Source organism: Algoriphagus sp. (genome assembly GCF_046296635.1).
GTDB lineage: Bacteria > Bacteroidota > Bacteroidia > Cytophagales > Cyclobacteriaceae > Algoriphagus.
In genome coordinates, this window is sequence record NZ_JBKBKZ010000019.1 from 1 (window position 1) to 57,671 (window position 57,671).

47 protein-coding genes (1 of these 47 running past the window's edge) are annotated in these 57,671 nt (G+C 40.9%); 21 read left to right on the plus strand and 26 right to left on the minus strand.

Annotation, left to right across the window (positions count from 1 at the left end; translation table 11 throughout):
* Positions 1–218: 218 nt before the first annotated feature.
* Both ACK4HU_RS14095 and ACK4HU_RS14100 read left to right on the plus strand, forming a co-directional pair.
* Positions 219–1,013 carry a DUF1080 domain-containing protein gene (locus ACK4HU_RS14095; protein ID WP_409807776.1) on the plus strand — a complete coding sequence of 265 codons (795 nt, stop codon included), beginning with the start codon at positions 219–221 and terminating at the stop codon, positions 1,011–1,013.
* Between the two features lie 267 nt (positions 1,014–1,280).
* On the plus strand, positions 1,281–1,811 hold the full coding sequence (locus tag ACK4HU_RS14100; protein WP_409807778.1) for a PRC-barrel domain-containing protein: 531 nt from the start codon (positions 1,281–1,283) through the stop codon (positions 1,809–1,811).
* Positions 1,812–1,923: 112 nt separating this feature from the next.
* Here the strand turns inward: ACK4HU_RS14100 and ACK4HU_RS14105 are convergent, their stop codons facing one another.
* From ACK4HU_RS14105 to ACK4HU_RS14130, 6 genes are all read right to left on the minus strand, one after another.
* Positions 1,924–2,256, minus strand: a complete 333-nt coding sequence (locus ACK4HU_RS14105) for a nucleotidyltransferase domain-containing protein (RefSeq protein WP_409807780.1) — start codon at positions 2,254–2,256, stop codon at positions 1,924–1,926.
* Positions 2,249–2,665, minus strand: coding sequence for a nucleotidyltransferase substrate binding protein (locus tag ACK4HU_RS14110; protein WP_409807905.1), 417 nt, complete (start codon positions 2,663–2,665; stop codon positions 2,249–2,251). The genes ACK4HU_RS14105 and ACK4HU_RS14110 overlap by 8 nt, the downstream gene beginning before the upstream one ends.
* Positions 2,666–3,037: 372 nt before the next feature.
* Positions 3,038–5,671 (minus strand): valine--tRNA ligase, encoded by a 2,634-nt coding sequence (locus tag ACK4HU_RS14115; protein WP_409807781.1) that lies wholly within the window; start codon positions 5,669–5,671, stop codon positions 3,038–3,040.
* A 724-nt stretch (positions 5,672–6,395) separates the two neighbouring features.
* The gene (locus tag ACK4HU_RS14120) at positions 6,396–7,541 is read right to left on the minus strand and encodes an ATP-binding protein (protein WP_409807783.1); all 1,146 of its coding nucleotides are present in this window, start codon (positions 7,539–7,541) and stop codon (positions 6,396–6,398) included.
* Between the two features lie 131 nt (positions 7,542–7,672).
* Positions 7,673–9,052, minus strand: a complete 1,380-nt coding sequence (locus ACK4HU_RS14125) for a RagB/SusD family nutrient uptake outer membrane protein (protein ID WP_409807785.1) — start codon at positions 9,050–9,052, stop codon at positions 7,673–7,675.
* Between the two features lie 12 nt (positions 9,053–9,064).
* Positions 9,065–12,043: a SusC/RagA family TonB-linked outer membrane protein gene (locus ACK4HU_RS14130; RefSeq protein ID WP_409807787.1), complete on the minus strand. Its 2,979-nt coding sequence runs from the start codon at positions 12,041–12,043 to the stop codon at positions 9,065–9,067.
* Positions 12,044–12,720: 677 nt separating this feature from the next.
* On the opposite strand from ACK4HU_RS14130, the gene ACK4HU_RS14135 reads away from it, so the two are divergent.
* Complete coding sequence (locus ACK4HU_RS14135) at positions 12,721–14,565, plus strand: hypothetical protein (protein ID WP_409807788.1); 1,845 nt, start codon at positions 12,721–12,723, stop codon at positions 14,563–14,565.
* Positions 14,566–14,598: 33 nt separating this feature from the next.
* On the opposite strand, the gene ACK4HU_RS14140 is transcribed toward ACK4HU_RS14135, so the two are convergent.
* Positions 14,599–15,372 (minus strand): ion transporter, encoded by a 774-nt coding sequence (locus ACK4HU_RS14140; RefSeq protein ID WP_409807790.1) that lies wholly within the window; start codon positions 15,370–15,372, stop codon positions 14,599–14,601.
* Between the two features lie 214 nt (positions 15,373–15,586).
* Positions 15,587–17,473: a CocE/NonD family hydrolase gene (locus ACK4HU_RS14145; protein ID WP_409807791.1), complete on the minus strand. Its 1,887-nt coding sequence runs from the start codon at positions 17,471–17,473 to the stop codon at positions 15,587–15,589.
* Between the two features lie 401 nt (positions 17,474–17,874).
* Here ACK4HU_RS14145 and fahA point away from each other — a divergent pair, with 401 nt between their 5' ends.
* From fahA to ACK4HU_RS14160, 3 genes are all read left to right on the plus strand, one after another.
* Positions 17,875–19,143: a fumarylacetoacetase gene (gene fahA, locus ACK4HU_RS14150; RefSeq protein WP_409807793.1), complete on the plus strand. Its 1,269-nt coding sequence runs from the start codon at positions 17,875–17,877 to the stop codon at positions 19,141–19,143.
* Positions 19,144–19,410: 267 nt separating this feature from the next.
* On the plus strand, positions 19,411–20,916 hold the full coding sequence (locus ACK4HU_RS14155) for a hypothetical protein (RefSeq protein ID WP_409807795.1): 1,506 nt from the start codon (positions 19,411–19,413) through the stop codon (positions 20,914–20,916).
* Between the two features lie 156 nt (positions 20,917–21,072).
* On the plus strand, positions 21,073–21,798 hold the full coding sequence (locus ACK4HU_RS14160; protein WP_409807797.1) for a diphthine--ammonia ligase: 726 nt from the start codon (positions 21,073–21,075) through the stop codon (positions 21,796–21,798).
* A gap of 264 nt (positions 21,799–22,062) precedes the next feature.
* Here the strand turns inward: ACK4HU_RS14160 and ACK4HU_RS14165 are convergent, their stop codons facing one another.
* The 7 genes from ACK4HU_RS14165 to ACK4HU_RS14195 all read right to left on the minus strand — a co-directional run bounded on the left by ACK4HU_RS14165 (position 22,063) and on the right by ACK4HU_RS14195 (position 30,486).
* The gene (locus tag ACK4HU_RS14165; protein WP_409807799.1) at positions 22,063–22,842 is read right to left on the minus strand and encodes a glycerophosphodiester phosphodiesterase; all 780 of its coding nucleotides are present in this window, start codon (positions 22,840–22,842) and stop codon (positions 22,063–22,065) included.
* A gap of 262 nt (positions 22,843–23,104) precedes the next feature.
* Positions 23,105–25,366 (minus strand): beta-glucosidase BglX, encoded by a 2,262-nt coding sequence (bglX, locus tag ACK4HU_RS14170; RefSeq protein WP_409807800.1) that lies wholly within the window; start codon positions 25,364–25,366, stop codon positions 23,105–23,107.
* A 480-nt stretch (positions 25,367–25,846) separates the two neighbouring features.
* Complete coding sequence (locus tag ACK4HU_RS14175; RefSeq protein WP_409807801.1) at positions 25,847–26,740, minus strand: sugar phosphate isomerase/epimerase family protein; 894 nt, start codon at positions 26,738–26,740, stop codon at positions 25,847–25,849.
* A gap of 113 nt (positions 26,741–26,853) precedes the next feature.
* Positions 26,854–28,098 carry a hypothetical protein gene (locus ACK4HU_RS14180; RefSeq protein WP_409807803.1) on the minus strand — a complete coding sequence of 415 codons (1,245 nt, stop codon included), beginning with the start codon at positions 28,096–28,098 and terminating at the stop codon, positions 26,854–26,856.
* 53 nt (positions 28,099–28,151) lie between these two features.
* Complete coding sequence (gene creD, locus ACK4HU_RS14185; protein ID WP_409807805.1) at positions 28,152–29,510, minus strand: cell envelope integrity protein CreD; 1,359 nt, start codon at positions 29,508–29,510, stop codon at positions 28,152–28,154.
* Between the two features lie 66 nt (positions 29,511–29,576).
* Positions 29,577–29,870 carry a winged helix-turn-helix domain-containing protein gene (locus tag ACK4HU_RS14190; protein ID WP_409807806.1) on the minus strand — a complete coding sequence of 98 codons (294 nt, stop codon included), beginning with the start codon at positions 29,868–29,870 and terminating at the stop codon, positions 29,577–29,579.
* 1 nt (position 29,871) lies between these two features.
* Entirely contained in the window at positions 29,872–30,486 is a 615-nt protein-coding gene (locus ACK4HU_RS14195; protein ID WP_409807808.1) for a hypothetical protein, read from the minus strand.
* Positions 30,487–31,084: 598 nt separating this feature from the next.
* Between ACK4HU_RS14195 and ACK4HU_RS14200 the strand changes: the two genes are divergently transcribed.
* The gene (locus ACK4HU_RS14200) at positions 31,085–31,675 is read left to right on the plus strand and encodes a DUF4142 domain-containing protein (protein WP_409807810.1); all 591 of its coding nucleotides are present in this window, start codon (positions 31,085–31,087) and stop codon (positions 31,673–31,675) included.
* A gap of 68 nt (positions 31,676–31,743) precedes the next feature.
* Here the strand turns inward: ACK4HU_RS14200 and ACK4HU_RS14205 are convergent, their stop codons facing one another.
* The gene (locus ACK4HU_RS14205; protein ID WP_409807812.1) at positions 31,744–32,937 is read right to left on the minus strand and encodes an esterase; all 1,194 of its coding nucleotides are present in this window, start codon (positions 32,935–32,937) and stop codon (positions 31,744–31,746) included.
* Between the two features lie 470 nt (positions 32,938–33,407).
* Between ACK4HU_RS14205 and ACK4HU_RS14210 the strand changes: the two genes are divergently transcribed.
* Together ACK4HU_RS14210 and ACK4HU_RS14215 are read left to right on the plus strand one after the other, a co-directional pair.
* Entirely contained in the window at positions 33,408–34,283 is an 876-nt protein-coding gene (locus ACK4HU_RS14210) for a hypothetical protein (protein ID WP_409807814.1), read from the plus strand.
* Positions 34,284–34,388: 105 nt separating this feature from the next.
* A complete protein-coding gene (locus ACK4HU_RS14215) occupies positions 34,389–35,387 on the plus strand; it encodes a fasciclin domain-containing protein (protein WP_409807816.1) in 999 nt (332 codons plus the stop codon).
* 100 nt (positions 35,388–35,487) lie between these two features.
* On the opposite strand, the gene ACK4HU_RS14220 is transcribed toward ACK4HU_RS14215, so the two are convergent.
* The 5 genes from ACK4HU_RS14220 to ACK4HU_RS14240 form a co-directional block, all read right to left on the minus strand.
* Positions 35,488–36,915, minus strand: coding sequence for a M20 family peptidase (locus ACK4HU_RS14220; RefSeq protein ID WP_409807817.1), 1,428 nt, complete (start codon positions 36,913–36,915; stop codon positions 35,488–35,490).
* A gap of 349 nt (positions 36,916–37,264) precedes the next feature.
* A complete protein-coding gene (locus ACK4HU_RS14225; RefSeq protein WP_409807818.1) occupies positions 37,265–38,284 on the minus strand; it encodes an alpha/beta hydrolase in 1,020 nt (339 codons plus the stop codon).
* 43 nt (positions 38,285–38,327) lie between these two features.
* Positions 38,328–38,549 (minus strand): hypothetical protein, encoded by a 222-nt coding sequence (locus tag ACK4HU_RS14230; RefSeq protein WP_409807820.1) that lies wholly within the window; start codon positions 38,547–38,549, stop codon positions 38,328–38,330.
* Between the two features lie 358 nt (positions 38,550–38,907).
* Positions 38,908–39,135, minus strand: coding sequence for a DUF5808 domain-containing protein (locus tag ACK4HU_RS14235; RefSeq protein ID WP_409807822.1), 228 nt, complete (start codon positions 39,133–39,135; stop codon positions 38,908–38,910).
* Between the two features lie 34 nt (positions 39,136–39,169).
* Positions 39,170–40,084 carry a glutaminase gene (locus ACK4HU_RS14240; protein WP_409807824.1) on the minus strand — a complete coding sequence of 305 codons (915 nt, stop codon included), beginning with the start codon at positions 40,082–40,084 and terminating at the stop codon, positions 39,170–39,172.
* 137 nt (positions 40,085–40,221) lie between these two features.
* Here ACK4HU_RS14240 and ACK4HU_RS14245 point away from each other — a divergent pair, with 137 nt between their 5' ends.
* From ACK4HU_RS14245 to ACK4HU_RS14275, 7 genes are all read left to right on the plus strand, one after another.
* Positions 40,222–41,676, plus strand: coding sequence for a hypothetical protein (locus ACK4HU_RS14245; RefSeq protein ID WP_409807826.1), 1,455 nt, complete (start codon positions 40,222–40,224; stop codon positions 41,674–41,676).
* A 173-nt stretch (positions 41,677–41,849) separates the two neighbouring features.
* Positions 41,850–42,038 (plus strand): hypothetical protein, encoded by a 189-nt coding sequence (locus tag ACK4HU_RS14250; protein ID WP_409807828.1) that lies wholly within the window; start codon positions 41,850–41,852, stop codon positions 42,036–42,038.
* A 63-nt stretch (positions 42,039–42,101) separates the two neighbouring features.
* Positions 42,102–42,392, plus strand: coding sequence for a type II toxin-antitoxin system RelE/ParE family toxin (locus ACK4HU_RS14255; RefSeq protein ID WP_409807829.1), 291 nt, complete (start codon positions 42,102–42,104; stop codon positions 42,390–42,392).
* Between the two features lie 12 nt (positions 42,393–42,404).
* Positions 42,405–42,713: a HigA family addiction module antitoxin gene (locus ACK4HU_RS14260; protein ID WP_409807831.1), complete on the plus strand. Its 309-nt coding sequence runs from the start codon at positions 42,405–42,407 to the stop codon at positions 42,711–42,713.
* 241 nt (positions 42,714–42,954) lie between these two features.
* The gene (locus tag ACK4HU_RS14265; RefSeq protein ID WP_409807833.1) at positions 42,955–45,309 is read left to right on the plus strand and encodes an ABC transporter permease; all 2,355 of its coding nucleotides are present in this window, start codon (positions 42,955–42,957) and stop codon (positions 45,307–45,309) included.
* A gap of 106 nt (positions 45,310–45,415) precedes the next feature.
* On the plus strand, positions 45,416–45,547 hold the full coding sequence (locus tag ACK4HU_RS14270; protein WP_409807835.1) for a type II toxin-antitoxin system HicA family toxin: 132 nt from the start codon (positions 45,416–45,418) through the stop codon (positions 45,545–45,547).
* Positions 45,548–45,629: 82 nt separating this feature from the next.
* The gene (locus tag ACK4HU_RS14275; RefSeq protein WP_409807837.1) at positions 45,630–46,067 is read left to right on the plus strand and encodes a type II toxin-antitoxin system HicB family antitoxin; all 438 of its coding nucleotides are present in this window, start codon (positions 45,630–45,632) and stop codon (positions 46,065–46,067) included.
* 302 nt (positions 46,068–46,369) lie between these two features.
* On the opposite strand, the gene ACK4HU_RS14280 is transcribed toward ACK4HU_RS14275, so the two are convergent.
* On the minus strand, positions 46,370–47,494 hold the full coding sequence (locus tag ACK4HU_RS14280; RefSeq protein WP_409807838.1) for a tetratricopeptide repeat protein: 1,125 nt from the start codon (positions 47,492–47,494) through the stop codon (positions 46,370–46,372).
* Between the two features lie 191 nt (positions 47,495–47,685).
* Between ACK4HU_RS14280 and ACK4HU_RS14285 the strand changes: the two genes are divergently transcribed.
* The 4 genes from ACK4HU_RS14285 to ACK4HU_RS14300 all read left to right on the plus strand — a co-directional run bounded on the left by ACK4HU_RS14285 (position 47,686) and on the right by ACK4HU_RS14300 (position 52,912).
* Complete coding sequence (locus ACK4HU_RS14285; RefSeq protein ID WP_409807907.1) at positions 47,686–48,534, plus strand: carbon-nitrogen hydrolase; 849 nt, start codon at positions 47,686–47,688, stop codon at positions 48,532–48,534.
* 92 nt (positions 48,535–48,626) lie between these two features.
* Complete coding sequence (locus ACK4HU_RS14290; RefSeq protein ID WP_409807840.1) at positions 48,627–49,700, plus strand: agmatine/peptidylarginine deiminase; 1,074 nt, start codon at positions 48,627–48,629, stop codon at positions 49,698–49,700.
* 583 nt (positions 49,701–50,283) lie between these two features.
* Positions 50,284–50,856 carry a Pycsar system effector family protein gene (locus ACK4HU_RS14295; RefSeq protein WP_409807841.1) on the plus strand — a complete coding sequence of 191 codons (573 nt, stop codon included), beginning with the start codon at positions 50,284–50,286 and terminating at the stop codon, positions 50,854–50,856.
* A 121-nt stretch (positions 50,857–50,977) separates the two neighbouring features.
* Positions 50,978–52,912 (plus strand): ATP-binding protein, encoded by a 1,935-nt coding sequence (locus ACK4HU_RS14300; protein ID WP_409807843.1) that lies wholly within the window; start codon positions 50,978–50,980, stop codon positions 52,910–52,912.
* On the opposite strand, the gene ACK4HU_RS14305 is transcribed toward ACK4HU_RS14300, so the two are convergent.
* From ACK4HU_RS14305 to ACK4HU_RS14315, 3 genes are all read right to left on the minus strand, one after another.
* Positions 52,909–54,228, minus strand: coding sequence for a polysaccharide deacetylase family protein (locus ACK4HU_RS14305; protein ID WP_409807845.1), 1,320 nt, complete (start codon positions 54,226–54,228; stop codon positions 52,909–52,911). The genes ACK4HU_RS14300 and ACK4HU_RS14305 overlap by 4 nt on opposite strands.
* 144 nt (positions 54,229–54,372) lie before the next feature.
* The gene (locus ACK4HU_RS14310; protein WP_409807846.1) at positions 54,373–55,065 is read right to left on the minus strand and encodes an SIMPL domain-containing protein; all 693 of its coding nucleotides are present in this window, start codon (positions 55,063–55,065) and stop codon (positions 54,373–54,375) included.
* A 327-nt stretch (positions 55,066–55,392) separates the two neighbouring features.
* Entirely contained in the window at positions 55,393–56,364 is a 972-nt protein-coding gene (locus tag ACK4HU_RS14315) for a Kelch repeat-containing protein (RefSeq protein ID WP_409807848.1), read from the minus strand.
* A 153-nt stretch (positions 56,365–56,517) separates the two neighbouring features.
* Here ACK4HU_RS14315 and ACK4HU_RS14320 point away from each other — a divergent pair, with 153 nt between their 5' ends.
* Positions 56,518–56,883 carry a four helix bundle protein gene (locus ACK4HU_RS14320; RefSeq protein WP_409807850.1) on the plus strand — a complete coding sequence of 122 codons (366 nt, stop codon included), beginning with the start codon at positions 56,518–56,520 and terminating at the stop codon, positions 56,881–56,883.
* A 91-nt stretch (positions 56,884–56,974) separates the two neighbouring features.
* On the opposite strand, the gene ACK4HU_RS14325 is transcribed toward ACK4HU_RS14320, so the two are convergent.
* Positions 56,975–57,671, minus strand: the 3' portion of a protein-coding gene (locus tag ACK4HU_RS14325) for a prephenate dehydrogenase (protein ID WP_409807852.1). It continues 152 nt past the right edge of the window; 697 of the gene's 849 nt are visible here — the last part of the coding sequence; its start codon lies beyond the right edge, outside the window; it ends in the stop codon at positions 56,975–56,977.

Here is a 57,671-nt window from a genome sequence, read left to right on the forward strand (position 1 = left end):
AAACTAACGGACACCGAGCGAAGTCGAGGTGAAACTAAATAGAATTTGGCTACTGGCAGAATTGCGTATATCCATATAATTTATTGATTAAAAAGAATTTAGGAACCCTGATTGGCATGGTCAGGATTTAAATTCAGAATAAATCAGCAGACCTACCAGGTTTTTAAACACCTGGTAGGTCTATTTAACAGAGACCATTATTAAAAATATCCCTCATTATGAAATTTTCTCTTTTTCTCTTTCCTTTAATTCTCATCTTATCGTGCCAAAAAGCCGAGAAGGAGGCGATCCTTATCGGACCTATAGAGTCCGAATGGCAAGTACTTTTTAACGGAGAAGATCTAACTGGTTGGATTCCAAAAATTCATCACCATGAGGTAGGAGAAAATTATGCAAATACTTTCAAGGTAAGTGATGGGGCTATTTTGGTGAACTATGATGAGTATGGACCTTTCGAAGAGCGATATGGTCATCTGTTTTATGAAAAGCCATTTTCATCTTTTCACTTGAGTTGGGAATACCGATTCACAGACCAATGGCTGAAAGATGCTGCGAGCTACACCTATCGCAATTCCGGTTTGATGTTTCATTCGCAGTCTCCCGAGTCGATTTTGAAGGAACAGGATTGGCCGATTTCTGTTGAATATCAGATGCTTGCTGAGGAGAAAGAAGGAGTCTCCCGACCTACCGGAAATATGTGTTCTCCGGGAACTGACGTGGTTTACAATGGAAAAATAGATGATAGGCACTGTATTAATTCCTCCTCTCCAACTTTCAAATGGGATGAGTGGGTGAAGGCGGAACTGATAGTCTATGGAGATTCCATTGTTCATCATTTAGTCAATGGTGACACTGTTTTGACTTACAGCTTCCCTCAAATCGGCGGTGGAGTAGCCAATCGTTTTGATCCTGAGATCAAAATTGATGGAACACCATTGAAGTCTGGCTACATCGGATTGCAAAGTGAAGGGCAGGGTGTGATTTTTAAGGAGATTAAGATCAGGGAGTTGTAAAAATAACCTTTGAGGTTTTAAAGAACCTCGAAGGTTTAAGTCAAAGATGGAATTTCTTAAAAGTCTAATATCGTCCTGGTGATGACCCTCTAACTTCAAACAACCTTTTCTAATTCGAAAGGGCATTTCCCACCACGAACTGTGGAAGTGTTCTACCATGGGGAAAAATTCAAACCAAGTTATTTTGCTTCAAACCATGATTTTTTGGGTGGCACGCATCTGGGTCTAAGTGAATCAAATAAATTATTCACTAAATCCACATCCATTATGACTATCTCACAAGATGCTCAAATCAGTAGCTCCACAGCATCTTCTTGCAAGGTGAAAACTCCAAGTGATGAATCAGTCGGTTCGATCAAGGAATTGATGTTCAATACTTCGTCCGGCAAAATTGATTATGTAGTACTTAAAATTGACGAGGGATTTTTAAATCTTGGATCTAAACTTTTGGCCTTACCTTTTGAATCCTTTGAATTCAACACAGCGCAGGAAGACATTGTAATTGTAAAGGAAACCAAAGAGACCTTAGAAAATGCTCCCGGATTCGATAATGACAACTGGCCTTCAGGCCCGCAGTCTGAATTCCTACATTCTATGCGTTCCTATTACAGCGAAAAGACCCGAAGCCTGAATGGACGGTATGATCATATGAACAGGTCTTTTTTTAATGGGGGAGACACATTTGGTTCGGAACGAAACACAATCCAAGACAGACAATCTGGCGACGGTTTCCTGGAGCAGGATCATCGAGGCGATAGACAGTCTGATATCAGAAGAGGCGGCAAACCACTCTTGTAGTATCTAATACAGGTAAAATGAAAAAAGGCTAATCCAAAATGGGTTAGCCTTTTTTTATATATATTAATCAAACGAATTTTCTAATAATCATAGAAATTCCTGAGAACATTTTTTATTCAAAGAATAATTGAGGAGTCTTTTTTCTTTCAAAAAAGACTTTTCCCACTCTGTTGATATGGTCTATGAGGTCTTTGTTGTCGATCTTTTTTAGAATTGAAAGGTCTATTTGGTAGGGAAGAAGCAAATCATCAAGTTCATTTTCGATTTTCAAAAGCTCAGAAAAAGTAATGTTTTCTCCAACAAGGGTAAGATCAATGTCTGAATTGTATCGGTAATTTCCTATGGCACGGGATCCATAAATTATACACTTTTTAATTGATGGAAACAGATCAAGCACATTTCTGATTTTTTCGACAACTTCATTTTTCAAACCAAAATTATTCATTCTGTATATTTTTGAATTCCAACATTTTATTTTCTAAATCCTTGAAAAACATAAAATAGCTTGATGTAATTTTTAAGGAAATATCCTCAGCAATTTCTTGATTGTAAGTGTGAGAGGATTGATTTCGGCTTTTAATCATTTCCATCCAAGCGTCTCCGTCCTTAATAATCCCTTGACGAAAAGCTTCCCTTTTCGCATCTCTGGAACCAGTAATTTCGGGATTTCCTTGATTTGCAAAATAATCTTTGAGCACATTCCAAGCTAGCTCGTGTGTGAATTCGAAAGCTTGAATCAATCCCTGTTCTTCTAAGTCAGAAAGGTTTCTTTCTTCCGAAAGCTTAACTGCATGCTCGAGTTGTAGGAGAGCTTTTGAAAAATTTTTGAGCCTTTGGTGCCAGCGAATCCGTATTCATAGAGTTAAGTTAAAGTTTTATCCAGCAAGTTCCCAAAAGAATCAACCTCATTAACATTGGAGCCAAGAAACAAGAGAAAAAAATGTAAGTAGTTAGTAGTAAGACGTAAGTAGTAAGAGTGTTCTGTCCACCGTTGACCAATTAACCATTCATCATTCGTTTTTCAGTGTTCAGTGTTCAGTGTTCAGTCCCAGTTCAACAGTTATCCAGTTCAACGATTCAACAAAAAGTACAAAATAAAAAATACAACCACCAGGCTCAGTCGCTTGCCCGCCGAGGCGGGAACCCTAAACCCTTAACAATTAACCCTTAACCAATTAGCCCTTAACCAATTAACCCTTAACCAATTAACCCTTAACAATTAACCCTTAACCCAACTTCGCCAAACTCTCCTCCAAAGTCTTAATCTTAGCTTCAGCATCGGCCTGCTTTTTACGCTCCATTTCTAGAACTTGGACGGGGGCACCCGCCACAAACCGCTCATTGCTGAGCTTTTTCATGACAGAAGCTAAGAATCCTTGAGTGTATTCGATTTCCTTTTTGAGATTGGCTTTTTCCTCTTCCACATTGATGGAATCACCCATTGGCACAAAGCATTCATCGGCTTTCACCACGAAACTCATCGCATTTTCAACCTTTTCGGCGAAGCTTAAGGAAGACAAGTTTGCCAGCTTGGTCAATACAGATTCAAAACCTGCATAAACCTCCGGATTCTTGGTGTTAATGCTCAATTCCAGCGTTTCTTTGGGCGACATTCCCTTTGATGCTCTGAGGTTTCTTACTTGCGAAACCACCTCAAAAACCTGAGCGGCTTCCTCAATGATTTTCGTGTCAAAAGCTTTTGTATAAGGCCAAGAGGCCAAAATTAAGGATTCTTGAACCGATCGTTCCTTGATTTGGTGCCAAAGCTCCTCCGTGATAAATGGCATGAATGGATGGAGGATCTTGAGAATCTTCTCAAAAATCCGAATCGTTTGGTCATAAGTCACCTGATCGATCGGATGCTGATAAGCAGGCTTGATCATCTCCAGATACCAAGAGCAGAAGTCATCCCACACCAACTTGTAAGTCGCCATTAAGGCATCGGAAATTCTGAATTTCTCGAAATGCTCATTTATTTCTGTCAGCGCTTGGTTGAATCTGCTTTCGAACCATTCGATGCTGGAAGCATTGGCAGATCCGTACAGGCTTGGATCGATTTCCCAGCCTTTGACCAGACGGAAAGCATTCCAGATTTTGTTGGAGAAGTTTCTTCCTTGCTCTACTAGCTTGTCATCGTAAGGCAAATCATTTCCCGCAGGGGAGGAGAAAAGCATCCCCGTTCTCACGCCATCCGCACCGTACTGAGCAATCAGTTCCAGGGGATCGGGGGAATTGCCCAAGGATTTGGACATTTTTCGACCGAGCTTATCACGTACAATTCCTGTAAGGTAGACGTTTCTGAAGGGCTTTTCACCCGTGTATTCATAACCAGCTATGATCATTCGAGCCACCCAGAAGAATAAAATTTCCGGTGCTGTCACCAAATCATTGGTAGGGTAGTAGTATTTCAGTTCTTCATTCGGCTTATCGGTGGTAAATACATCCGTATCAAAAACCGAAATCGGCCACAGCCAAGAGCTAAACCAAGTATCCAAGACATCTTCGTCCTGCTTGAGGTCGGCAAGTGTGTAATTTGTGCCGAATTGTGAATTGGCCTGGGCCAATGCTTCTTCTGCCGTTTTTGCAACTGCATATTCACCATTTGGAAGATAGAAAGCAGGAATTCGATGTCCCCACCAAAGTTGGCGAGAGATGCACCAATCACGCACGTTCTCCATCCAAGAGCGGTACATGTTCTTGAATTTTGGCGGATAGAGTTGAATCACATCATCCATCACCGAACTCAAAGCTGGCTTGGTGATGTCCTCCATTTTGAGGAACCACTGCAGCGAAAGCTTCGGCTCGATCACTGCATCAGTTCGCTCGGAGTGACCGACGTTGGATTTGTAATCCTCGATTTTCTCCAGTTGATCAGCTTCTTTCAGGCGTTTCGCAATCATCTTTCGGGCCACAAATCGATCTTCACCGACCAGGATTTGCGCTTTTTCATTCAGCGTTCCGTTGTCATTCAGGATGTCGATGACTTCCAGTTTATGTTTTACTCCGAGTTCGTAGTCATTGATATCGTGTGCTGGAGTCACTTTCAGGCAACCCGTACCAAATTCCATGTCCACGTATTCATCCTCGATGATCGGAATAGCTCGATTGATCAGTGGAATGATGGCGCGTTTTCCTTTGAGGTGTGTGAATCGGGGATCGTTTGGATTGATGCAGATTGCTACATCGGCCATGATCGTTTCAGGGCGAGTCGTGGCGATGGTCAGGAATTGATCTTCGGATCCTTCGATTTTGTATTTGATGTAATAGAGTTTCGAAGCGATTTCTTTCATAATCACTTCGTCGTCCGAAAGGGCAGTTTGACCTTTTGGATCCCAGTTGACCATGCGGATGCCACGGTAGATTTTTCCTTTTTTATGCAAATCCACAAATACAGAAAGTACGGCATCGCTGAGTCCGGGATCCATGGTGAATGCAGTCCGGTCCCAGTCGCAGGAAGCACCCAGTTTTTTGAGCTGTTCGAGGATAATTCCCCCGTATTTTTCTTTCCATTCCCAGGCATACTTCAGGAATTCCTCACGGGAAATAGACTTTTTGTCTATTCCCATGTCCTTGAGCATGTTGACTACTTTGGTTTCCGTGGCGATGGAAGCGTGGTCAGTTCCAGGAACCCAAAGCGCATTTTTTCCTTGCATTCTGGCGCGACGGATGAGGACATCTTGGATGGTATTGTTCAGCATATGGCCCATGTGGAGCACGCCGGTGACGTTAGGCGGAGGAATGACGATGGTGTACGGTTCCTTGCTATGGTCAATCTTGGAGGAGAAAAGCTTGTGCTCCATCCAGTAAGCGTACCATTTGGCTTCGGCGGCTGCCGGTTCGTATTTGCTGGCAATAGACATACTCGGGGGTTTTTTCGAAGCTGCAAAAATAGGGGAAAAAGGCCAAAAGGCCTTTATGGAATCGGAATGGGTGGAAAGAAAATGGCATTTAACCATTAAGTTCATTGAGAGAATTTAGAAAGCTGAGTCAAGCTATGCTTTGGAAATTGAGCGCTGAGGATTTCTTAAACTAAATGCCCTTAATTTTCTTAATGGTTAAAATTAAAGATTAGTCTATTTGACTCAAAAGATTCCTCCGTTGTCCTGCTTCTCCAGAAGCTGGACTTGAATACCAATTCCCAGTCCTGGTTATGCTGCTTTTCCGAAAGCGCATTTAGTATTAATGGTAAATAGTAGGATATCCGGCGTCAGGAGACGCAGGACAACGAGAATTTTCAAACCATTAAGGCATTGAGAGAATTAAGTAGGAAAAATTCTGGTGTCCCCTTTTTGATTCACGCCAAGCCGCATAAGGTGCAAAGAGTATTTGATTCTTTGCTTCGTTGTCCTGCTTCTCCAGAAGCTGGACTTGAATACCAATTCCCAATCATGGTTATGCTGCTTTTCTGAAAGCGCATTTAGCATTAATAGTAAATAGTAGGATAACCGGCGTCAGGAAACGCAAGACAAAAATGGTTTATAAACCATTAAGATCATTGAGAGAATTAAGCACAGTGAATCAAAGCATTTGGAGAGAATTACAAAACCTTAATGTCCTCAATTTCTTAATGGTTATCAAGCCTTTTTATAGATTCCAAAGATTGCTTATCTGGATATTGTCTCGCTGTTGCAGCATTTGACCTGCGTAGATCAATTTAGATTCGGCGTGGGGAGCGACTTTTTGGAAATTTTTCAGGCCTTTGAGAAAATCATAATGAAATGTTTCCGAAGCTTTGATTTCAATAGCCATCAATTTTCCTTCTTTTTCCTGAAGGAGATCAACTTCGTTTTGATTTGTGTCCCTCCAAAAATAGCAGGATGGCTGCCTTCCATGATTTAGCTCGTTTTTTATAATTTCTGTGATTATTAAATTTTCAAATACCTGTCCACGAGCGAAGTGTAGGTTTAAGTCACTAGATTTTCTAATACCCAATAAGTTACAGAGAACCCCAGAGTCGTAGAAGTAAACCTTCGGAGTTTTCAGGATTCGTTTATTGAAATTTTGATAAAATGCGGGAAGTCTGAAAGCAACAAAGGATGCTTCCAGTACGCCCAGCCAAGAATTGATTGTCTTATTATCCAAACCTAATTCATTCGAAAAACCACTTTGGTTAAAGAGTTGGCCTGTTCTTCCTGCGAGAAGTTGAATGAATTTCTGAAAGGCTGCTAAATCTTTGATATTTAAAATCTGCCGAACATCCCGCTCCAAATAGGTCTGAATGTAATTTGGATAGAAGTCAGCCGGATCTATGTCAAATTGATATTTACGTGGATATCCTCCTCCAACGGCTAAGTCTTCCCATTTACTGACACTCAGATCAGTTTCCAGTTCTTTTAGAGAGAAAGGCAAAAGATTTAGCATTGCGACTCTCCCGGCTAGTGACTGCGTAATTTGGGAAGACAGAAGGAAATTTTGCGAACCTGTAAGAATGTATTCTCCTGGTCTATTTTTCTCGTCAGAAATCACCTGGAGGTAGGAAAAAAGTTCAGGAACCCATTGAATTTCGTCCAAAATAACACCCTTTTGGTAGCTTTTTAAAAACGCTAACGGATCAGATTTAGCAAATTCCCTGTATTCAGGCAGTTCCAAATTGACATAGTCGTAGTTTGGTTTAAGCAGTTTTGCAAAAGTTGTTTTTCCGGATTGTCTAGGACCTGTGATCGCCAAGAATGGAAACTTGGACAAAAGTGTAGTGGCTTTATCTTTTAAGAGTCTGTTAATGTAGTTCATTATATGAAATCTAGGAATTCAATTCCTAAAATTCATAAAAATAATCTTGAGTTCCAAACTCTCAGTTGACTAACTTGAACAAAAAAAGACCGACGATATCGCCGGTCTTTTCAAATTAATTGAAAGAAGGATTAATTTCCCTTGTACTGATCCCAGCTAAGTTCAGCCTGTGGGTGAGGGAATTGAGGGAAGATGGTGCCTCCATCGAAAGAAGTAGGAATTTCATTCAATCGGTTATAGCGACGAGCATCTATCCATCTGTGTCCCCAAGGTTCCGCCCAAAGCGAATATCTTCTTTGATATAAAACTTCATTGATCAGAGCTGCCTGAGTAGTTGCCCCCGTGTAAGGGCCAATACCTGCGGCAATTCTGATGATGTTTATTGCCTCTACAGCTTGCGTAGTCTGATTTAGGTTAGCATGAGCTTCAGCTTTCAACAAGATCAATTCCTCATTTCTGATGAATGGAATAGAAGTCGTATTGGTAGGCCATCTGGCATCCTGATGGGTACCTACCAAAGCTCCTGCATCAGTAGTGACAGTGACGGGAGTCGTTCTACGAAGGAATTTGGTACGAACTCGAAGATCCCCGGCAGTAGTATCTCTTAGCACAGAAGGATGCACCACGATAATGGTATTTACTGCGGCATTTGGAAGATAAAATATCGGATTAAATATATCAGGAGCAGCACCGTAAGGATGCGAAGGGCCCGCATTGAGATTGCCATTCAAGTTCATAAACGAAGCATCCAAAGCAGTCAATACACCTTGCCAGTCTTTTCTGTAGGCATTTAGTCTAGCGGTGATTGCCCGATTGACTTGACTCAAGCCTGCAAATGTGTTAAATCCATTAAATCCCCTTGTCAATGTGAAAGGGAAATTTCCAGCACCGGCAGCGACAAGTTCCGTATTTCCTTCATCAAGGATGGTTTTGATTGCATCCAGAGCCTGTTCATAAGGAACAAAGGGACCGGGATTTAATGGGTCTTTGACATCAACACGGATTCCATTTTGGTAAACGAAATTAGCTGGAATCATAAACTGGAATCCTTGAATGGTCTTGGCAAAACCGCGAACAGCACTCTTGGAGGTCTCTGGAATCAAAGTGGTGTTTGCCGCTGCTGTAATTAATACATCAGCTTGCTTGACCGCCTGGTAAGGTGCTGCCCAAGATCCCCCTCCTGTAGTACCAAAGCCAAAATATGCTCTGTCGGGTACACGTCCATTTTGTCCCAACCAATCGGTTTGGAATCGTGGATCGGACGCATTCAAATACCAAACTTCTCTTCCGAAGGTATTCCAAGCTTGAGAAATATTGGTCACATATCCTCGGTGTCTTGACTCCAGTCCCGTGATCAAAAACTGGATTTGTTGAGGTGTGGCATTATTCGATACAGATCCAACCGATGGGTTGTTAGGATCGTCTATCGTGTCTAGTTGCAGCGGATTACAGCTGGATAAAATTGCGGCAGTAATCAATGCTGAAGCGAAATAGTTTCTTAGATTTTTCATGATTAGGCCGGTTTAGAAATCAACAGTTATGTGGAAAAACACACGTCTGGGTGTTGGGTATGGAGCTATATCCACGTTATTGGCAATAGCTTGTGCCCCAAAGGTGGAAGTTTCAGGATCATAACCTTCGTATTTTGTGAAAAGGAAGGCGTTGTTTACCGAAGTGCCTACACGGACATTGGAAACTGAGGAACCAAACCATTCGGAAATGGTCGTCTTAGGGATGGTGTAATAGAGGCCGATTTCTCTGATTTTCACAAAACTTGCATCCTGAACCCAGCGTCCTGCATTATTAAATGGTGCAGGTGGTCTCTGACGTCCATTTGGAATTCCGTCTCCGTCATCATCATCAAACCAACCCTTCGTGGTTCCTCCACTGTCATTCAAGAAAGAGGTAAGATTGATGTTGTCTCCGCCTTTTTTCCAATCGACCAAGAATGAAAATTCAAGTCCCTTCAGTAGGCTGATTGTATTAAAGAATGACATATTGAACTTAGGTTGAGCGTTGCCCCAGAAAGTAAATCCACCTGGATTTCCAGGGACAGCCGGTGAACCTACAATCGTAGTGGGAGAAAATCCTTCTGCATAAAGGAAGGTGCCAAGTCCAGTTCCGAAAGCCCCAGCGATATAGGTAGGAATTCCCAATCTGGTCATTAGAAGTTCATTTTTCCAGTACATTACCCGGCTAAACCAACGGAAATTAGCCGTCTGAATTGGAGTACCCGAGATGGCTAATTCAATCCCTTTGTTTTCAAGTTCTGCTTCATTGGAAGGCGTTGTATTTACACCAGTAGAAGGAGAAAGGTTAAGGTTTTGAATGTTGTTCTGCGTTGATTTAATGTAGTAGGTTGCTTCTACGGCCAATCGGTTATTGAAGAAACCTGCATCGATTCCAAATTCGAGTTCTTTGGCTGTTTCAGGCAAAATCAATGTATTTCCGATTTGGGTGCTTACTACTGATCCAAGAAGTCCGCCGATATTCGTGCCACCCAAAGGAGTAAATGTGGACCCGAAGTTCACTGGTCCTGCAGTTTCTCCGTAAGCGATTCTTGGCTTAAATTGGTTCATGAAGCCAACATTCCAAAAATCAAAGTTGGCTATGTTAAATGCGACTGAGGCTCTTGGGAATGCATAATACTGATCCGGAGTTCCGTTAAGTGTTGATTTATCCCATCTTACACCTAGTGTTCCTATGATTTTATCCTCCCAGTTTGCTTCTTGCTGAAGGAAAATTCCAGCATCCTGAATTCTACTGCTAAATTCCTGATTGATTTCCTGGATCGCTGCTTGCTGCAAATTTTGCTGACCAGGCACCAAACCTCTACCTCGATTGAACAAAGAATTGTTTGCAAAATCCAATCGAACCAAACCCGCAGAGCTATTCATATTCACAGATCCCAAATTCCAATTGTAAACCAAAGCAGCCTGGAAATTGGTATTGAAACTTTCCTGTTTTCCTTTCAAAACATCACCAGGATTGGCCTGCGCTCTTTGAAACTGCAAGAATTCAGGAAGATATACCAATGAGGTATTTTGCAAATAATCCAATCCTCCAGAAAATGTTGCCTTCAGAAAACTTTTCTCTGTTTTCAATAAGTCAATATCTAGAGTGAACGCTTGAATGAATCTATTGACTAAGGTATTGTTTATCGCATTATCGGTGACCGCCACTGGGTTATCTGAAAAATACGGGTTGTTTGGATAAGTTCCGTCTGCATTTCTTCTCAGATCAAAATAATTTGGAACATAGGCAATAGAATAGCCGATCGATGCTCCGGTGTTATTTTGGTTTCCGGTGAATCCTCTGTCAGTGGTCGAGCGAATGTAGTTTGAAGAGACCCCAAGTTTAATTCTATTTGAAATCTTTTGATCGATGTTGGCACGAATGGAGTAACGGTTGAAACCGGTATTTTTAACAGTTCCCTCTTCATCTGTGATATTTCCGGAGACAAAGAATTTTGTTTTATCCGTTCCACCGCTCACATTGATCCGGGTGTTCAATAGAGTTGCTTGATTGTTGTAGAAGTAGTCTTCATAATCAATGAACGTACCGCTGGATTGAGCTGCTCTGAACCGTTCTAATTCAATAGGTCTTCTGGACTCTGGATAAAAGAAGTTGATTTTTTGTTCACTCCAATTATCAACTCCCAATAATCTGAGAGGTTGAGCAAAACCAACATCCTGTGAAAGTGAAACTGTAGTTTTTCCTTCCTGACCTCGCTTCGTTGTGATAATGATTACGCCTGCGTTAGCACGGGTACCATAGATTGCCGCGGCGGATGGACCTTTTAGGATTTCTATCGTCTCGATATCAGCAGGGTTGATATCAGCAAGTCGGTTGGAGCTATCATCTTGGTTGCTGGCTCCTGCACCTGATACTGTAGCTCTTCCTGATCGCTGCGAAGCATTGCTGATGTACACTCCATCTACGATGATCAAAGGCTGTGAGGCACCTGACAAACTTGAGATACCTCTAAGTTGAATGGAAATACCTCCGCCTGGAGCACCACCGTTTGATCGAATCGTTGCTCCCGGTACTTTACCATAAAGGGCTCCGTCTGTTGTTTGGATTGTTGTAGTTCCTAATAGGTCTCTTGCCGAAACAGAGGTAACTGCATTGGCAAGATTACTTCGCTTGACAGAAGTCGCAAGACCTGTTACAACTACTTCTTCAAGATTGGTAGCGTCTTGTTTTAGCTTGATATTTAGGATACTTACTCCTGGAGCTACGTCCACATTTTGAGTAAGAAAGCCAATCGAGGAGAATACCAACGTTGCCGGATTATTATTGGGCAAAGTGATCGAAAATCCACCATCAAGGTCGGTAATCGTGCCTGTGGTAGTCCCTTTTAGCAAAATACTGGCGCCAATTAAGGCATCTCCAGTCCGTTCATCAGCTACTGTTCCGGAGATAGTGTATTGGGCATGAGCCCAACCCACAGATCCCCACAGGAACGCAAGTGAGAGGATTGTTTTGTAAAGTTTGAACATAGGATAAAGAATATTTGGTTTAGACTAATTTCTTAAAAAAATTCAAACGAAGTATACTTTATTAATGAAATCAGGTGAAAAAAGTTTTAAAGGGGTTAATGACTGATAAATTGCATTTTATCAATTTAAAAAGTGGGCTATACAAAAAAAAAAAAAGAGGGAGAAAATCCCCCTCTCTTCTAAATTGCTCTGATTTTTAGTATTTCTATTTCTTAATCATCGGCAATACAATTCTGCTCTCCATTTTTCTTCCATGATGAATGGAGTTGGTGGCGATTTTGCCTGTTGTTTCATCGTAATTATTTCCACCCGTATTCATATTTCTGTCGAATCTCGGGAAGTTGGAGCTGCTTACTTCGATTCAGTTGTTATGCTCGCCTTGAACTTCATAGGTGCAGTTAAGAAACTACGAGTAGAGGGGTGAGTTGTTACTTAAACCTTATTAGATCAAACTGGGATTGGTGAGGATAAAAGTTTTTCTTCGACCACCACGATGGATCTACTGAATTTTTAGATTAATAGAGAGGGGAGATTGAAAAATATTCTTAACTAGGTATTTTTTAATTAAATCAAAATCCCTTTCTTTAAATTTAAATATTGATTTCAATTAAAAATTCTTTTGAGATCGATTTTGATCTCAATTCAGCCATCAGCTAATTATTTGAACTTAAAAAATTATGAAACTTGAAAGAATCTTAGAAAAACTCAGTTCAATTGAGAAAAATTCGTTCATTAAAATAATTGACACCATAATTTCAAAGAATAAAGAGAAGGCTAAAGACGCTGAAAAAATTCTTTTGGACACTAGCAGAGGGTTGAAGGCTGCAGACAACCAAATGGTTGCAAAAATTTTTGAACTTACAAAAAAGGAATTTAGGGAGCAACTCATGGTTGAGTTTCAAGAGGTTTCTTCTCAGTTGGATATTTTAATAGATATTATAACTCGGGACGGTAATTGTATTATGAAGCTTGATTGGTTTGCTCGGTTGTATGAGCAGGAAATCCAAAATATTAAATCCAAAACTAAGGAACTTGCTTTCGAATTTGAAAATGAAAAGTCGGATTTGAGCGATATGCGAAAGCGTGATTATAGGATTTATAAATCTTGTTTGTCAATGGCCTATCATAATGATCATTTAAATAATAGAGAAGCAAAAATCACCCAAGATGAATTGTCCATTATTTTGACTTTGTCAAAGGAACTAGAACTCTCTCAAGAGGAGGTTAAGCTCATTAATTATTCCATAATACCAGTTAAAAAATTAGAAATAAATGATGTAATAACTCAATTGAAGAATATTGGTGTTGTTTTTTATTCTAAAAAAGAAAATTTGATTTTTATTGCGGACGAAGTAGTTCGTGTTCTTAGGAAAATTCGAAAGAAAGATGTTGCAGATAAATATTATAGGCGAACTCTAAAGCTATTGAGAGAGCCAGTGATTAACCTAATTGCCAAGAAACACAACATTGATAGGAAAATTACTTATTCCCAAAAAATAGAAGAAATTATTAAAGAGGGTGTGTCATTTACTGAACTTCTTTTGAATGATATATACAAGGAGGGTAGTTCATTGACTGAAAAGAAAAAGACTTTGAATGAGCTTTGTGAGAATGGGTTGCAAATCCCAAACTTAAGAGGAAGTACATTGCAAGAAAAGATTGATAGCCTTGTTAATTTTTTTGAAGGAATTGAAAAAGATGAAAAAGTTGGAATATCAATCGATGGATATGAAAAGCTACTTACAGAATTAAATAAATCAGTTCCTGGTTTAAATAAACAAATCAAATCCCAATTTCAATTTCAAGAGGATTATGTATTGAAAGCAGATTTTTTGCTAAATTTTAATATTAAGCCAAGAGATATTCTAGACTTATTGGAAAAAACTGATCTAGATAAGTTTAAAAAAGAAAACGGAGTTAAGCACCGTGGAGATGATATCTTGAATATTCTGGAGCATTATAAGGATACAGAAAATCTTTATTTAGAGAATTATGAAAATGTAGGGTATAGAAACTATAATTTGCTTAAAGAAAATGGGATTGAAATAAGAGAAAGCGAATTAGGACTGAAGTTTGAAGAGCTTACAAAAGTAATTTTCAAAGGTCTTGGCCTAAATGTGGATGATCAACTGAAGAATTCTATTAATACAAATAAGGATATGATGGATATACTCATAAACTTAGGGAATAACGAAATCATAATTATTGAATGTAAAACTAGCAAAGAAAGTGGTTATAATAAATTCAGCACTGTTTCTCGTCAATTAAAATCTTATCAAAATGTTGCACTAAAAAACAATTTGAGAATAGTAAAAATACTTTTGGTTTCGCCTGAGTTTAGTGATGATTTTGTAATGGACTGCGAGATGGATTTGGAAATGAATTTGTCGCTTTTAACCGCCTCTTCATTGCTCAAAATTCATGACGCATTCAAGAACTCAAAGTATCAGGTATTTCCGCATGTACTTTTTAGAGATGTAATTATTAATTCTGAACGAATTGTCAAGGCGCTTAGTAAATAGAAAAATATAATAATTGACTTAAACAGTTCTATTTTATTTGTTTAGTTTATTTAAAATTTTATCAATTTTTTGTTCTAAATTTTCCATTTTAATTTCGAGTTCATCATTGTTATCACTTACCATCGCATCAACAAATATTGAGTTTACGAGTGATAGCCCTAAGATCCCTCCACTCAAGACCACAAAAATGAAGTAGATATATGTAAAAAACGATTTGATTGGTGAGAGATTACTTGTGACTTGTTCTGGGATTTCAAACCAGCCTTCTATTGTAAATATTTTGAAAATGGAATAAAGTGAAATCATCGGATTTTCAAAATATTCGGGTGTTATTTCTTTAAATAAATAGAAAGAAAATATACCGACAATAAAAATGTATATCATAAACCCAAACATCACTATTATAGAGGCCTTTAATGCTCTTTGAATTCCCCTAATTAAATGATCTATACCTGGAATGAATTTTAGGAATCTAAATGATTTAAAAACCCTCATTACTCGAAAAACTAGAATAAAACTGAAATCAAAAATATCGGTACCTAGTATAAATGCTATTAATGCAGGTATGGATAGTAAAATTAATAAAAAGTCAAATCTGTTCCAATTAGTGTTAAAATATGACTTTCCAAAATGGTTTATTTTTACCGCTAATTCAAGAAGAAAAACAATCGTAACACCATTATCAATTAATGAAAGTGTGTAGTTATTCTTTTCTCCAAGATCAAATCCACTTATAAATATTATTACTGCATTGAGAATAATTAAAAACAGAATAATAAATTCGTTTAAAAATATTTTTTTTATCATAATAAGTTTCTTTTATCTCAATTCCCTAGGGCACTTATAAAGTAGTAAAAGGGAAACTTACGAAGCTTCCCTTTTTGTAATGAACAAATTTAAATTTCAACTTTTAGAATTTTTAAAACCCCCTTTTTCTGGGATTTATCCCCCAAAATTGAATTGGGAAATTGAGTGGTAGTTTGTTCTCGTCTTCGGTCTTCTGTCTCCCGTCTTCCCTCTCTTATTTCTTAATCATCGGCAATACAATTCTACTTTCCATTTTTCTTCCATGATGAATGGAGTTGGTAGCAATTTTTCCCGTTGTTTCATCGTAATTATTTCCACCGGTATTCATATTTCTGTCGAATCTAGGGAAGTTGGAACTGCTGACTTCAATTCGGATACTGTGTCCTTTTTCGAAATAGTTTGAAGTACTCATAGGAGTCATCTTAATTTCGTAAACCTTTTCGTTCTCCATCCAGACTTCCTTGTCATAGCCTTCTCGATAACGTACCCGCTGAATCGTTTCGTCAAGGTTGTATGCTTTACCGTCAGGATATACATCGATCAATTTGATGGTGACATCAGTGTCTTTCACATTGGAAGAGAGGTAAAGGTAACTTTCAATAAATCCGGACACTTCCACGCCTTCTTTCAAAGGCTCTGAGGTATAGACTAGAATATCGTCTCTCAGCTCCATTTCACTTTGGTCAAAGGAACCTCCGACGACAGCATTTCCTGTACAACAAACATTGCCGCCATAGGAATTAACCGGATTCATCGGGTCGTATTTGAAGGTGTCTTTATTGGCTTTTCGAGGTGCCTTTGCTATAAGTTTACCATTTCCGTTTCTGGTGTTGGCTTTTCCTTCGGAATCCAAAAAGAACGGGGTCATCACTGCTTCAGATGGAGGCCACACATCAGATGTTTGCCATTTGTTGCTGCCCATGGTGTAGTATGTCACTTTTGGCATTTTGGCGATGGTACCTTTTTCATCTTTTCCTTTAAGCCAAAGATCAAACCATGCAGTGATTACCTCATCGTAGTTCCACCTTGCATCTCCCACACTTCGCTCTCCGATTATGGTATTTTCAGTAGCTCGAGTATAGGAGCAGTGAAGTAAAGGAGCAATGATTAGATATTGATTGTCACGAGACATTTGGCTGACCGCATTTTGTCGAGCGTGATTATACAAGGCAATATTTGGCGAGGAAGAAACATCGTACCAAGAAACAAACCACATGGAAGGCTTGTCAAATTTCATGTCGTCATGATACAGACCCCCTTGAAACCATTTCGGATCGTTCGGTTTACGGGTGATCATTTCTTCATAGACACCCATAGGGCCATTGGCGGCTTTGATAATATCCATCACCGGTAAATGAGCCAAGCCTTCTTTCCAATCGACTCGTGGATACTCAGGAGCCATATCATAGAATCGCTGAAGTCTTAATAAATCCTTTTGCTCAATTCCGGCTTGAAGCTTTGGCGCCATCGGGTCATGCTGCGTACTGTAAAGCCACGAGGTGAAAAGCATCTGCCCTGCACCACCTCGGTACCAGTTGCCTTGCTCATTAAAATTTCCAATACGACCTACCCCTGCACCATATCCCTGAGGAACGAGTGCTGCTAATGCCGGATGCTCTAGAGAGGCCGCAGCCATTTGCCACTCAGCAGTGGAAGAACAACCCAAAAGTCCAATTTTTCCATTGCTCCAGGCTTGCTTAGACATCCACTCAAAGGCATCATAACTATCCGTCAGCGGTGTGCCGAGAATATCCCATTCTCCTTCGGAAAAAAATCTGCCTCTCTCATTTTGTACCACGTAAGCATACCCTTTTTTTACCCATTCCATTGCAGTCTGTAGCGTTCGGGTATTCATTTCTCCATTGCCGTAGGTGTTGAAATTGTAGGGAGTGCGGGAAAAAACCACAGGGACTGGTTGATCTCCTTTGGGACGGTAGATGTCTGTAGCCAGGCGGATGCCGTCACGCATCGGCATCATTACTTTTTGGTCAACGATTGCTACTTCTTCCAGCTGTACCAAAATCGGTTTTTCTTGGGAAAAAGCCTTTGGAGCAGTTGCCAAAAGAAAAATGGCAAGTAGAATTTTATAATATGTGTTCATTTGGGTTGGATTTAGAATTTCAAGATAAGAAGCCTGACTTATTTTAGTTTTTATTTTTTACAAATGGTCTATTGGGATTTTTTTCTTTTTCTGTCCCAAATCAACAATCAAGGTTTAGCTCCAGCACCTTTACACTTTTTTTACCGCAGATCGCAAAGTTCAGCAGCAGGAAAAGTTTGTGTTTTTTGAGATGAGTGCCAATTACCAGCTCTGGGGTAAAAATCTCGCGTAGATCAGGATCATTGGTCTTAGGTCTTTATTCCTCTTCTCTTTTTTTCTTTAACTGGCACAGAACACCGGTCATCTGACAATCCTTAAAGTGAGATTTTCAAACCATTTGGTAATTCGATTTTTGATTTCCCTCAATCGGGTTAAATTTGCGAGCTCAATAATTTTTGAACATGAGCGATAGCCCAATCCCCACCCTGAATTCTTGGGTGGAAGTACCTAAAAATTCCGATTTCTCGATTTATAATCTTCCGTTCGGCGTTTTCAAGAATAAGAAACTCAGCTCCAGAATTGGAATTGCTATTGGAGACAAAATTGTAGATCTGAGTATTTTGGATCAGGAAGGTTTTTTTGCAAATATGTTTTTGCCTGAAGGGATTTTTATCAAAGATTCCCTTAATGAGCTGATAGCTTTAGGGAAAGTTCAGACAAAAAAAATCCGTGAACGAGTACAAAGTTTACTTTTGGCTGATAATGGAGAGCTCCGAGATCACTCTGCCCGTGGGAAAGTAATGGTCACACGAAAAGAAGCCGAAATGCTTCTACCTGTGAAAATCGGCGACTACACAGACTTTTACAGCAGCATTGAGCATGCCACTAACGTGGGAAAGATGTTTCGTGATCCTGAGAATGCATTGCTTCCTAACTGGAAACACCTGCCGGTGGGTTATCATGGAAGAGCTTCCTCAATTGTGGTTTCAGGTACTCCAATCCACCGACCAAAAGGTCAATTTAAGGATCCTGATATGGAGGTGCCTGCTTTCGGGCCAAGCAGAAGGTTAGATTTTGAGTTGGAACTGGCTTTCATCACCGGAAAACAAACCAAGTTGGGGGATTCGATTTCCACTGAAGATGCCGAAGATTATATTTTTGGATTTGTGCTTTTCAATGATTGGTCCGCTCGTGACATTCAAGCATGGGAATATGTGCCATTAGGTCCATTTTTGGGTAAAAGTTTTGGATCATCAATTTCTCCTTGGGTGGTCACTTTGGAGGCTTTGGAATATTTCAGATCTGCTAATCCTATTCAGCAACCCGAGGTTCTTTCCTATTTGAAATGTGAAAAGGATCATAGCTTTGATATAAATCTTGAAGTGCTGATACAGCCAGATGGTAAAAAGCCATCGAAAGTTTGTACTTCGAATTTTAAAAATCTCTATTGGAATGTGGCTCAGCAGCTTGCTCATCACACTTCAAATGGCTGTAATATAAATGTTGGAGATATGATGGCTTCGGGCACTATCTCCGGACCTACAGATGATTCCCTAGGTTCTATGCTTGAACTTAGTTGGAAAGGGTCTCGGGCGGTGAAACTCGATGATGGTGAAGAGCGAAAGTTTATAGAGGACGGAGATACCGTTATTATGAAGGGCTTTGCAGAACGAGATGGAGTCCGGGTCGGGTTTGGCGAAGTAAGTTCCCAGATCCTTCCGGCAAAATAACTTACTTTAAAAAAGCGTATTTGGCCATGGATTAGTACTATTCGTGGGTAATACTTTTATTTTTTTGGCTTTTTATCTTTTTTAATTCTTACTTTGTGTAAGATGCTGACAGGCAGCTATTTGCAGATTAGTTGAATGCAAATGTTCTCAGGTTCCCGAAAAGCTTCGCTTTATTTTCTTGACGGGATTGTTGTTTTATTCTCTGACTCCGGTTTTTTTCCAACGGAGTGATTTTCAAATTCTCACTTTTCTTAAACCACACAAATCATGGCTAAAATCAAAAGCCTCTCAATCACAACGCCTATTTTATTCGCAGCTCCTTTCAAAAGCGAATGGGCACAGACCCCAATTGCCATCAATGCCCCACTGAGTTCGGGTGGATGGGAAGATGCGGGAAGTCTGAAATTTTCCAGAGGATTCGTCCTTGCAAAAAATGATGCGAGATTTTTATATCTCGCCTTGGATGTCATTGAAGACTTCGGCAATGATACCGGAACAAATGATTATTTCTGGCTGAGTTTTGACAAAAATCGAGATCGAGCTATCACGGCCAATCAGGACCTGAACTATGGGCTTTATCCCGGTCAGCCCAATAAGCTTGGAAAACAGCTTTACCTGGGTCCTGGAACTTGGACAGGCTTGTTGCCAGATTCCTCACTGAGTGAGGTAAGGCAAGAGTTTGGTACCAGTATGAACTCAGATGTGGCTCACCGGATTTGGAAATTCAAAATTGACCTTAAGGAAATCAATGTCGCACTTTCCTGGCCTCTGAGTACTCCATTCACCTACTTTGGTTTTCGGGTCAAATCGTCCAATCCGGCTTTTACGACCGATTTTCCTGCTAATTTTCATAAGGATTTCTCGAAACTCCGGCAATTAATCTTTTCAAGAAAGCCAGTTATTTCCCCTTCACTTTTGGGGCCTTTGATTGGTAGTGTGGGGTTGATTCCAACTACCAAAATTGATGCAACAGGAAGGGCAACAACTGATGCTGGTTATTTCGTCCCAGCTCAAAAAGCGGCCTTTGGTGGTACGCTAAATTTAATTGGGAATCGCTCCAAAATTCAACAACTTTGGACAGCGGGAATTAGAAAATACAAAGTTGAGATCACACCGCCCGGTGGAAGTGCTCAAAAATTGATTTCGAATTGGTCTAATTACCGATGGACAGGAAGTACCTATGCTTTGGAATCTTTTGCTCCCTCTTCTTTGGGCTTTTATGAAATGGCAAACCCTGGAATTGATTATTCCATTGATGACTTGTTGATTCAGTTTCCAACTTCTGCATTACTGCCTGGATTATATCAGATCAAAGTCACCTTTTATCAGCGAGTCGGTCCATTGGATGTGCCTAAGGATAATCAGACTATTGGTTTATTTATTGACAATCATGTACCTGCGGTCAATATCGACAGTATCAAGCATGGGACGAGCGAGGTTTCGGCTTGCGCGATTGAGTCGATAGGTGCAGCACCTGATGGGTTGAAGTTCCAAATCACTGCAAATGATCCTGAGGGAAATCTGCTTGCGGTCAGCTTCTACGCAACGTATGGTGCAGGCCTTTCGGTGGGCATTCATAGCGAAAGCTATTCATTGGCATTGGGACATTGGCAAGGATTCACTTCCAAAACAATCCCAGCTTCAGGAAACTGGAGACCACCTCAGTCCTGTGCTTACAGCTTCGTTGTCGTTGCTACGGCCCGTACCACTAATGGATATGGATATATCGGTCGTAATTCAACCCACCGTAATTTGACTTTGTTGCTAAGTTGATAGGCACTTACTTTTCTTTGGAAACACCGTCTGAGCTTCTCTTTGACGGTGTTTTTGTTATTTTCAGATTAACTTTAGCATGAGTTTCATGCGATGGAAAACTGGGAATTCCTTTCCTGGCCTTTTGTGAAATAGTAAATGTTTTCAAACTGAAAAATGGTAGAATTTTCCAAATCCAATAAAATACCGGTATCCTTTTCTTGGTCCGGAGGAAAGGACAGTGCTTTTGCCCTTTGGCAGCTTCAGAAAGATCAGCGCTACGAGGTAGTAAGGCTTCATACTACATTGGGAGAACAGACCCAGCAGGTTGGTATGCATGGAACATCAGTGGATTTGATAGAGGCTCAAGCCAATGCCATTGGATTGCCCTTGGATAAGATTTTTTATCGAGCCAGCGGGGATAATCAGGCCTATGAAAAGGCAGTCAATTCTTACCTCGATATTTTAGAGAAAATGGGAATAAGGCATCTTGCTTATGGGGATATTTTTCTGGAGGACCTTCGGAAATACCGTGAGGATAAATTAGCGGAAAGAGGGTTTGAAGCCCTGTTTCCATTGTGGGCAAGTGACACTGAGGTTCTTTCCAAAAATTTTATTGAGGCTGGGTTTAAGACTTCCATTTGCGCTGCCGATGCGGATTTGATTTCCAAAGAATGGGTTGGGAAGGACTTTGATTTTACGTTTTTGAAAAGCCTCTCCACACAAGTAGATCCTTGTGGAGAAAATGGAGAGTTTCACAGTTTTTGTTATGCAGGACCTATTTTTTCACATAGTCTAGTAGTCAAATTACAGGAGGTAATTAGTCAGACTTATGAAATTCCGCTGGAAAACGGTGAAAAAGACAAAAAGATGTATTGGTTTGCAGACCTTTGGATTTCTTAAGATCAGGGACGATTATTTTAATTATTTTTTATGGATATACGCAATTTTGCCAGTAGCCAAATTCTATTTAGTTTCACCTCGGCTTCGCTCGGTGTCCGTTAGTTTTGTTTTAATGGGAGGGGAGGAATATGCGGCGCAGCCGCATATTCCTCCCCTCCCCTAAACAACCAGAATCCGGAGGCCGAGCGAAGTCGAGGCCATTTTGATTTACTGGCAAAGAAGCGGATATACAGATTATTTTTTGAAGTTCCGAATAGTCATTTCTCACCTCTTACTAATTATTTCAAAAAGCTTCTCCGGCTCATCCGTAGTAATAAAGTTCACCTTGAGATCCAACAGCCATTTCATGTCCTCTTCGCTATTTACTGTCCAGGCATTGGTGGTCAGGCCGAGTTGTTGGGCTTCAGTGATCCATTCCGGCTTGAGTCTGAGAACTCGGATATTGTAATCGAATCCGAAAAAACCATCTTCTTTGAGCTGAGCTGGTGATTTGTCTCCTGTGAGGTAAGCCACATTTGCTTTAGGATCTGTAGCTATTGCTTTTTTTCCGCCTTCGTAGCTGAAGGTGATGTAATCCACCCATTTCTCAGCTTTGAGTTCCTGCACTGTTTTGACTGACATTTCACCCACTTTTTCACTTCGTTCTACGTTGATTCGAGAAGGCTTGAATTCTAAGATCAACTTGGTTCCCTGCTGTTTCATCCCTTCGGTAAGGTATTCTTTCAGCGTTGGGATTTTTTCTCCATTGGGCAAAGTTTTGGTCAAAAGCTGCTCATAAGTGGAGGTTTCAATATCCATACCCTGTAAATCATGATCATGATTGACAACCAAGATATCATCCGCTGTCATCCACACATCAAATTCCGATCCTTCGCAGCCTAGCCGAATTGCCTCTTGAAGTGAAGCGATGGAATTTTGAGGCAGTCCTTGCGCTTTCCAAGCACCACGGTGTGCGATGACTTTATTTACGTGAAAAGTGCTTTGAGCAGTACAAGAAGAAGAGAGAAATACCATTGACAGAAGTAAAAACAAAATCTTTCGCATAGTTGAAATGTCAGTTGGGCTTGAAATTTTACGCAAAATAGATAATCCTATTTAAGCCTCTGGTTCAAACCAAGAATTTCACAAAAACTTCATCTACTAAAACCCATTTTACCCCTTTGGATTTTCCGGAGGTTTAGAGCCAAATACTTTATAAAGTAGCCATCCAATTCCTAGTATAAAATGGAGAATGATGACAGCTACGATGATAATTACAAAGGAACTACTTGTCATTTTCGTTTTGTCTTGGCAGATGTTCTATATACTATCTCAGCACAAAATTCACAGATAGGGTAGCGTTCGAACTTCCGCCAACCATGATTGTAAATTCTCCCGGTTCCACAAGCAGATTGCCTTCTCCATTATAGAAGCCCAATTCTTCAGGACCCAGAAGAAATTCTATTGTCTTACTCTCTCCGGATTTGAGATTGATTTTTTGAAAGCCTTTCAATTCTTTCATTGGCCGGGTGAGTGATGAGAAATGGTCATTGAGATAGAGTTGAGCTACCTCCTCACCGTCGCGAAGACCGGAATTTTTTAGGTTCACTTTTACCCTCACCTGTTGGTTGGCAAGGGTCTCGACACTAAGTCCTGAATAGTCAAATTGGGTATAGCTTAAGCCAAATCCAAAAGGATAAAGCGCTTCATTGCTGACATCCGAATAATGCGACCAAAACACGATATCATCGCCAGGATTTGTTGGTCTTCCGGTGCTTTTTTGATTGTAATATAATGGCATCTGACCCACATTTCTTGGGAAGGACATGGGCAGCTTTCCGGAAGGATTATAGTCTCCAAAAATGACTTGAGCAATTGCATTTCCACTTTGTGAACCTAAGTGCCAGACTTGAATTACGCCTGGAAGATGTTCATCGGCCCAACTTAGATCCAATGGTCTTCCACTCATATTGACGAGGATGATTTTTTTATTTGCGAGGTAGACTTGTTCCAAAAGTTCCTGTTGTAAACCCGGAAGTCCCAATTGGGATCGACTTCTTGCTTCACCGGATTGAAAGCCATGTTCGCCCATCACTGCGATGACCACGTCCGCATCTTTCGCGGCTTGAATAGCTTGCAAAAATCCACTTCTGTCAGTGGTATTGATTTTTACTTCTTTCAGAAAAACAGGTGTCTCTGTCACCAGTTCTGCGCCTTTGGCAAAAGTGTATTGATTCTGTGAATGTGCTTGTAATCCTTCTAAAACTGAAACGGCACTGTTTGGCTCGGCCAACCCTCTCCAGCTTCCCAAGGGACTATCTTTGTCCGCTGCCAAAGCACCAATAACTGCGATTTTTAGCCCCGTTTTGGCAAGAGGTAGGAGCTTGTTCTCATTCTTTAGTAAGACGATTGATTTTTTTGCCATTTCTAAGACTCCTTTTTGATGATCAGGATGTCCCACAATGGTTTTCTCCCGCTCTTCATCGCAATATTTGTAAGGATCTTCAAAAAGCCCAAGTTCAAATTTCACCTTCAAAATCCGCCGTGCCGCATCATCAATCAATGATTCCTCGACTTCTCCGGATTCCACCAATTCTTTCAAATGCTTGACATAGAGATAGGACTCCATGTCCATATCGGAACCCGCAAGGACGGCGAGTTTTGCTGCGGCTTTTCCATCCTCAGTTACTCTGTGATTGACCATTTCAACGATTGATCCCCAATCTGAAACCACAAATCCATCAAAATTCCACTTCCCTTTCAGCAGGTCTCTTTGCAGGTAAGCATTTCCTGTAGCGGGAATTCCATCTAGGTCATTAAAAGAATTCATCACCGTTCTAGCACCTGCATCTATGGCAGCTTTAAATGGGGGCAAAATTACCTGATGAAGCGTGGTTCGGCTGATGTCCACCGTGTTGTAATCTCGACCGCCTTCAGAAAAACCATATCCCGCGAAATGCTTGACGCAAGCTGCCAAAGTCAAGGGATCGCTGAGATCATCTCCTTGGTAGCCGATGACTCTTGCTCTAGCAATTTGACTTGCCAAGTAGGTGTCTTCACCTGCCCCCTCCATTACTCGTCCCCATCGTGCATCCCGGCTGATATCTACCATGGGCGCAAAAGTCCAGTTGACACCCATGGCCGCAGCTTCCCGAGCCCCAATTTGGGAGGATTGTCGGATTGCCTCCATATCCCAACTTGCTGCCTCAGCGAGGGGAATCGGGCTCATGGTTTTCATTCCGTGAATCATGTCAAATCCTATGATTAAAGGGATTCCAAGACGGGTTTCTTCCACAGCGATTTTCTGCACTTTTCGGACTTCCTCGACTCCGGTGACATTGAGCATGGATCCCACCAGACCTTTTCGGAGGTTGTTGTATTTTTGAGATGCATCTCCAGCTGAGGGTGAAGGACCAGTCACATCCCAAAAACCATTGTATTGGTTCATTTGGCCTATTTTTTCCTCTAAGGTCATCAAAGAAAGCAGGCTGTCAACTCGGCGATCCAAGGTGGATTGTCCGATTCCCTGTTGGATTGTGGGTATGTTTATTGCCAAAAAAATCATTACAAACAGAAGTGTTTTTTGCATGGCTTTTGAGATTTTAGGTTGATATGGTCCTCAATTTCAATAATCTATCTTCCAAAATGGATGATAAAAATCAGTTTAAATGCTGATTCGTTTATTTTTTTTCTGATTATCCGCAATGACATCAGTGGCCGAATTTAATTTTGATTACACCTCGACTTCGCTCGGTGTCCGTTGGTTTCGTTTTGAGAGGAGGGGAGGGGAATTGGGGGGACCCCCCCATAAACCCCCCCCCAGTAAATATTAAAAAATAAGTTGGCGTGGGGGGGCGTTAATGGCGGCTCCCCCCCTTTCCCCTCCCCTCCTTGTAATTATTCAAGATTCGGTGGCCGAGCGAAGTCGAGGTCATTTTGTTAAAAGGAGATACTGGTAAGAAAGCGGATATACATTATTTTTTTTTAGCATAAGGTAATTAGATCGACTGAAAACAAAAAAAGCCAACCCGAAGGCTGGCTTTCATTTCTAAAAACAGAGATTTTCGATTTATTTAAATCCAATTTCTACTAAACCCGCATGGCTGATTTTGATCGCTTCCAATGGATCAAGTCCAAAAGTATTGTCTTGTTCTACAAGGTAATACTCCATTCCAGACTTTGCTTTTGCATCCAAAATTCGCTTGAAATCAATGTTTCCAGTTCCTACAGGTGCAAATTGACTTGAATCATTCATGTCTTTTACATGCCATGACTTGAAACGTCCCGGATACTTTTCAAAATAAGTTAAGGGATCAACTCCCGCTTTGGTCACCCAAAATAGGTCCATCTGATAGTTGACATAGGCCGGATCGGTATTATCCAGGATATAATCTGTTAATATCGTTCCATCTGCCATCGCAATGAATTCAAAGTCATGGTTGTGGTAAAGTAACTTCATCCCCGCCGCAGAGCATTTTTCGCCTATGGTTGTTAAAATTGCTACCAATTCAGCGGGAGTTCCTTTCATGCCCATTCCACTCGGACCAAAAGAAAACATCCCCATTGGAGGGACTGGAATTACAAAATATTCGATTCCTGCAGCGACAGAAGCAGCGATTTGCTGGTCTGCGTTTTCAAGTGTTACACCACCCATGTGAGTGCTTTTTGCCTGAAGTCCGAGAGAATCCAAATAGCTTTTGAAGGCTGCGGGCTCCATTCCATAAAACTTGCCATCGGCATATCCAGCAGCTTCAACATAGGCATAACCTGCTTCAGCTACAGCCTTTAGTGTTCCTTTGGGATCTTTACCCATGGCATCACGAACGGTATAGAGTGCAAGGCCTCCGAATTTTGCGGGCTGTTCAATTACAGTTTCTTCAGTTTTCTCGGTTTTAGTTCCGCAAGCAGTAAATCCGAGTGTGAAAGCCAAGAGAAGAAAAAGGCTAAGATTGGTTTTTTTCATAGTATGGTAAAGGTTTTGAATCTGAAAGATATCCAATTCCTTCCAAATACTAGTTAGAGACACTTTTATTGTCTCAACTGAGAGAAAATAGAAATTTGCATATCTTTTTACTTTCACCTAAATCCAAAAACCAACGGAAAGAGAAATACTACGATTGCTGTCCAAATCAAATAAACCGGGAGGTATTTAACCAAAACCAACCCTACATCTTCCAAAGGATTTTCCTTCAGAACAGTTGAAATCAGTTTTTTTGATACGAGTAGGAGATGGACCAGCATCAGAATATTCACTCCCAAAACAGCCATACGGTTGGGTGTAATTCCCCATTCCGAAATCCGAAAAGCGATCGCTGACAGCGCCACACCATTTACTATGATAGTCACCAAAGAAAGTAAAACCAAAATCCAGACTCCAGGACCGGATTTCTCTTCTTTGGAAGACTCTGCTACTGAAAAGAAAATCAATCCCATCACACCGATCAGTAGCATGTTGAAAAGCATGAGGAATTCTCGGTCGTTGTAGGGATCCTTGCCGGCATATACGATCGCACCAAGATAGATCACTAGCATAATCAAGACCAAGGGGCTGAAGATTTTTGCGATGATTGGCGGTACTTTATTGACCAATTGTGGGTTGGTTTGGGTCAGGTGAGTGGCTACCAAAGGTGCTGCTGCCAATCCAAAAATCATGATGTAATCGAAATAGAATTGAGTTATGCTAATTCCGATCAATGAGAATAAACCTACCGTTACTCCAGCCATTAAGGCTCCTGCTAGCAATAGAATGGCTCCCATAATGACCGCATCCCCATTGAAATTGAGGTAAGCAAGTCTTCGGGAAAGATCATTGATTTTTGTGCCTGAAAAAACAAAACCCAGCAATCCCCACAGCAAAAGTGGCAGGTGAATGCATGCCAAAATAAAGGTGTCGCTTTCCTGATTTTCGGGAAGTAGATTGATGTAAAGTGCTGAAACCAGAATTACACTGAAAGGAATAGCTAAAGACTTAATGGACAGGTTATTTTTCCAAGCAAAATAGGCCGTGACAAAAGGGAAAGCGATAAATCCCAAATTTCGGGGATAGAAGAATTCCTCATCTATAGAAAATATAGCAGGAAACTTTGCTAAAATACCAGCTAAAAGTGCTGCGACGATGACAAATCTCCATTCGCTTCGACTGCCCCAACTGATGCGGTCGGAATCGTAGTTTAACCTTTCGTGCCAGAACTCAGCCTGAACCTGACCTTTCAGTTGAGGATAAAGTAAACCAAACTCTTCCCTAAATTCAGACTTGTTTTTACGGTAATATTTTTCGAGTTGATTTGGATTATCCCAAATGGATTGGATGGATTCTTTCATAATAATGAGGGGTTGGTTTAAGATAAATATTTTGAAGGACATCTAGAGAAGGCTTATTTGGCCAAATTGAGTATAGGGTTTTCTTGCTGAGAAAAGTTTATTTTTCGGGAAATAAACATGGTTACGGCAAGGGAAATAAACAGACCAATACTTCCAATCAACAAGGCGAAATCCTGTTGCTTGACAATAATGAAGATGAATAGATAGAAGATGGAAAGTACGGATGAGAAGATTCCAGCTTCTTTCCAGTTGGAGAAAATAGAGCGGGAATAGAGACCAAGCAGAATTACAGTCGCACAGCTTGCTATCCTATAAGCGACACTAAAACCAAGATGTTCCGAAAGGGCAATCAACAATGTGTAATATAATATCAAGGCAAACCCAATGAGCGTATATTGAATGGGATGGATGTGTGATTTTGTGAATAATTCCATTAAGTATAAGGCAAGGAAACTTAATGTAATGATCAAGATTGCGTATTTGGAAGTTCGAGTACTTTGTTGATATTGATCGATTGGACTTACCAAAGACAGCCCAAATGCACTTTGACTTAAATCAGGAACATATCCTTCAAATTCCTGCCCAAATGGCCTGTTGAAATGTAGGATACTCCAGTTGCTTTCGAATCCCGAATCGGTGATCTTCCTAAATTCCGGTAGAAATTCCCCCTGAAAACTTGGACTTGGCCAATTCCCTGTCATGGAAAGATTTGTAGTTTTTCCGAGAGGAACAATGGAGAAATCTTTGCTTCCTTTCAAGATCATTTCGCCGAGAAATTCAAAGCCTGAATTGTTGGGGTCGAGCGAAATATTGGATACAAGCCCCCTGTTTTCTCCATTTCGTTCCGAAAATGGCTCCAAGACTAAGGATTTCTCATTCACTTTAAAATTTGGACTTCCACTTATACCTCTCAAATCACTAATGCCAATCATGATGCTGGCTTGATCCCAAAGTATGTTTTCGGTCTGAAGATTGAGTTTTGTTAATTCAAGTGAATCGAATTTTGCACCAAAAGTGAGAGTGTTTGTATATACTACCACATCAAAAATACCCCGGTGTAATAATTGAGCTTCTATATTTCCATACAAGTTTAATTCCTCGGGAAGGATGAATTTTATCTTATGCTCTTTTATTAGCTTCTTCTCACCATTCGTGATTATTTCTTTCAATTCGAAATAGGGCAACTTCAAGTAAGGGCCCATTAGCATTTGTTCCCGGGACCATTTTCCCCGAATATCTTCCTCCGCCTCTGTGAGTCGTCCCTGCCTTTCTTCGATCAAGTCTAAGGTGAATGATTGGGGAATTAACAATAGCAAAGCGATCGTGCCAATGATCAAAAGCTTGATGCTTGCAGATTTTGCTAAACCCAAATTGGCGGGCTTTGAAGTGGGGATTTTTGAATTTTGATCCATTCGATGGGTGGTTTAAAATTTAAAATTGAAAGTACTTTGATTTTCAAAGTAAATAGAGAAATTTTTTTAGTTTTTGTTTTGGTTGATCAGATTTTCCAAGAAATCCAGATGCGACTGAAAGGCCTTTCTTCCAGCTTCGGTAGCCAGATAATTGGTCAGAGGCTTTCTCCCTAAAAAGGTTTTTTCCACCCGGATATACTCGGCATTTTCCAAGTTTCGAAGGTGCGAGGCCAGATTGCCGTCGGTAACTTCCAGAAGGTCTTTGAAGGAATTGAAATCAAACCGCTCATTGACCATCAGGACAGACATGATACGAAGTCGGACCACGTTCTCAAAGGCTTTATCGTAATTCCCTTTCACGTTATCGGTCGTATTTGTAGTACATCATCGATCCATAGACTACATGCAGGACTCCAAATCCAATAGCCCAAGTGATCAACCCGTATCCGGGGAAGAATGCTGAAATTAGACCTAGAATTAGCTCTCCATAACCTAAGTATTTGATATCACTTAGTGTAAACTGGGATGCATTGATCAATGCCAAACCATAGAAAATCAAAGTTGCCGGTGCCACCACAATCAGATAACCTCTGAGAACCAATGCTAAACAGAAAATCCCCCCAACCAGTACCGGAATAAATAAGGCCTGCAAAAATCGCTTTCCGGCAGGAGTCCAAAGGTTGGTTGCCAGTCGCCGACTCTTCTTTTGACTGAGAAAATAGGCTGTTCCCACCGAAAGGGCCAAAATCACCAGTGCTAACGTAATGAGTTTTGCGAAAACTTGACCATCATCGACAAAGGTGGTTCGAAACCCAAAAGGTGGATTCGGGAAATAGATCCAGTAGTAAGATAATGCTGCTGCGAGGAGCGCATAGATTCCCGCCAGTACTCCTGCTAGTCCACTCAGCGAAAGGAAGCGAGTGCTCCGCTCCATCATGGATTTGATTTCGGCTAATTCCTGTTCCGGTTTCTTCATAGTTAAAAGTACTTTGAAAAACAAAGTAAATCAATTTTTTCGAAATTGATACTTCGGAAAAAAAATATATGGATATACGCAATTCTGCCAGTAGCCAAATTCTATTTAGTTTCACCTCGGCTTCGCTCGGTGTCCGTTAGTTTTGTTTTAATGGGAGGGGAGGAATATGAGGCGCAGCCGCATATTCCTCCCCTCCCCTAAACAACCAGAATCCGGAGGCCGAGCGAAGTCGAGGCCATTTTGATTTACTGGCAAAAAAGCGGATATACAGAAAAAAATAAATTGCATAATCTTAATTCTTGATTATGTGTCTATTCCAAATACTGGAAATGCACATGGTATAAGTGCAGATTAGAATGTTAAATAGATTCTGATGCAAAATTATTTGAATGAGACTTTTCAACTTTTAGGAAGAGTTTCTCTCGCCTGGATACCAAATTTTAATCCATCTCATTTGCCTTAGTATGGGAATTTTCTTTATCAGTGTGTAGGGGTGCTACCCAGTTAGAAATACCCAAAACCGCCTTATAGCATGATAGAGCCATAAGGAACAATAGTTGTTTAAGTCATAGTATAAATTAAACCAACTACATTTCTTATGAAACCTAGTAATCAAATTCAATCCATCTCTTCAGTGAGATCATCCATGATCAAAAGATCAGGTGCTATTCTCCTTTCTACATTTTGTTTACTTGGGATGACATCGTGCAACAAGGATGACAATGAACCAATTATCACGACTATCAGTCAGCAAGACAGAAATTTTGCAATTTCTTCTTCTCAATTCATCAACGCGCAGCTTGCGTTTAGTCAATTGGCAAAAGAGAAAGGCAGTGATGCCTTAATTGTTGAGTACGGGGAAATGATTTTTGTGGAAAACACCGCTACTAAAGCCGAGCTTACAGGGATTCTGGACACCAATAAAGTGGAAATGTCAAATGTAATCACTACAGAAATGCAGGCTAAGTACGATGAGCTTGCGTTATTGCAAGGAACCGCTTTTGATAAGGCATACATCGATTATCAAGTCACTGAATTGAATAATTCTATCTCGATGTTTGAAAATCAAGTTTCAAACGGTCAGAATTTTACAATCAAAGGATTTGCTGATAAAACCTTGTCAGCTGTGAAATCCAATAGAAATAGAGCATTGATTATCAAAACAAAAGTGGATATAAAAAATATCTAATCCATTTTCTCTAAAAAATCAAAGCCGACTTCTCGATTGGGAAGCCGGCTTTTTTGTGGTAGGGATATCTAAAAAAGCATAGGCACAAACTGCGTAAGGTATACTCTCCAGTTTCTCCAGATATGGCCGCCTTCGCTTTCCACATAGGTGTAAGGCATCTTCATGGCATCAAGTTTAGCACGATACTCTTTGTTGGCTTCGTAGAGAAAATCAGATTTACCGATTGCGATCCAGTAAAGTTTGTAGCCATTGTCCATTTGGGCTTTCAAAGTCTTGTCAAAATTGCTATACACTTTGCCAGTAGCATCTTCCCTTGGCATAATTGCAGCTGAAAATAAACCCATGTAATCAAAGGTATTCGGATAGTATCTGGAAATATGGATGGTATGAAAGCCACCCATGGATAAGCCGGCAATTGCTCGATTAGCTTTGTCTGCTTTTACCCTATAGCTACTTTCTACAAACTTGATAATATTGCCAAAAGCACCTTCGTAAGTTCCATCCATGGTATTTGGAATCATGAATTGCGGTTTGTAGAAGTTTTTGCTTCCTTCGCCCGGTGCACCGTCTTGAATTACATTTCCATTAGGCATGACCACAATCATCGGTTTTGCCTTGCCGTCGGCAATCAGGTTGTCCATAATCTGAGCGGTACGTCCCAAAGAAATCCAAGCTTCCTCATCACCGCCAGCTCCGTGTAATAAATAAAGCACGGGGTATTTTTCAGAGGAGGTCTCATATCCCGGTGGGGTGTAGATAGTGATTCTACGATTCATTTTTAGTCCAGGAGAATCATACCAACGACGTGCAACTGTCCCATGGGGAATGGGATTGGTTTTAAATAGATCCGCATGACCACCTCCCACGATAAAGATATTAGTAGCCGAGGCAACGTCACGGATAATAAAAGGATTACTTGGATCTGTAGTGGAAAATCCATCTACCATGAAAGAATAATTGTATAGTTCCGAGCCTAAAATTGCGGTTTTAAATTCCCAAACGCCGTTTTCACCTTTTGTAAGATTTTCTTTTCCTGGTCCGTCCATTTGACCCATCGGAGTCTCCATTTTCACAGAAGGAAGGAAATCCCCAGTCACTTGAACTGCGGTCGCATTAGGAGCGTGAAGTCTGAAGGTGACAGAATTATCATCGTGAATTTCAGGAGAAATGATGTTTTGTGCGCGAAAGATCGCTTCCTGAGCATTGGAATCGAATCCAATTGCTGAGAGGAAAAACAGGGTTGAAAGCAAGTGTTTCTTCATAGGTCATTTTTCTATTGTCTCAAAGTGTGAAAATAGAAAAAAGGATATTGAAAACCTAGAGATTGGGTAATAAAGCAAAAAGAAGAATTCAAATTAGCCACCTGGATTGGGATAAAGGGACGAAAAATTATTTACCACAAACCTGCCTTCCGGTAGGCAGGGCACACGGAGAAATTGATTTTGAGAAGTTCAGAGTTTAAAAAGAACTACAATCAGAGAAGGTAATTCAGACCTTAAATGACGTGTAGAGTTAGTAAGACATATATTCGAGTATAAGCTATTAGGTGCTTTAGATTTTTAAAAAAAATTAACAAGGCTCAATCCAACCGATAAAGCCTCTTCGTAATTCCAATCAGAAAATAAGGAAATGGTAAATCTACCTCTAAAAAAAGATGTAAGTCTTTGAAAAAGGTGTTTATCCTATTCTATTTTTTTTCTTAAATAATTCATTCCACTTATAACAAAAGTTTATGCGAATTCCATTACTAATTATTTCATTTCTAGTAGTTGTCAGTAACTGCATGGCGCAGAGTCCCGTAAGCGGGTTTCTCAAGAAAAAAGGTGAAGGATCTGTGGTTATCTCTCAATTTAGAGAATCTTACGAAAAGGTCTTTTTGGTTCCAACAGAAATTGATGGTGTACCGGTTTTTAATGATGTGGCCATCACCAGTACTTCGTTGTATGCAGAGTATGGGTTAAGTGATCGCTTCAATTTGATCGTAAATCTCCCCTACATCAAATCTGAAGGGAATGCGAGTCAAGCTGTCTTGGAAAATAACGGATTTGAAAATACCCGATCAGGTATACAGGATTTGAAGATTTATGGTAAATATAGTTTGCTCACCAAAGAAATGGGTTCGAGCAAATTTGATTTATTGGGGGCAGCTGGATTAGAAACTCCACTTGGCAATTATTCCGCAGATGAAGGACTTCAATCTATTATCGCAATAGGCAATAGATCTACCCGTTTTTCGGCTTTTGGCATTGGGCAGTTTTCTACAGAATCAGGTCTTTTTGCAACTGGCCAATTAGGCTATAGTCTTAGATCTAATCAAGTGCCAAATGCGCTCTTGAGCGAATTCAAGTTAGGTTATGCCGGATCTGCATTTTATGTCGATGCCTTCGTGGCTAGCCAGCTTTCCGACAAAAGTGGTGTTGACATTTTAGGAGAGGGTTTTACAGGGTTTTTCCCAGCCACAAGAGTCAACTTCACTCGAATAGGTGCCAATGTGTATGTACCATTGGCCAAGTTTGCCGGCCTTGTTGGTGGAGTTAGTTCAGTCGTAGCTGGTCGAAATATCGGTAACTCAGTAGGATTCTACGGAGGATTAGCTTTCTCATTCTAACCATTAATCGAAATGAAATCGAACATAGCTGATTATCCGCCAATGTAAGATTTCACACTACCTGCCAAAAGGCAAGTAAGACCCTCCAAATCAATTTAAAAAAAGATGAAAAATTTTAGAAAATATACAACAATCCTTGCCGCCAGTCTGATGACCGCGCTTTTCACTGGTTGCGAATCAGTCTCAAGTTACGAAGAGACGGCTCCCTCAATTGCCTTTGTTGCAGTATCAAATCCCGCATTCAGCACGTTGGAAGCTGCCGCAGTTCGTGGTGGAGTAGCGGTGGTACTAAGTAATTCCAACCCAGGAGACGCATCAGGTGCCTACACTGTATTCGCACCAACCAATGATGCCTTTGCCCGCTTGGGTTTAAATGAAGAGACATTGGGAGTATTGCAAGTTCCATTTTTGACCAATACGCTACTTTACCATGTTTCCAATGGGAACCTTGCAGGGAGCGCTATCACAAACGGGGGTACATCACCTTCGGCTTTGGGCCCACAACGTCGATTCATCCGTAGAGGAAACGATACCTACGTTAACGGATCAAAAATATTGGCTACAGATGTAGCTGCGAGCAACGGAACTATTCACGTGATTGATAAAGTGATGATTGCGACTGGTGCTGACATTGTTCAGTCTGCCATTGCACTTCAAAGTTCCAGTGTGTTTACTTCTCCGGAGTTGTCCTTCCTCGTAGAGGCAGTGGTATATGCAGGTTTGGCTGAGGCTTTGACAGGCAGTCCAGGAAGCCCAAAATTCACCGTATTTGCTCCAACGGATCAGGCTTTTAAGGATCTTGGGACGGCTCTTGGTGTACCATTTAATGTACCTGCAGATATCCGAAAGCTTCCTGCAGATGTGGTTGGACAAGTTTTGCTTAATCATGTTTTTGTAGGAGAGAAATTCACGAGCGAATTGAATGCCGGTAATGTCACCCCACTTGGAGGCACGCCACTTACACTTGGAGCCTTTACCGAAGGTACGCTAACAGTAAGAGGCGCTGGAAATGGAACTGCAGTTGCTAGAATGGTCATTCCTGATGTACAGACTACCAATGGCATTGTGCACGTAATCGACCGTGTATTGCTTCCTAATCTTTAAAAGTTTTTGCTGGAATATTGAAACGCCCGGAACACAGTTTTGGGCGTTTTTTTTATGAAATCTTGGTCCTTTTCTTTATCCATACAATCTTACTTGAAAATCAATTGAAATTTTTTATCAAATGATAGCTGAATTCGATGATCTCCTTGTAATTCTCTTTGCTGATTTTCTCATCGATTCCGTGGAAGCGTGTCATAGATTCAGGGCTGATACGCATGGGGTAAAATCGGTAAACTTCATCCGAGATCTCATAGAAATTCCGAGCATCTGTCCCACCTCCCAATAATCCGGGCACGACAATAGCATCGGGATTTTGGCTTCTGATAGTTTTTGCTAAGATTTGAAATGCTTCGGATTCGACGGTGGAAACAGGTGAAGGATCGACCAAATATCCAACAGGTTCTACCCGCACCTTTTCTGAAACGGTTTTTTTGATATGAGCCTTAACCGATTCGATGGTCTCTCCAGGAAGAATCCGAAAATTGACCGTTGCTTCGGCGACTGTAGGAATGACATTGTTTTTTACCCCACCATCTATAATAGTGGGAGCGGTCGTTGTATGAGCATTAAGAGATTCTAAAATTGGTTTCTTGAAAAGCCAAGGATTGGCAAAAGCTAATTTGGTGAAAAAAGGAAGCTCAGCCCCTAGATATTCCAGTTGATCATCAATTGGCTTAACCATTTTGTAGGGAAATTGATTGTTTTCAAGATCTACTATCGCCTGGGCAAGAATTCCGATCGTATTTTCTCGTGGTGGGGCAGAACTGTGACCACCAGTTGTTTCCACAATTAGTCTAAAAGATGCAAATCCTTTTTCGGCCAAATTCACCAAAGCGATAGGTTTATCAACCCCAGGTATCATGTTTTCTGCTATGAAACCTCCTTCATCAATGGTCATTGCGGCTTGCACTCCTTTTCCCTTCAGATAAGCTGCAATTTTCACTGCGCCATTTGATCCTCCCACTTCCTCATCATGTCCTGACACCAGATAGATCGTGCGAGAAGGGACATAGGATTCGGAGAGCAATTTCTCCACCGCTTCAAGAAGACCAAGGAGCGTTCCTTTATCATCCATCGTTCCCCGGCCGATGATATGGGTATCGGTGATTTTTCCCTCAAAAGGTGCAGCTTCCCAATCTCCCAAAGTAGGTTCATCCACCGGTACCACGTCCTGATGAGACATCAGAATTATCGGTTTTTTCGAGGAATCCGAACCTTCCCATTTGTACAGTAGGCTGTAATCAGAGATTTTTTCTAAGGTGAGGTTTGCATGTGTCAGAGGGTATGTTTCTTCCAGAAAGCGGTGAAAGCCAAAGAAGGCAGCCGAATCCGGGATTGCATCTTCACTATATGAAATGGTCTGAAATTGAATGGCTTTTGAAAGATTTTGGAACACCTCATCAGATATTTCCAGTTTCTCCATTGACTCAGAGGCGACTTGTTTCGAACTCAGTCGAAATGTGTTGAAAAGCAGAATGGCAGCTAAAATGACTAGTACAATGACTAGACCAAGGAATATTTTTTTCATGTGTTTATAATTGATTTTTAATTGCCACATGGAATCTCGCATGGTTGATAATCATCCCATTGTGTGACGTTCTGCGTCATGCTCGATTTCATAAAAGGGCGGTAGTATAGAGGGTATGAACTGGTTGGTCTTTGTAATTTACCCAAAAAGCTGAAACAAAAGGAATTTCAACACAGGTCACTGAGTATGGCTAATTTTCACCATATAGAGCATAGAAGCACATAGGACTGAGGACTCAATGCTTTTTTCTATGTAATACTATGTGACTATTTTGTATAGAAAAAAGAATTCTTCTAGTACCCTTGTTTTCGAACTTCTGTGCCTTTGAGACTTTGTAGCCAAAAAAATGTCAATCAAATTCCAGATGCTTAGTGAAGAATGGCAAGGCTTTCGTTTGGATTCGCTCAGCGATGCGATTAAGGTGATCACCTTCATAGCTTTCATACTGATGGGGAATTTGATAAGCGTCGAATAACTCATGCAACTTTTTTGTAGCCTCACTGATACCCCGATCTTGCAGGCCGGCATCCATTCCAATAGCCTTCAGTTTTTTCAGATTTGGAATGTATTGGTCGACGATGGAAAGCGTTCGGTTGGCGATGATTTTATTGATTACTTCCTGACGTGGTTCCCCGTTTTTTGCGGGTAAATCGAGGTAGAAAGGAGGGTTTTGTGGATTTGGGGCAAAAGCCGCGGAAGTAGCAAGCGTGGCAATTTCAAAGAAGGATGCACCATTGATTTGATCAGGCGTAAAACCTTCCAGTTTGGTGATCAACTCAGCATTTGTCGTGGCTCCGCCGTCCATGCAGCAGGGACTCAGTGCATAGATTGCAGAAAAAACATCCGGGTACTTCATACCCAATCGCATGGTTCCGTATCCTCCCATGGAGTGTCCAGCCAAACCCCGACTTTCTTGTTTTGCCAAAGTCCGATAATTGGCATCGATATGACTTACCAGTTCCTTCACCACGAAAGTTTCCCAGTCGCCAATGGTTGCCGAATTGGCATACATACTTCCCTTGAAGCGATTGTAGGCATTGGGCATGACGACAATCATCTCTTTGGAAAGATTTTCTGCTAGAGATTTTTCAATCACATCCTGTAAGTTGATCCAGTGATCTTCCCAGCCAAACCATTGGGAATCGGTATCAGTAAAGCCGTGAAGCATATACAGCACAGGATAGCGGCTGTCCGGATTGGATTGATAGGAGGGAGGAAGGTAGACAGTCACATCCCGATCGGCAGGATCTCCGATGAGATTGCCTTCGAGGGCAGTGCTGTGCAATTTGATGCGTTCTTTGGTGCCTTTTTGAGCAAAAGAAAAGGTGACACTTAGAGAAAGTACGGTTAAAAGAAAAAGCTTCTTCATAGGGTAATCTTTATTTGCTCGTTTGCTGATGAGGATTTTTTTTTCATTTTAAAAAATCTTCTCTTGCAATCAAAGTTGACTCATCTGCTGACTCTTCCAAAGTCAATAGAATTTCCTGTTTTTTATCTTCTGGCAATTCTTCCCAAAGTTTTCTAGGCTGAGTTTCTTTTCTCAACGATAGGAAATCCCGAAGTGTCTCCAATAGTTGCTCATTGTCTATTTCTTCAATAAGCTGATAGACAAAATCTTTAAGAGTTTCTGACATGATTTCTTTTGCGGATTTGTTACAAGTTAGGGAACGCTGAGTTGAAAGAAAAGATGTTGAAGTCGATACGGTACTTTGCCATTAGATCAAAATGGCCTCGACTTAGCTCGGCCACCGGATTTGATGTTGTTAAATAGAGGGGAGAGCTTTGCGGCTGGGGCCCAAAACAAGCCCCACTCCCCTCCATCAAAAACAAACCTACGGACACCGAGCGAAGTCGAGATGGAACATAATAAAATTTGGCTGGTGGCAGAAAAGCGTATATCCATAAAGATTTTTGAACCAGGTCTTTGCTGACTAGAAAAATCCTTGTTTTTTTTAAAAAACTAGAATGAGGACGAGAATCTTTTTTGCTTTACTACCTCAAAAATTTAGGCAAAAGAAAAATCAAAACAAGTAATACGATTAATACAAGTACAGAAACAGGGTTTGCAAAGTTTACCGTCCAGCCCATTAACTTATTACGTTTTGGAGGAAGGATTCTTTTGTCCTTTTTATTGAAATAGAATATTCCAAGCTTCCAATTGTCAGGATCTTGGTGCCATTCTACTTGCTGCTCTTTTTTTGTTTTACTTTCAAAAGACATTGTTGAATTTTTTAATCGAGTACCTAAAACTCCCCTAAAACAAAGAAAACTTCAACTTGTCCGTCAGCAGTTCCAGGGCCATAATCGATTTGACTGAATTTCCTTTTTCATTGAGTTCCGGACTCCAGACTGCAATACTGAATTTGTGGGGCATGACTGCTGCTACTCCGCCTCCAACACCACTTTTTCCGGGAAGGCCCACCCGGAAGGCATATTCTCCGGCTTCATCATAGAATCCACAGGTCAGCATCAATGCATTAATCCGTCTGGTGTAGCTTTCAGGTACTATTTCTCGCTTTGCATAGATGGAATATCCATCATTTGCCAGAAAAGATATTGACCTTGCCAAGTCCACACAGCTCATTTCCATGGCGCAATGGGCGACGTAGGTTTTCACCACATCTTCTACCTCATTGTCGAAATTTTCATAGGCTTTTAAAAAATATCCGAGCGCAATATTCCTTTCCGAATGCTTGAGTTCAGAATCCATTACCTCTTGGTTGATTTTGATGCAGTCCTTTCCTACCAGTTCGTTGATGAACTTACTGACTTCTGCTATTGGATCGTCAAACTTAGATGTAAGAGCGTCTGTAATTACCAAGGCACCGGCATTGATAAAAGGATTTCTTGGAATGCCTTTTTCAAATTCCAGTTGGGCAATAGAATTGAATGGGTTGCCGCTAGGTTCTACATTTACTCTTGACCAGAGTTTGCTTTGAAAAATATGGGCCACCATGGTGAGGGCATGCACTTTGGAAATACTTTGTATGGAAAAGGGTTCCTCAAAGTCTCCTGCCCCAAAAACATTTCCTTTCAAATCCACTAATGCTATCCCAAATTTTTCCCCATCCACCTTAGCCAATTCAGGGATATAATCAGCCACCTTTCCCCTTGGATTTGCTGATTTAACTTCATTGTACACTTCGTCGATTAATTGCTGATAGTTCATGTGGTCAAAGTGATGATTTTGATTTTCATTACCAAAACCTAATTATCTCAATTTTCTAAATGTTGCAATAAAATAATTGGAAAATCAGTCTGATATTCTAGCTATGGATTTTACTTTGCAGACCAAAGATATAGACTATGGCAAAAAAGAAATCCAAACCCCAAAAAACAACTTTTAATCCTATCACCTATCTGAAAACCGGTAATGCTCGGAAACTGCCGGTTTACGAATGCCTCTTGCCAAAAGATTGGGAAGAAATCAAGAAGTTTCCGGTGATATTCGCCAGAAAGCATGTTAATGGAAATATCACCTTCACTTCCGTCTTGGTGGATTTATTGTGCACAGGCGCCAAGGATGTTCTGTTTTTTGTCAACGAACCCGAATTACTTTATCGGGAAATTCTGAAAAATTATAAAGATGGGTTGTCATTGGATTTTGAACCAGTATCCTATGAATTGATCCACAATGTGATTTTTGAATCAGTCGCTTTTGCGGAGGATTATGGGATTGCTCCGCATGAGGATTTTAGATACGCAGAGTTGATTTTGGATGAGGATTCAGATGACTTTCCAAAGTTGGAGGTTCCATTAGGCGAAGGTGGAAAAGCGCATCTTTACTTAAATTTTGATGATGAAAGAGCCCCTTATTTTGAGCGGCAAATTTTGAAATATGGTGAAGCAGGGACTTATGAAATCATTCGAAATGATTTTGATCCATTTTTGGATGATTATGAATTGGATGACGAGGATGAATGGGATGAGGACGATGAGGATGATATATTTTTAGAATCCTGTTTCGCATGGGATGAATTGGATTGGGAGGATTTTTATGATGAGGAAAACTTTGATGAGTTAACCAATGACATCGTGATTTACACGCTATCTCGCTTGCCAGAGTACAACTACGATGAAATGATCGAGGAGCCGATTTTTGCTCCTTTTTTGGAAATTTCGCACACTGAGGAACCTACTTCCAAATTTTCTTTCACCAAGGAAGAGCAGAAATACATGGCTGATGTCCATGAAAAACTGGAATTTTCTGACTTGGAGTTCGATGAAGGTGATCCGGAGTTACTAAAAATGATTGATTCAGGGATCAAAAAGTTTCCAAAAAACAGAATCCTGTATCAGTACAAATGGGAATATTATCAACGAAGTGGAGATCTACCAAAATCCTTGGAAATTGCCTTGGAGATGAAAGAAAAATTCCCTGATTACTTGTTTGGTCTTTCCTGCCACGCCCAGACATTGATAGAAATGGGTGAGGTGGACTCCATCCCGGAGGCAATGAACGATTTCACAAAAATCCAGGATTTTTTACCGGATCGAGAGAAGTTTCATGTCACAGAATTACAGTCCTTCTATTCTCCTTGGATTTACTATTATTCCAAAACAGGACAACTACGGGCAGCTTCTTTCTTGTTCAATCTTTTGGAAGATCATTTTGTACTGATTTCATATCCTTTGCATGATCTTGTTGAAAGTGCCCTTGCAGCTGAGGCAATTAAAGTGGTCGAACCTTTTTATAAGAGAGTCAAAGCAGGCGAAGTATCCAAGGAGGAGTTTTTGGATATGATGATGGGAGAAGATTAGGGCAGAGCAAACTGGCAAACAAAATCATCAAAGTAGGGAAAGCGATCATTGACTTTAGGGCTAATTATAAATTGGTAAGGGTAGGGGGTAGAAGGTTAGGATCGGTGATAGATTTTTTTTAGTCTAATCTTCTAAATTAAGGTATTCATAAAATTCTTTAAATCAGGTAGGTTATGACAGTTAGGAAAAAATCGGAATCTATTCCAGAGGAGACGCTAGGGCGAAATAAGGAACTTCAGGAATTACGCCTTGCAATTCAAGAAGGAATTGATTCTGGTGTAGGCAAAAGGACAATTTCTGAAATTGCGAAAGGAGTTGAAGGAAGGCTTAAATCTGAATTGATCAAAGGTGAGAATACCTAATTTTCCGCATGACAGTTTTGTGAAATTAGTCGTATACAGTATATTTACAATATGCAATGTTAGATGATAAAAAGTATCAAACACAAATCCTTAAAAAATTATTGGATCAAAGGAGATACGAGCAAACTTCCATCTACCATGGTTGGGAGAATTAAAATTATTATGGATATTATTGATAGCATTGAAAGGGTACCTGACGATTTATTTCCTTTTCCAAACTTAAAACCTCACCCATTAAAGGGAAACAGGAAAGGCGACTGGTCATTGGAAGTTTCAGGAAATTGGAGGATGACCTTCTATTTTGACAATGAAACTGCATCAGCGTACGACGTAGATTTAGAAGATTATCATTAAACTAACAGTGATATGGAAAGGCATTTAAACACTCACATTCATCCGGGTAAAATTTTTCTTGAAGAAATTATTAAGCCTAATAATTTAAAAATAACTGAAGTAGCTGAACTTTTACAAGTGTCAAGACTGACGATTTCAAAGATCGTCAATGAGAAAAGCGGTATTTCTCCTAACGTGGCTTTGAGAATACAAGAGGTATTTGGAGGAAGTGCTGATATGTGGACCAGAATGCAGAATAAATATGATATGGCTTTGGCTGTTACAGAATATAATCGAAATGGGCCAAAATTGAAAAAATTTGATAACGTTAGCCAAATATAAATTTGGGTGATTCTGTTTGCTGATTATACCTTTTCAATTTCGGTGAAGGGGAAATCTAAAGCTTTTCTTCAGAATACTTTCGACTTGATTTATTTCCCAAAATCGAACATTATTGTCCGTTGAGAATTTCACCAACGTTTTCAAACAGGTCTTTTTTGGACGTTTTGGCCTTTTTGATCGGGCATGGCTTTGGCTCAAACGCTGATCAAAATCAGACCTTTTGTCCAAACCCAATTATCCAATGTGGAAAAATTACCTGAAGACATCTTATAGAAACTTGCTCCGTCAGCGGGGTTATACCCTGATCAATATCCTCGGGCTAACCTCCGGAATTGCAGTAAGTATTTTTATCCTCTTGTGGATCTTGGATGAAGTGTCCTATGATCGTTTCTTCGACAATGGTGACCGCATTTATAGTGTAATGGTGAACAGCACGCTGCCCGACGGAAGTATTTCTACTCATCCTGTTCCTCCAGCTCGACTCAAGGACGTGCTGATTGACGAGATTCCAGAGATCGAAGCAGCTACTCGATACAGTTTCGAAACCCCTATGCTGGTTAAAAACCAAACAACTGGTTTTAATGAAACCGGCATCTTTGCCGATTCCGCATTTTTCAAGGTTTTCAACTTTCCATTTTCAATAGGTGCATCAGAAAATCACGTCGCAGAACTGAATTCCATTGTTATCTCGGAGGCCCTTGCGGAGAAACTTTTCCCTCGGGAAAATCCAATCGGTAAGACCCTCAGTCTTGACCAAAAACTGGAATTGACAGTAAGCGGAGTCTTTGAAAATCTACCTGAAAACTCCTCACATCAATTTGACTTTGTCGTCCCTTTTGAATTGTATCTGAAGGAAAATCCCTGGATGCAAAACTGGCAAGCCGGAGGTTCCCGGACGGCGGTTTTGCTGGTTGAAAACAGCCCAAACCCCAACTCCAAGATTGCTCGACTAATTAAGACCAACTGTGCGGACTGCACCGGTGTTCCTTTTCTTTTTCCCTATGAAAATCTCAGACTCCAAGGTAAATTCGAAAACGGCGTAAATGTCGGAGGCCGAATCCAGCATGTCTATCTTTTTGGCGGAGTGGCACTTCTGATCCTCCTGATGGCCTGCATCAACTTCATCAATCTGGCCACGGCTCGAGCCGGAACCCGTGGCCGAGAAGTCGGTATCCGCAAATCAATCGGAGCAAAGCGCAGCGAGTTGATCCTCCAGTTTATTACTGAATCTGTCCTGCTTTCCTGGATTGCCCTGATCTTCGCCCTATTGCTAGTGCAGTTGCTTCTGCCATTTTTCAATGAACTGACCAGCAAAGCTGTTATTCTTGAGCTCGAAAATCCGGTTTTTCTCCTTGCTCTCTTGGCGATTACCCTGCTCACTGGCTTACTATCAGGAAGCTACCCTGCTTTGGTTTTATCTGGATTTAACCCCATCAAAGTCCTCAAAGGAGACAGTCGATCTCTACTCAGCGGAATCGGGCTGCGCCGAGTTTTGGTCGTTGCACAATTTGCCGCCTCGGCGATTTTGGTAGTAGGGAGCATTGCAGTCCATAAGCAAATCACCTTTATCAGCGAGCGAAATCTGGGCTTTGACAAAGAAAATATTTTAGTGATTGATCAAAACGAAGGGATTGTCAAAAACTACTCAGGCATCAAAAATGACCTCCTCCAGCTTCCCGGTGTTGCATCTTTCGCATTTGGAGGAAACAGTATTTTCACGGTGCCGATCACAACACCTGATCCTGTCTGGCCGGGAAAACCCGAACAATCGACGATCAACTTCAAGATTTTCCGCTGTGATGAGGGCTTCATCCCTACGTTGAATATTCCGATCCGTGAGGGTAGGAACTTTGTTGGAATCCAGGACACGACTAACTACATCATAAACAAAAAAGCCGCCGAAGTCATGGGACTGGACCCAGAGACGGCTGTGGGAACTGAGCTGGAAATGTGGCAAGGCAAAGGGCGCATCGTGGGGATCACCGAGGATTTTCATAATGATAATTTTAGGCATGGCATCGAGCCTATGATTTTTATGTATTCCGAAAATGTCGGTTACCACTACTTTCTCAAAGTATCTGAGCAGGCTCTGCTACCGTCGGTGGTGAAGCAGATCGGCGCGGTTTTCAAAAAGCACAATCCGGATTACCCCTTTGAATACAGTTTTCTGGATGAAGTATTTGAACGTGAATATGAAAGCGAACAAGTTATCGGCAAGCTTTCGCTTGCCTTCACCTGTATCGCAAGTTTAATCTCAGCTTTAGGTTTGTTTGGATTGGCATCATTTTCTGCAGAGCGAAGGACTAAGGAGATGGGAATCCGAAAGGTGCTGGGTGCTTCTGCTGGAAGCTTATCCATATTGCTTTGCAGGGATTTTGCCATCTTGGTGGTGATAAGCTTGGCGGTAGGATTCCCAATAGCCTCGTATTTTGTTGGGCAGTTTCTTTCGGGATATACATTCCATGCCGAGATCTCTTGGACGCTCTATCTCTTCACGGCGGTGCTGGTGTTGGGACTGACTTTCATTTCCGTCGGCTACCACTCACTCAAAGCTGCCTGGAGCAATCCGGTAAATTCCTTGCAGAATGAAGGGTAATAATTAAAACCTTTTGATTTGTATATTTTTAGAAAAATCCTTCGCAAAAGGAACAAAATTGTTCCTTTTTTTCTTTATGTAACAATTATGTTCCTTAAATTAAGGAATGAAAATCAGTGAACTGCTCAAGCTTTTAACTGCGGATGGATGGTATCTGTATAAGCATGGCAAAAAGCATGATTTGTATCAACATCCTAGCAAATCAGGACAAATACCGGTTCCAAGACACCAATCCTAAGAGCTAAAAAAAGGTACAGAACGAGCAATACTGAAAGATGCAGGGCTGGAATGATATTCACAGCATTAACCAATTCCAAATTATGAACATTAACGCAATTCAAACCTCCTCTGAGAATGGCTTGAAAATCATTCTTGAAAAAACAGAATTTGGGTTCAGTGCCTATGCTCCAGCCCATTCAGGAATTTACACGGTAGGTGATTCGTATGAGGAATTAAAAGAAAATATCGAAGAGGTAATCGAGTATCAAGTCGATTACTTGAAGGAAACGGGGAAGAATGCAGAAGCTGAGTTTCTAAAAAATGCGAAAGTGGAATACTTTCTCGATGTTAAGCAGTTTTTCGAGCAATATCCTATCCTGAACAAAAGCGAATTTGCTAATTACATTGGTATGAACGCCAGTATGATGCGAAAGATTAGCAGTGGAATAATTCCCTTATCCGATGCGAAAGCGAGACAGATTCAGGAAGGGCTTCATCGCTTGGCAAACGATTTAAAGCAAATCCATTTTGCATTGTGAGGGGAAACTCTCATTGAAAATCAATGGGGTCGTGGTAAGCTTGGCGGTAGGATTTCCATTAGCCTAGTATTTTGTGGAGCAGTTTCTTTCGGGATACACTTTCCATGCGGAATCACTTGGACGCTCTATCTTTTCACGGCGGTCTTTGTCAGGGGACTGACTTTCATCTCTTTTGGCTACCACTCGCTCAAAGCCGTCTGGAGCAGTCCGGTGAATTCACTGCAGAATGAAGTGGGATAATTTCTGGCTACCAGATTAATTTAAGTTTTAGAAATAGAATATTGGGGAGAATGAAAAGATCATTAATTACAAATATTGAGCTCTTTTTCACTAACCTTTTCACCAAAGTTCAACGCAATTTTAAAGTCATCACATCCCTCTGCAACCCGTTTTAATTGAATTTTTGCACGTGCCCGATTTTTGTATGCCATACCATAATCAGGTTCAAGACTGATTGCTTTATTAAAGTCCTCCAGAGCCAATTCAAAATCTCCAAGATTCATTCTTGTAAATCCTCTGTTATTATGGTGCAGTGCTTTGTCTGGATTCAATTCAATTGCTTTTGAAAAATCCAAGACTGAACCCATATAATCTTTTCTCGGAGATTGCGCTCGGGCAACTCCGCGGTTAAGGTAAGATGCCTCATCATATGGATTTAAATCAATTGATTTGGAGAAATACCCAATTGCCTTTTCAAATTCTTTCAAATCATTATACAATACGCCAAGATTGAAATAGGTTAGGTAATATTCGGGGTTGATATCTTTCGCTTTTTCGTAATCCGAAATAGCACCTTCAATATCCCCCTTTTCCTTCCTGATGTTGCCTCGATTATTGAAGGAGTCATAAGAAGTTTTGTCAACTGATATTGCTGATGAATAGTCTTTTTCAGCTTTTGATAAATCGCCTAAGTCTTGGTAAACCTGCCCTCTTCCAGAAAGAGCAGGAGAATATGTTGGTTCTATCAATAATGCTTGATCAAAATTTTCTATAGCTTGGTCAAACCTTTCTAATTTATAGTAAATCAAACCTTTATCTTTCAAAACTGAGTAGAATTTAGGATCGATTTCTAAAGATTTACCATAGTAAAACAGTGCTGAGTCCAAATTACCCAATTCAGAAAAACTCGTCCCTATGTTTCTAAGTGGATAAACAGGTTCAGGAAAATCAAGAATTATAGATTTTTTAAAATCATTGATTGCGGATTCAAATTCATAGTATTCTAACTTATAAACGCCTCGGTTATAATATGCGATGGGATTTTTTGGAAAAAATAAAAGTGCTTTTGAATACTCAATTATTGCTGCTTCCAAATCACCCTTTTTGTAATTAGCTTGGGCGCTTTCCTCAAATTCTTTAAAGGTTTGACACCAAGAATTAAATGGAAAAACAAGAATTGCCAATAAAAACAGAACTGATTTATTCATACTTCCAAAATATTAAATTCCTTCAATCTTTTAGATCTGGCCAAACTTAAATCTTTCAATTTTCCAATCTTTCAATCTTTCAATCTTTCAATCCCTCCAAATCTCCACTTGCCATTCCCCCACACCCAAGGTATCTTTGCCACTGAATCAAAAACGCATTAGCCGTGGCAAATAAATCCGTCAAAGTAGGTATGGTCCAACTCAGTTGCTCTGGGGATGTGGCCGAAAATATGGAGAAAACCATCGCAGGTATCCGCACTGCCGCCGAGAAAGGCGCACAAGTGGTTGTCCTGCAGGAACTTTTTAGATCGCTGTACTTCTGCGATGTTGAAGATTACGAAAATTTCAAACTCGCCGAAGCCATCCCGGGCCCATCTACTGATACACTCAGTGCCGTTGCAAAGGAACTTGGTGTGGTGATCGTAGCTTCTCTTTTCGAGAAAAGAGCGGAAGGTTTGTACCACAATACTACTGCAGTCCTTGACGCAGACGGAACCTACCTCGGTAAATACCGAAAAATGCATATTCCTGATGATCCGGGTTATTTTGAGAAGTTTTACTTCACTCCGGGGGATTTGGGTTACAAGGTTTTTCCAACCCGATTCGGAAAGATCGGCGTACTCATCTGCTGGGATCAGTGGTATCCGGAAGCAGCTCGAATTACAGCTTTGAAAGGAGCGGACTTTTTGGTGTATCCAACTGCTATTGGCTGGGCATTGCATCAGGATGAACAAACCAATGACGACCAATACAATGCTTGGCAGACGATTCAGCGCTCACATTCAGTTGCCAACGGTATTCCGGTAGTTTCTGTCAACAGAACAGGAATTGAAGGACCGATGCAGTTTTGGGGAGGATCTTTTGTGTCCAACGCCTTTGGAAGAGTTACCTACAAAGCCCCTCATTTGGAAGAAGAAATTCACGTGGAGGAACTTGACTTTGCGGCTTCGGATCGGTACCGGACGCATTGGCCTTTCTTGAGAGACCGCAGAATTGATTCATACGCTCCAATCACCAAGCGTTTCCTAGACGAAGAATGAGCTTTCCAATTTATAGTTGAGTAAAATCCTCTGAACAACGAGAAATCTTATTTGGCGTTATAGAAGAACTGCTTTTAACTAATCGAATACTCATGAGAGATGTTTTTGAACTTGCCCGAAGCGGTGCTGCCACTCCGGCGGAATTGGGCTATTATTTCCCTGCGGAATTTGCGCCACAGGAATCCATGTGGCTGAGTTGGCCGCACAAGGAAGAAAGCTGGCCGGGGAAAATCGAGAAGATCTATGCGCCTTACTCTCAATTCATCAAAGAAGTAGCCGCGGCTCAAAAGATCAACATCAATGTGGCTGATGCCGAAATGAAGGCTTTTGCTGTGAAGCATCTTAAGGAAGCTGGCGTAAAGCTCAGTAATGTGACTTTTCACTTATTTCCAACCAATGATGCTTGGTGTAGGGATCATGGACCCGCTTTTGTTATTAATCCTGATTCGGAGTATAAGAAGGCCATCGTCAAATGGGAATACAACGCTTGGGGAGAGAAATATCCTCCCCACGACCTGGACAACTTAATTCCGCTACATATCGCTACAGAGTTGGCTGTTCCCTGTTTTAGACCCGGGATCGTGATGGAAGGCGGTTCGGTAGAATTCAACGGAAAAGGAACGCTGCTGACTTCAACGGCCTGTCTTCTCAATGAAAACCGAAACCCAACCCTGAACCAATCTCAAATCGAAAAATATCTTCGCGACTACTATGGAGTGAAGCATATTCTTTGGGTAGAAGATGGAATCATCGGTGACGACACTGACGGTCATATCGATGACATCACGCGTTTTGTGAATGAAGATACTGTGGTGACCGTGGTGGAGGAAAACAAATCGGACGAAAACCATGCGATCCTTGACGAGAACTTGAAGCTTCTCAAAAAGATGCGGTTGGAAAATGATAAACAGTTAAATATCATCGAGTTGCCAATGCCAAGTCCGGTGAACTATGAAGATCAGCGACTTCCGGCTTCTTATGCAAATTTCTACATTGGAAATGAGGTAGTTGTCGTCCCGACATTCCGAGACAAAAACGACCAAAAAGCCTTGGATATCCTGACGGATTGCTTTCCAAAGCGAAAAGTGGTAGGAATTGACAGTACTGATATCATTTGGGGATTGGGATCTTTTCATTGCTTGAGTCAGCAGGAACCAGCTGTTTAGTCGGCAGTGGTCAGTCGCAGTTAGCAGAGTCTGGTATCAGCCTGAGCAGCTTGCCCGCCATGGCGGGAAGTCGAAGGCAGGTTAGGAATTCAGAAGTATATAATCAGAAATCTGAAATAGAAAAGGCAGTCCCTTGTGGCTGTCTTTTTTTTGCTCACAGATTTCACGGATAAACCCACAGTGAATCAGTTGTCAGTCGCAGTTAGCAGAGTCTGGTGTCAGCCTGAGCGGAGTCGAAGGCGGTAGGCAGAACCAAATCAGAAGTATTAAATCAGAAGTATGAAAAAATTAAGGCAGTCCTGGTGATTGCATTCTTTTGTTGAAAAAGCTCACAGATGGCTCAGATGAGCACAGATGCAATTTAATCTGTGCTCATTCCTTTCATCTGTGACCAAAACTTAGCGCCTTGGAGTCTTCGTGGCAATCACATTTTTAAAGCCTTAAAACTTTATCAAATCCTTTGCGCTCTCTAATTTAACCTTTGAGAACTCAGTGGTAAAAAAAGCATGCTCTAGAAAATCTGTCCAATTCATGTTTCTAACTTTAAAATATTCCTTAATTTCAAATCAAATACCCCCGACCTATGGAAGAGCCAATTTTGGAGAAAAAGAAAGACAAGGACAAAACCGAGCGTGAGCGGCAGACTTTTTACCGTGTCACCTTTAAAAATAACTGTAATCTCCTCCAAATCGCCGACAACAAAGCGAACATAATAATCAGTATCAATGCCCTAGTGATTTCATCCACCATAGCAATTCTGGGCTATGGTTCCATGTCCAATTTGATTGAAATCAATTCACCATTTACTATTATACCTATTTTATTATTCCTCACTGTCATTCTTTCCTCCACCATGTTGGCCGTGCAGGCCGCAAAGCCATCAATAATTGGAAAGGCCAAAACGGGGCAAATTCCACCCAAATCAAGTTTGATGTTTTTTGGAGAAAGTGCCAGATACACGATGGAGGACTACTTGGAAGAGACACGCAAGATGCTCACTGCAAAAGACACGATTCAAGACCATATGTCAATTTCGCTTTATTATCAGGGAAAGGTTTTGGACCGAAAGTATAAATTGATTCGAAAGGCATACGAAGTATTTGTGCTTGGATTAGCGATAGGTATCGTATTTTTTGTCGGAGTTTTACTTTTTTAGGTTTTTTATTAGCATCAATATTCAAAAAGGAGTTATTAAGGTTGAGTGGTTTTGGATTTTTGATCAATAGGTGCATATTTATGCCAAACCTAATTTGACTTATTACTTCTCCCTTTTAAATATGTTAGCTCTTTTTTTAGTTTTATGGATTCCATTTCAGTCACCGCAAGCATATCCGGACAGCATTCAAAATCTGATTTCCAAAACTGATAATGACTCGCTCAAGGCTGTCCTTTACTACGATCTCGGAAAGTACTTCTTTGGAATAGATCAGGACACGGCCATCTATTTTGCCAAAAATTCAATTCAGCTAGCTGAAAAGCTGGGTTTGGAGAAAGTCAAAGGAAATGCGCTCAATATTAAGGGCGTTGCACAGTTGATCCGTTCAGACTACGAGGACGCACTCAAGACCCACCTTGAAGCGCTCCAAATCCGGGAAAATCTCCAAGACTCTACAGGGCTGCTGGAATCTAATCTCAATATCGGAAACGTCTATTACCGAAATGGAGAAATGGCAAAAGCAGCTGAGATGTACCAAAAGGCACTTATGTATGGTGTGGCACTTAAAAATCTTCGTGGCCAGTCTTTGATCTATAATAATTTAGGAAACTATCATAGTGACCGTTGGACCAAAAATGGGAATCAGGAAGACTATGATTTAGCCCTTGATTACCTTCAAAAATCGCTGAAAATTAAAGAAGAGCTTGGTGATTTTCGTGGCTCAGTAAAGACCCTCACACAATTGGCGGGACTTAGTCAAAAGTCTGATCGGGAAAAGGCGGGAAGCTACCTCGTTCGAGCGCTATCTATTGCCGATTCCAATCAAGATATTGAAAGCAAAATTTCCGTTTTGAATGAGCTTTCAAATTACTATTTGCAAGTGAAGGATTTTGCTCAAGTTAAGGCGTATGGTTTGCAAGCGTATCGAATTGCGAAGGATGCTAATTCATACTTTTTCATCTCTGTGGCAGCAGAATATTTGGTAGAAGCTGCAGTTGGGATGAATGATTATAAGAGTGCTTATGAATATCTGAAAGTAAAAAAAGAAGCGGATGATGCAATTTTTAATGAAAATCGCCAAAAAATCCGAGAGGAGCTTTTGGTTCAATACGAAACAGAAAAGAAAGAACTTGAAAATGATCGCTTGATTCAAGACCAGGAGTTTTTGGACCTCTCTCTTCGCAGAAGAAACGAATTACTGATCGGTTCAGGTCTACTTTTATTAGTGTTTGGGGTTTTGGTCTGGGTTCAAAAAAGGAACAATCAAAAACTCAAACGGGCTCATGATGCGCTTGAAAAAGCTCATAACCTTGCCCAAGCTCAAACCCAACAAATTCAAACTCAAGCAGACAAACTCAATCAGGCCAACCTTGGATTGACAAAGGCCAATCGATTTAGAGACAAGATTTTCTCGGTTATTTCACATGATCTTCGTGCGCCTTTTTCCTCTCTGCACAGTATTATACAACTTTGGGATAAAAAGATGCTCTCAGAAGAGGAACTACGTGAGGTTATGCCCATGATTGCTAGAGATACTCATTCACTTTCTCAAATGCTTAATAATCTATTGATTTGGTCCAGAGAGCAGATGGGTGCGGAAGAGGTTCAACTTAGTAAATTCGATCTTGGGGAAATAGTACATGAAAGTGTGGAGCTACTGAAGCCTCAATTGGTACATAAAAATCTTGATTTCAGGCATGAAAACGGGCAAGGATATGAAATCACCACAGATCGAGAACGCTTAAGCTTTGTCGTACGAAACATTCTTATGAATGCGATCAAATTCACTCCGGAAGGTGGTGAAGTCTTGGTCGACTATCCGAGTTCAAATGAAATCAGGATAAAAGACAGTGGACATGGAATGTCTCCTGAAATGCTTTCCAAACTATTTTCCGATCGGGTTAATTCTCAAAAAGGCACCGCAGGCGAATCAGGAACAGGCATTGGGTTGATGCTTAGTCAGGAATTTGCCGAAAGTATCGGAGCAAAAATTCTCGTAGAAAGTGAAGAGGGAGTGGGGGCGACTTTTAGGGTTGTTTTGAAAGAAGAGATTTAATTCCCTTCCTTCAAAACTATTACTCCTCCTTCCGGCTTTCCATCATAAATCACAAAACTTCCTTTTTCATCCTTTTGGATTTGTAGCGTATTGTTTTCTTGGCCTTGGATGACTCGAGCAGACGTCCAATTTGCTGGAATATAGGTTTTCAAAGTTAGCGGTATGGAATAAATCTCCGGATCAAGGGAAGAATTCAAGTTTATGGTGATTGCATTTCCCTCTACTTTCGCACTGACTTGAGTTGCTATTCGCTGTCGAAGGTATTTGGTTACATCCCGGAAAGTTGCAATCCATAAATCCTGCGCATAAGCCTTCATGTAAGAAAAATACTCCACGAGTTCAGGCCTTGTTTTTGGCTCCCAGCCAAGATTTTCTACCCCATGAAATACAAGGACTAGCCAAGTATTGTCATGTGTCATGACCGTATCCACCCAAGCTTTCATCTGATTGATATCGATGCGGGTTATCGGACCACGCTGCCATTGCACATATTCTTTGGTAGATTCTCCTGGGTTCACGCGGCTCCCACGGTTAATTTCTTCCAGCCATTCCTCTGGCATTCGGTTGCGAAGGGAAGGATAGACTTTGTGTGCATATTCCATCACGCGTTCATTTTCGGTACCATAGGGTCCTTCAGCAGTAAAAGTGGATTCTGGACCAATGAATTTTAGTAGGTCTGCTTTACTCTGCTCCAACTCATACAGCATATTGACTTCATCCAAAGCTGCCAATCGGGGATGTGTTACCGTGTGAGAAGCGATTTCATGGCCTTGAGCGGAGTAAGATTTGTATTGCTCCCAAGAGGTGGTGTCTTCGACATTGTTGTGAAAGACCACATCGTTGGTGTTCTTCATTGTTCCTTTTCGAACTTTGGCATAACCCTCATCGATCAGGGCATGGGCTTCGTCTACTTTTCCCTGCTCAAAAAGCGAACCTGCACGAGCGTGGTAGTCCTCTGCTTCACTAGTTCCGGTAAATGCAATCAATGACGCCCGTTCGAGAAAGTTGGTCGAATCGGTTTTGATTGTGGCAGTTTCAGCAATGATTACTTTTGGGTCTCTTCCGATGAATTTTCCCTTTCCAGATCCTTTTACTTTTCCAGTAATAATGTAAAAAGTAGCGGGGAGCCCAAGGCTGTCCATGATGGGCTTGGCGATAGTGAATTGATTAATTATGCCATCATCATAGGTGACGGATATGGCACCTTTTTTATTTCCCTGAAACTTCGTGATCTCAGTTTGACCAACGATCGGGTCTGTTGGTGTGCATCCAAAACCCATGAATGCAAGCAAGAGAAGTGAAGAAAGAGATTTCATGTTGAGTGGTCTAATGAAGACTACTAATTTGCTGAAAAAGTACAACAAGCCAGAAACCGCCAATCAAGTTTTTGGAAAGGAACTTTGAAAAAGGAAAAAGCCCAGTGAGAACTAGGCTTTTTAAGAATCATTAATGACTTATTTTTAGTAGGTATATTTCACGTAAACCCGCTTAGTAAGTGTTTGATCGTCAGTTTCGATCAGCATGTCCGCCGACTCTGCCATAGCTACTTTTGCATTCATATACATAGGCTGCGGCCGGTAGTTTGGCTCCATCGTTACGCTGAATACCCGAAGACCTCTAATCGCCAAGGTGTTTCCGATCAACATGGCCCGAGCTTCGGCATCTTTCAAGGCCTCAGTGAGAAGTGCATTTTCGAGTGATTTACGTGTAGCTTCAGCGATTCCAAATTGGAGATTGTAGCTCATATCACCTGCTTCCTGGATCGCGGCCGCAATTTTTTGCAAATCTTCGTTGGTTACAGAAGTAACGATTCTTAGGCTTTGACGCGCTACATAACCATTGTCGCTAGCTGTACCATTTTGGTAAATACGATTTACATTCACCGAATAATTGTCAGCAACCAGCTTATAATCTCTGATCTTCGCTTTTTTAAGCGCATCAGAGAGGCGTTGAGTTTTTCTGTTAAGTACATTTACCGCATCAGGCACCTTCATGGATTTTTCTTCCAGATTTATGGCGAAAACAGCTTCATCTGCTGCGATTTTTCGCTCGGAAAAGCCTTCTACTTCAATAATTGGTACTTGTTGGATTTGCTGCGCTAAAACAGGGGAGGCCATCGCAAAGGCTAGGAATAAAATCAGGATTCGTTGCATAGTTTTTTAAGTTTTCGGGATTGTGTAGACAAAAGACGAACCAGAAATGAAAGAGCTACAGTTGGCCTTTTTTAAAATGGTGGAATTAGGAATATTTAAGAAATACGATTTACGAATTACGAGCCAAAATCTGATTTCGAAGTTTCTGAAATTTTGATTATCTCAAAATAACGAAAGGCTAATGTTAAATTTCCTATGATGAAGTGCCTTGTCAAACTCAACTCACCACTTACCCTTTACTACTTACTTTTTACCGAATAACTGATAACACTGCCAACTGTGACTGCCTACTGACCACTGAGACTGATCACTGCGACTGCCTACTCCTTATTTCCTCCACTCAATCACCTCCATCGTATTAATCTCCGGACCGCCGCCACGATTAGCCGAACCTGCATGAACGTAGATTTTTCCATCCAGAAATGCCACCCCTGTGCCATGACGACCTTGCGTTAGGTTGGGTAAGGTGCTCCAAGTATGAGTTCTGGTGTCTAAAACCTCGACTTCAGCATGTGCAGGTGTTTGTGCTTGGCTTTCGCCGTTAAGTATAACTAGGAAATGCCCAATTCCCAGATTTGAATTTCCTGCTCGTTGAGTGGGAATTTCAGTTTCTATGGTTGTCCATTTTTTGGTTTTGAAATCATAGTAGTCAATTTCTTTGGTTGTCAGTTCTAGCACCTTACCAATTTTGGCGTAGGAAGTTCTTCCACCAGCCAGATAAAGTTTGTCGCCAACCAAAGCCGCACTGACGTGGTCTCTAGCTCTTGGTGCGCTTGGAAGTGCAGTCCAAACTCCGGTTGCTGGATCCAATTCATCAAACCAGCGAACAAACCCATCGTAGTGACCGTCCTGAATTCCACAAACCATGTAGATCTTATCCTTTCTTACAAAAACTCCAGCAGAACCCCGTTCTCTATTTTCAGGAAGTTTGGGCCCATCCCTCCACGTTTTTGTTTTTGGATTGAAGATTAAAATGTTCGGAATGGGTGTCTCGTGAGGATATCCGCCAGTCAGCGCTCCAACAACCCATATTTCACTTTTGTAAGAAACCGCCTGAAAATGATGAATTTCCATCGGAGCATCAGCGAGCTTAGTCCAGGTGTTAGTTCTTGGGTCATATTGATCAACAGGTCTCTCACCACGGCCGCCAAGTGCATAAAGCTTCCCATCACACTCCACAAATGAACTTTCATGGCGTGAGGTGGCTTCGGTTTCAGGTTGGATAGTGATCCAGGATTCTTGGGCCTTGACGATGAATGTGGCAAAGAGGATAAGAAAGGTTAAGGTATATTTTTTCATAGGTTTGAAAGCGAATGAATTTCGGATATGGGATTTCGGATTTCGGTTGCGGTGAAATAATTTAATATTAGTCTAAATATCAGATAATTAGATTATTATCGAAATTTAGTAAATTGAAATTTACCAATTTTCCACCTATTAATTTAAACTTTTATGAAAGAGCAACTTAAAATCCGATTTAAAAATTTTGCCCTATCTGTCATTAAATTATGTGAGACATTGCCTAGAAGAAATTCAACTTTTACAATTAGCAATCAAATTATAAGTTCGGCAACATCGATGGGTGCGAATTATCGCGCTGCTTTAAGAGGGCGATCTACAGCTGAATTTTTATCGAAATTGGGTATTGTCGAGGAAGAATCGGATGAAACATTGTATTGGTTGGAATTAATCGTAGAATCTGGATTAGCTAATTCTGAACAAGTTGATCCTTTATGGAAAGAGTGCAATGAATTATTGGCTATAGTTGTATCCACCATTAATACCACCCGCAAAAACCAAAAAACCTCAAAATCCTAAATTTTTTAGAATTTGAGGTTTCTTTTTCGTTTGGACGAAAAAATCCGAAATCCGAAATCCGAAGTCTGAAATCCGAACTCCGAATTTCAAATCATTTACCAAGCTCAAGAATATCCCGAATCTTATTGATCTCAGCCATTTCCTCAAAGAGTCCTTGATTGTCTTCTTTCTCAATTTTATTCCTGAATGCAGTCAGATTGGAAATATACCCATCCAATGCACTCAGAATATTTTCTTTGTTCTCTATGAAAATTGGTGCCCACATCGCAGGGCTGGACTTGGCCAATCGAACAGTCGAAGCAAAACCCGAACCTGCCATATCAAAGATGTTTTTGTCATCCGCCATTTTCTGTAGGACTGTTTCACCAAGCATAAAGGAAGAAATATGCGATAGGTGTGACACAAACGCCAAATGGCGATCATGCTCCTCAGGATCCATGAAACGCAACTTTACATTCAGCGCATCAAAAAGCTGGTAGGCCTTTTCTTTCAAATGAAGATCGGTTTTTTCCAGTTCGCAGATGATCAATACTTTTCGGTAGAGGAGATCAGCCATGGCAGCTTTCGGTCCTGAATATTCAGTTCCTGCAATCGGGTGGGCGGCGAGATATTGCTTGCGCTTAGGGTGATCTGCCATCATTCCACAAAGTTTTGATTTGGTTGATCCGACATCAAATACCAAGGTATTTTCTCCAATTTGATTTAAGGTATCGATCAGGATTTTTCCCAAAGCATCCGCAGGAGTTGCCAGAATGACTAAGTCAGTATCCGAATCCGGAGTTTCTTTT

Bases quoted from the DNA above. Each gene is read 5' to 3' on its own strand.
- ACK4HU_RS14095 (WP_409807776.1), top strand. From the start codon at position 219: ATGAAATTTTCTCTTTTTCTCTTTCCTTTAATTCTCATCTTATCGTGC.
- ACK4HU_RS14100 (WP_409807778.1), top strand. From the start codon at position 1,281: ATGACTATCTCACAAGATGCTCAAATCAGTAGCTCCACAGCATCTTCT.
- ACK4HU_RS14105 (WP_409807780.1), bottom strand. From the start codon at position 2,256: ATGAATAATTTTGGTTTGAAAAATGAAGTTGTCGAAAAAATCAGAAAT.
- ACK4HU_RS14115 (WP_409807781.1), bottom strand. From the start codon at position 5,671: ATGTCTATTGCCAGCAAATACGAACCGGCAGCCGCCGAAGCCAAATGG.
- ACK4HU_RS14120 (WP_409807783.1), bottom strand. From the start codon at position 7,541: ATGAACTACATTAACAGACTCTTAAAAGATAAAGCCACTACACTTTTG.
- ACK4HU_RS14125 (WP_409807785.1), bottom strand. From the start codon at position 9,052: ATGAAAAATCTAAGAAACTATTTCGCTTCAGCATTGATTACTGCCGCA.
- ACK4HU_RS14130 (WP_409807787.1), bottom strand. From the start codon at position 12,043: ATGTTCAAACTTTACAAAACAATCCTCTCACTTGCGTTCCTGTGGGGA.
- ACK4HU_RS14135 (WP_409807788.1), top strand. From the start codon at position 12,721: ATGAAACTTGAAAGAATCTTAGAAAAACTCAGTTCAATTGAGAAAAAT.
- ACK4HU_RS14140 (WP_409807790.1), bottom strand. From the start codon at position 15,372: ATGATAAAAAAAATATTTTTAAACGAATTTATTATTCTGTTTTTAATT.
- ACK4HU_RS14145 (WP_409807791.1), bottom strand. From the start codon at position 17,473: ATGAACACATATTATAAAATTCTACTTGCCATTTTTCTTTTGGCAACT.
- fahA (WP_409807793.1), top strand. From the start codon at position 17,875: ATGAGCGATAGCCCAATCCCCACCCTGAATTCTTGGGTGGAAGTACCT.
- ACK4HU_RS14155 (WP_409807795.1), top strand. From the start codon at position 19,411: ATGGCTAAAATCAAAAGCCTCTCAATCACAACGCCTATTTTATTCGCA.
- ACK4HU_RS14160 (WP_409807797.1), top strand. From the start codon at position 21,073: ATGGTAGAATTTTCCAAATCCAATAAAATACCGGTATCCTTTTCTTGG.
- ACK4HU_RS14165 (WP_409807799.1), bottom strand. From the start codon at position 22,842: ATGCGAAAGATTTTGTTTTTACTTCTGTCAATGGTATTTCTCTCTTCT.
- bglX (WP_409807800.1), bottom strand. From the start codon at position 25,366: ATGCAAAAAACACTTCTGTTTGTAATGATTTTTTTGGCAATAAACATA.
- ACK4HU_RS14175 (WP_409807801.1), bottom strand. From the start codon at position 26,740: ATGAAAAAAACCAATCTTAGCCTTTTTCTTCTCTTGGCTTTCACACTC.
- ACK4HU_RS14180 (WP_409807803.1), bottom strand. From the start codon at position 28,098: ATGAAAGAATCCATCCAATCCATTTGGGATAATCCAAATCAACTCGAA.
- creD (WP_409807805.1), bottom strand. From the start codon at position 29,510: ATGGATCAAAATTCAAAAATCCCCACTTCAAAGCCCGCCAATTTGGGT.
- ACK4HU_RS14195 (WP_409807808.1), bottom strand. From the start codon at position 30,486: ATGAAGAAACCGGAACAGGAATTAGCCGAAATCAAATCCATGATGGAG.
- ACK4HU_RS14200 (WP_409807810.1), top strand. From the start codon at position 31,085: ATGAAACCTAGTAATCAAATTCAATCCATCTCTTCAGTGAGATCATCC.
- ACK4HU_RS14205 (WP_409807812.1), bottom strand. From the start codon at position 32,937: ATGAAGAAACACTTGCTTTCAACCCTGTTTTTCCTCTCAGCAATTGGA.
- ACK4HU_RS14210 (WP_409807814.1), top strand. From the start codon at position 33,408: ATGCGAATTCCATTACTAATTATTTCATTTCTAGTAGTTGTCAGTAAC.
- ACK4HU_RS14215 (WP_409807816.1), top strand. From the start codon at position 34,389: ATGAAAAATTTTAGAAAATATACAACAATCCTTGCCGCCAGTCTGATG.
- ACK4HU_RS14220 (WP_409807817.1), bottom strand. From the start codon at position 36,915: ATGAAAAAAATATTCCTTGGTCTAGTCATTGTACTAGTCATTTTAGCT.
- ACK4HU_RS14225 (WP_409807818.1), bottom strand. From the start codon at position 38,284: ATGAAGAAGCTTTTTCTTTTAACCGTACTTTCTCTAAGTGTCACCTTT.
- ACK4HU_RS14230 (WP_409807820.1), bottom strand. From the start codon at position 38,549: ATGTCAGAAACTCTTAAAGATTTTGTCTATCAGCTTATTGAAGAAATA.
- ACK4HU_RS14235 (WP_409807822.1), bottom strand. From the start codon at position 39,135: ATGTCTTTTGAAAGTAAAACAAAAAAAGAGCAGCAAGTAGAATGGCAC.
- ACK4HU_RS14240 (WP_409807824.1), bottom strand. From the start codon at position 40,084: ATGAACTATCAGCAATTAATCGACGAAGTGTACAATGAAGTTAAATCA.
- ACK4HU_RS14245 (WP_409807826.1), top strand. From the start codon at position 40,222: ATGGCAAAAAAGAAATCCAAACCCCAAAAAACAACTTTTAATCCTATC.
- ACK4HU_RS14250 (WP_409807828.1), top strand. From the start codon at position 41,850: ATGACAGTTAGGAAAAAATCGGAATCTATTCCAGAGGAGACGCTAGGG.
- ACK4HU_RS14255 (WP_409807829.1), top strand. From the start codon at position 42,102: ATGATAAAAAGTATCAAACACAAATCCTTAAAAAATTATTGGATCAAA.
- ACK4HU_RS14260 (WP_409807831.1), top strand. From the start codon at position 42,405: ATGGAAAGGCATTTAAACACTCACATTCATCCGGGTAAAATTTTTCTT.
- ACK4HU_RS14265 (WP_409807833.1), top strand. From the start codon at position 42,955: ATGTGGAAAAATTACCTGAAGACATCTTATAGAAACTTGCTCCGTCAG.
- ACK4HU_RS14270 (WP_409807835.1), top strand. From the start codon at position 45,416: ATGAAAATCAGTGAACTGCTCAAGCTTTTAACTGCGGATGGATGGTAT.
- ACK4HU_RS14275 (WP_409807837.1), top strand. From the start codon at position 45,630: ATGAACATTAACGCAATTCAAACCTCCTCTGAGAATGGCTTGAAAATC.
- ACK4HU_RS14280 (WP_409807838.1), bottom strand. From the start codon at position 47,494: ATGAATAAATCAGTTCTGTTTTTATTGGCAATTCTTGTTTTTCCATTT.
- ACK4HU_RS14285 (WP_409807907.1), top strand. From the start codon at position 47,686: ATGGTCCAACTCAGTTGCTCTGGGGATGTGGCCGAAAATATGGAGAAA.
- ACK4HU_RS14290 (WP_409807840.1), top strand. From the start codon at position 48,627: ATGAGAGATGTTTTTGAACTTGCCCGAAGCGGTGCTGCCACTCCGGCG.
- ACK4HU_RS14295 (WP_409807841.1), top strand. From the start codon at position 50,284: ATGGAAGAGCCAATTTTGGAGAAAAAGAAAGACAAGGACAAAACCGAG.
- ACK4HU_RS14300 (WP_409807843.1), top strand. From the start codon at position 50,978: ATGTTAGCTCTTTTTTTAGTTTTATGGATTCCATTTCAGTCACCGCAA.
- ACK4HU_RS14305 (WP_409807845.1), bottom strand. From the start codon at position 54,228: ATGAAATCTCTTTCTTCACTTCTCTTGCTTGCATTCATGGGTTTTGGA.
- ACK4HU_RS14310 (WP_409807846.1), bottom strand. From the start codon at position 55,065: ATGCAACGAATCCTGATTTTATTCCTAGCCTTTGCGATGGCCTCCCCT.
- ACK4HU_RS14315 (WP_409807848.1), bottom strand. From the start codon at position 56,364: ATGAAAAAATATACCTTAACCTTTCTTATCCTCTTTGCCACATTCATC.
- ACK4HU_RS14320 (WP_409807850.1), top strand. From the start codon at position 56,518: ATGAAAGAGCAACTTAAAATCCGATTTAAAAATTTTGCCCTATCTGTC.